The following is a 57,671-nucleotide window of genomic DNA, read 5'->3' as shown; positions in this document are numbered from 1 at the left end:
GAAATATATAACCACAGAGAACTGAAGGAAGAATTTCCCAACTATGAATTTCAAACCCAATCCGATTGCGAAGTTATTTTAGCACTTTACGAAAAGTATGGTAAAGACTTCCTGGAAAAGCTTAATGGTATTTTCGCATTTTCGTTATATGATATCAAAAATGATGTTTATCTCATCGCGCGGGATCATATGGGAATCTGCCCGCTTTATCAGGGATGGGACAGAAACGGCAACTTCTATATCGCTTCAGAATTAAAAGCACTGGAAGGAATTTGTAAAACCATTGAAACCTTTTTACCGGGGCACCTTATTTACAGTAAAGACGGTATGGAGCTTCAACAATGGTACACAAGAGACTGGACCGATTTTGATCATGTGAAGGATAATGAGAGCGATATACAAAAACTGAGACAAGGATTAGAAGATGCAGTTCACAGACAGCTTATGAGCGACGTTCCTTATGGAGTACTATTATCGGGAGGATTGGATTCTTCTGTAATTTCAGCGATCACTGCAAAATTTGCCCGTCAAAGAATTGAAAGCGGAGATACCCAGGAAGCATGGTATCCGAGACTGCATAGCTTCGCAGTAGGGTTAGTAGGATCTCCTGATCTTACAGCAGCACAAAAAGCAGCAGAACATATCGGCTCTGTCCATCATGAAGTTAATTTTACCGTTCAGGAAGGACTAGATGCTATACGCGATGTAATTTATCATCTGGAAACCTATGACGTAACAACCGTAAGAGCTTCTACTCCCATGTATCTTTTAGCAAGAGTAATCAAATCCATGGGCATTAAAATGGTACTATCAGGTGAAGGTTCTGATGAACTTTTCGGCGGATATCTATATTTCCATAAAGCTCCGAATGCCAAAGAGTTTCACGATGAAACAGTAAGAAAATTAGGAAAACTTCACCTTTATGATTGTTTAAGAGCCAACAAAGCATTGATGAGCTGGGGAATTGAAGGACGTGTTCCCTTTCTTGACAAAGAATTCATGGACATTGCTATGAATATTAACCCTAAAGATAAAATGATTGATACCGCTGATGGCAAAATAGAAAAATGGATTTTAAGAAAAGCTTTTGAAGATATCCTACCGGAATCTATTGTCTGGAGACAAAAGGAGCAATTCTCCGATGGCGTAGGCTATTCATGGATTGATACCTTGCGTGAAGTGGCAGAGAAAGAGGTTACGGACGAAATGATGGCGAATGCAAAATTCAGATTTCCATTGAACACTCCTCAGAATAAAGAAGAATACAGATACAGAACGATCTTTGAAGAACATTTCCCAAGTGAAACGGCGGCAGCAACAGTTCCGTCTGTACCATCTGTGGCTTGTTCCACTCCTATTGCACTGGAATGGGATGAAGCTTTTAAGAAAATGAACGATCCAAGCGGAAGGGCTGTAAAAGTACACGAAACTTCTTATGAGGGATAATATTGGGGGGATAATCAAAGGAGTTTTTGTACACCCTGGTAAAAAATTTTCCAACTCACCTTTCAAACCCTTGGGAACTAAAATTTATTAATCCTGTAGCAATACAGGATTTTCTTTTGAATAAACATCAATAATATTAACAGATTTTAACTAACAATCAAAAATAGTATCTAATAAATAATTATATTTGGAAAACGAAAAAATCAATATTATAAAATGAGAAGAACCGTTACTATCTTTTTTGCTTTATTATCTATAAATTTTGCTTTTGGCCAGGGTAAATTTGGTAAATATCTTAACTCAAAGAAACTTGCACTTACTTATAAGACTGTAAAGGACAACGAAAAAGAAAATTATTATCAACAATATTACTGGCTTGCGAAAGCTGAACAATTAAAAACCTATCCGCACCTTAAGGATGTAAAGCCAGTTGTTCTCTATGAATTTGTGAAAAAAGTAAACCCACAGAATCCAACCAAAAAGCTGGATGCCAGAGGAAAAGAACTACGCGAAACAGCTGAATTATCTCTAAATCAATACTTTAAGAATAAGAATTTTGAAAACAATGCCGTTTTAATGTATAATCTTGAAACGTATGTTGATCCTTCTCAGGGTGAGTACTTCACAAAGGTAGATCCTGAAAAAATCAAGGAATTGGTGCCTAAAGAACTTTTTGCCTTCAATTCCCTGAATAGAAAAACTCAGGAGGAAAAGACTTATTACCTTTGGATAGACAAGAAAAAAGATGATTTTAAAATTGTAGATATTATTCCGAGTGAAGAAGATAAAAAGTTTTATGCTTCACTAAAACAATATCTTCCCAACTATAAGTTTTCAAAATATGTTCCTTCTGTAAAAAAAGGGAACAAAACCGATAAAACAGATGTGGATTACTATTACATCATGCCGTTTGAGCAAAATACAGATAACATCGAGTATAAAACAACAGATTTTAAAACTTTCATTTTAAGCCAGTACAGAAAAGCCGGCGATGAATGGAAAGGAGTAGAAAAAACTAAAAAATAAATCAAAAAGTCCTGTGAAATCTCACAGGACTTTTTTAATTTTATACATATTTCTTTATCTAAGAAACAAGTCTTTTAAGTTTCAAAATACATTACATTAGATAATGGCCGGAAGAGAGGGAAAAAACCTGTTCAATCCATTTATTTTTATTCCAGAATGATCTCTTCAATTTGCCTTGATCGAAATAGCAAACTTATCGAAAGACTAAATTATATAAAGATCCTAGCCGATATAACATGTCTGAAACCAATTCATCTCTAACGTCGATTAAAAAAATCCTTCCACTGATTCTTGCTACCGCTATTTTCATGCAGATGCTTGATTCTACAATTCTGAACACTTCTTTACCTTCTATTGCCAAAGATCTAAAAGAGTCTCCGCTCAATATGCAAAACGCCATAATCAGCTACGTTCTGACTCTGGCAGTTTTCATGCCTGCGAGCGGCTTTTTAGCAGATAGATTCGGAACAAAAAGAGTTTTCATCTTCTCCCTGGTTCTCTTCAGCCTGGGTTCCTTATTCTGTGCATTATCGCAAAACCTCACTCACCTTGTTATTTCAAGAGTTATCCAGGGAGTGGGCGGCAGTTTAATGACACCCGTTGGAAAATTAGCCCTCATTAAAACCTTTGATAAAAGTGAATTATTAAAAGCTATGAATTTCGCTATCATTCCCGCTCTTATCGGTCCTGTATTGGGGCCGTTGGTTGGTGGTTATATGGTAGATTATTTATCCTGGCACTGGATATTCCTTATTAATATCCCAATTGGCTTTTTAGGGATTATTCTGGGAATTAAGTACATGCCTAATTACAAGTCGAAGGACGTTGATTTCGATCTCAAAGGCTTTATGATTTTTGCAGCAGCCTCCCTCCTGCTATCCATTTCTCTTGAACTTTTTGGAGATCTTCAGAATATAACACCGGTTCTTCTGATCTTTATCTTAGGATTTCTCTTTCTATATTATTATTATAAACATGCAAAAAAGGAAGGAAATCCTATATTTCCTTTAAATCTTTTCCAGGTGCGAACTTTCCGTGTGGGAATTGTAGGAAATCTGGCTACCCGTCTAGGAATCAGTGCTGTTCCTTTACTACTTCCCCTGATGATACAAATCGCCTATAAACAAACAGCAGTTACGTCTGGCTGGATCGTTGCTCCCATGGCTCTGACAGCTATACTCGGAAAATCATCAGTCATTAAAATCCTGAATAGATTTGGTTACCGTCAGACGTTAATGGTTAATACATTCGTCATTGGAACATTAATATGCATGCTGGCCATTCCTGATATTCATACGAATCTTCTATGGTTCATCCCGATCATAGCGGTTTTAGGCTTTTTCAATTCTATCCAATTCACCTCCATGAATACCATTTCCATTGCTGATTTAAGAAATTTCCAGACCAGCAGTGGTAATTCATTAATATCTGTAAATCAACAGCTCGCCATTGGTTTTGGAATTGCTTTTGGTCTTATTGTTCTAAAAATATTTGAAAGTACCGATCTTATTAAAGGAGAAATCCATAATGCTTTCCGCTATACTTTTCTTACAGTTGGTTTTCTCACAATATTATCCGGATTGGTATTCCGAAGACTTCATATTTCAGATGGCAAGAATATGAAATCAAAGGAGTAACCCTATTGTTTCGACTATAATAAGTCATGAAAATCAATCTAATCCGAACTTAACACAGATCAATGCAATTGATTCTTATCTACTCTATTTTTGTTATTATAAAAAATCAACATTATGATGACAACTAAAAAAGTAGAAATCGTAGTATCTCCAAAGCCTGCCCATTTTGTAGGTGATGGGTTCAGAGTTCATAATTTTATACCCGGTGCATCAGGATTAGATATGAAAAGAATGGATCCTTTTATTATGCTCGATTATAATTCAAAATTCCATTTTAACGGATCTGAGAAACCAAGAGGAGTTGGAGTACATCCGCACCGAGGTTTTGAAACTGTAACCATAGCGTATCAGGGAAAAGTAGAACATCACGACAGTTCGGGAGGTGGTGGTATAATTGGTCAGGGAGACGTTCAGTGGATGACCGCTGCAAGAGGTGTTTTACATAAGGAATACCACGAAAGGGAATGGTCTAAAACCGGTGGAATCTTTCAGATGGTTCAGCTTTGGGTGAATCTTCCAGCGCAGGATAAAATGAGCAAACCTAAATATCAGGCCATCAAAAACTCCGATATGAAGATCGTTGATCTGAAAGAAAACGGGTTTATTGAGGTGATCGCAGGGGAATATTCAGGAAACAAAGGACCTGCATATACCTTTACTCCGGTACACATGATGAACGCAAAATTAAAATCCGGAGGAAAAGCTGATTTTAATTTTCCTGCTCACTTTAATACTGCTGCCCTTATCATTGAAGGGAGTATTATTGTGAATGGAAATGAAAAAGCAAAAACCGATCAATTGGTATTATTTGAAAACAAAGGAGAGGAATTTAGCATTGAAGCCAGTGAAGACGCAGTGGTACTGATCATTAGTGGAGAGCCAATCAATGAACCCATTGTTCCGCATGGCCCTTTTGTAATGAATACAAGAGAGGAAATCATGCAGGCTTTTGAAGATTTCAACACCGGAAAATTCGGATATTTAGAAGATTAAGCATACAGAATTTGGCAATAATTAAATAATCTTAATCTTAAGTCGGTTATTTAATTATTGCTTTTTATTACCTTTAACATAATACTTTTACTTTTTAAGTATACAGACAAAAATTTAAACAATGAAGCCAGAGTTTGAAAATATTCCACTTGTAAAAAATGAATCAAAAAAGAGATTCGAAATTGAAGTAAATGGGCATTTTGCTTTCATTGATTACCGTGAAACCGACAGTCAGATCATTTTAATTCATACGGAGGCTGACCCAGAATTGGCAGGTACCGGAGCTGCCGTAGCAGTTGTAGAGAAAACATTGGTTTACATTGAAGAAAGTCTTAAAAAACTACTCCCGTTTTGTCCTTATGTTTTTGCTTATATTAAAAAGCATCCGGAATGGAAACGCATTGTGGACATAACGTTTGAAAGATATGACCAGCTTTAATATCTAAAAAAGCTAAATAATTTAATTAAATAACACTAGCAATCGTAAAGAATCATAATTATGTCAAATATTGGACTTATCATAGAAGAAAAAGCCGCAGATATAGGAAACTTTTTAGTCGGAAGACTTTTACCTTTCCGTGAAAAAAGAGCCGTAGGCCCATTTGTTTTTATAGATCACATGGGACCGTCAGAATTAAAAGATTATCAAAACCTGGATGTACCACCTCATCCCCATATCGGATTATCCACTTTAACTTATCTTCTGGAGGGATCTATTTTTCACCGTGACAGTATCGGAAGTGCCATGGAAATAAAACCGGGAGCCGTCAACTGGATGACAGCAGGAAAGGGAGTGGTACATTCCGAAAGAACTCCGGAATATTTAAGAGAAACTGATAAAAAATTACATGGTTTTCAAATCTGGGTAGGCCTTCCAAAACATCTGGAGCAAAGTGAACCGACGTTCCATCATACGGAGGCAGATGAACTTCCGGTTTGGGAAAATGGAGACATCCACTACAAACTAATTGCCGGAGAAGCCTTTGGAAAAAAATCTCCCGTTCCCGTTCATAGTAAGCTTTTTTTCATTGAGATAAAAACAAAATCGGCACAAAAAATCAGCATCGGACAGGACTTGTACGGTGAAGCGGCCATGTATGTTCTGGATGGCACTGTAAATATCGAAGGAAACACCTATGGCTCGAAACAATTGCTTATTGCAAAGGACACCAAGCTATGTGAGTTTGAAATGAGCGAAAATGCAACCGTCTATCTTTTCGGAGGCGAACCCTTTGAAGAAGAGCGCTTTATATTCTGGAATTTCGTAAATTCGGATAGAGAAGTAATTGATCAGGCTAAAGTAAACTGGAATGACCAGAACCACGATGCCTTTCCTTTAGTTCCAGGAGATGAGGACGAATTTGTTCCGCTTCCTAAAGCAATTCTGAACAGAAAATAATTCCGGACAGAAATTTTATAACGACAAGACACCATGAAAATATTAGCATTTGCGGGAAGTAGCTCTTCCACCTCTATCAACAAAGAACTGGTTAAATTTGTTTTGAAGGATTTTCAAAATGAAGATATTAATTTAATTGACCTTAACGATTATACAATGCCTGTTTTTTCTGTAGATCTTGAAAAAAAAGGATTCCCGGATGCCGCACATCAATTCTTAAAAAGAATCGAAGACTGTGATGTTATTATTTGTTCACTGGCCGAACATAACAGATCATACAGCGCTGCTTTTAAAAATATATTTGACTGGGCTTCAAGGATTAATGTGAAGGTTTTTCAGAACAAGCCCATGCTTCTCATGAGCACCTCACCGGGTGGTTATGGTGGTGGAAATGTAATGAATACAGCCAAAACGTTCTTCCCCCAGTTCGCAGCGGATATTAAGGAAACCTTCTCCTTACCGAAATTCTATGAAAACTTTGATCTGGAAAGTGGTGTCATAAATCCGGATATGCTCAAAGAGCTGAATGAAAAAATCAAAAATTTTAAAACAGAGATTACAAACTGATGACCAAAGGAAGACTGGAAGCGTTCAGTGATGGTGTTTTGGCCATTATCATTACCATTATGGTACTGGAACTTAAAGTACCGGAAGGTGACAGCTGGGCAAGTCTCAAACCGATTATCCCAAAAGTTCTGGCTTATGTCTTTAGTTTTATCTATGTGGGAATTTATTGGAACAATCATCATCACTTGTTCCAGGCAGCCAAAAAAATCAACGGAACTATTCTTTGGGCAAATTTGCATTTACTGTTCTGGCTCTCTTTAATGCCGATTGCTACGGAATGGATAGGTACTACACATTTCGCTAAAAACCCGGTTGCTGCCTATGGAATCGGATTGTTCATGTGCGCCATAGCCTATACAATTATGGAAAACTTAATTGTCCGCTGTGAGGGAGAGAATTCAAAGCTAAAAGAAGCCATCCATTCCAGGTTTAAGGAATATATTTCAATTGTATTTTATATATCCGGAATCGCGACTTCATTTTTTTATCCTTATATTGCTCTATGTTTTTATTACATTGTTGCTCTTATATGGCTGATTCCAGACAGAAGAATCGAAAAATTACTAAAAGAAGAATAATGGAAACACACGAATATACCAACGGAGATCTTACCGTAGTCTGGATGCCTAAGAAATGTATCCACTCTGCAGTTTGTGTAAAAATGTTACCCCAGGTTTATAATCCAAAGGACAGACCATGGATCAAGGTAGAAAACGCAACAACTCAGGAACTCATCAATCAAATAGAACAATGTCCTTCCGGGGCATTGAGTTACAAAATTAATACTGAAAAATAATGGGCGTAACAGTAAAAGCAAGTTTAGGAAAAACAAAATACTATACAGAAGTAGTAGCCGGTGAAAATAAAATCATCACGGATGAACCTTTAGATAAAGGAGGGCAAAACAAAGGATTCAACCCCTTTGAGATTCTTGCCACTTCTTTGGCAAGCTGTACTGCTGCAACCTTAAGAATGTATATTGAAAGGAAGGAATGGGATGTGGAAAAAATCAACGTAGAGGTTGATCTGGAAAATTTCCCCCTTACCAAAAGAGCTGTTTTTAAAAGAGATATCAGCTTTGAAGGAACCAACCTCGATGACGAACAATTGAAAAGGCTGCATACGATTGCTGATGCGTGTCCGATACATAAGATACTAACAAACGATATAGAAATATTAACCAAATTTTCATAATATGATAGAGGTAAAACAAAACAACGACGAAAAACACGGAAGTTTTGAGGCTTTCATAGACGGAAACCGCGCAGGGCTAATGACATACACCTGGGCAGGAGAAGAAAGATTCATTATTGATCATACGGAAGTAGAGGAAGCTTACAACGGAAAAGGCGTTGGCAAAGAAATGGTTTTAGCGGCGGTAGATTTCGCAAGAAAACAAGGCAAAAAAATAATTGCACTTTGTCCTTTTGCGAAAGCTACTTTCCAGAAAAACGAAGATCTTCAGGACGTCGTAGTCTAGTTAACAGGAAAAGGCAGATGAAAAACCTTTCAGGACAGATCCCTGAAAGGTTTTTCTTTTTTATCAGAACATAAAAAAACTATATTTGTAAAATTTTAATTACAAAAATATGTCTCCAATTATATTACTGTCCATTATCGTTGTATACTTTGCGCTGCTTCTCTGGGTAGCTTATAAAACCGGTAAAGGAAGTGACAACGAGAGTTTCTTCATTGGAAACCGTAAAAGTAATTGGATGCTTGTTGCCTTTGGAATGATAGGAACTTCACTTTCCGGAGTAACTTTTGTGAGTGTTCCGGGAGCTGTGGGTAAAGACAGTTTCTCCTATCTGCAGATAACCCTGGGCTATCTTATCGGGTATATTACCGTTGCATATGTATTGCTTCCTTTGTATTACCGCCTTAAACTCACTTCCATCTACGGCTATCTTCAGCAGAGAATGGGACAGCTTTCTTACAAATCTGGAGCCTGGATATTTATTGTTTCAAGGTTGGTAGGAGCTACAGCAAGATTGTACCTGGTTGTCAATATCCTACAGGTAACCATATTGGACAGCTTAGGAGTTCCGTTCATTGTGACCACTCTCATCATTCTGGCTATGATTATTTTATATACCTATGAAGGAGGAGTAAAGACCATTGTGTGGACCGATACCCTGCAGACTTCCTGTATGCTTCTGGGACTGATTATCTGCACCATCTACATGCTGAACCACCTGGATCTTAGCGTTGGACAAAGTTTGAGTGCCATGAGCAGTAAAGGTTATACGAAAATATTTGAAATGGATTTTAATTCTCCGGGGTTCTTTATCAAACAGATTCTTGCGGGAGCATTTATTACCATCACCATGACCGGAATCGATCAGGAAATGATGCAGAAAAGCCTTTCCGTAACGAAACTGAAGGATTCTCAGAAAAATATGGTAACCTTAGGATTTATTTTGTTAGGAGTAATATCATTGTTCCTGTATATGGGAGGCCTTCTTTATCTTTTTGGAGAAAGCCAGGGAGGTCACCTTACAGAGGTCATTGTAGATGGTATCCCCAAAAAGGAGTTTATACTGAACGGGAAAGATATTTTTGGAGATAAGATTTTCCCTGAAGTGGCATTAAACCATATGCCCGGGTTTATTTCAATTATCTTCATCATTGCTTTAATTTCAGCTTTATTTCCAAGTGCAGACGGAGCCATGACAGCACTTACCTCCTCTTTGTGTATTGATATCTTTGGAATGAAGGAAAAGAAAGAATGGACAGATCATAAAAAGGAGAAATTCCGTAAAAATGTTCACCTTCTGGTAGCGCTTTCTTTCCTGGTTATGGTAATTATTTTCAAGGTCATCAATGATAATTCCATGATCGGATTGATCCTGAAATTAGCAGGATTTACATACGGACCTCTTTTAGGACTTTTCGCTTTTGGTATTTTTACTACATACAAGGTTAAAGACAAACTTGTTCCTTATGTTTGTATTGCAGCGCCTATTATATCCTATTTTATTGATAAGTATCAGACGCCTATTTTCGGAGACTTTAAAATAGGACTGGAATTACTGATCATCAACGGACTATTAACATTCCTGGGGCTTTTAATCATCAGAAAAAAATAAAATCAATAACCAAACTCAAAATAATTAATACATACCATGAAAAAAATCTTTCAGCTTTTATTGGGTCTTTTGGCTTTCAGCTTTGTGTCAGCACAGGAAAACTTTGAAGTTTCAACCCTTAGAATAGGCCCTTATAAAGTATTTATGAAAAGTGCGGAGATAGAAAAAATTTCAGGAACAAAACTGAAAATAACCGACGGAGAATATAAAAACTCTGTAAAATACAATGGTGAAATCCTTATGATCAGCACCAGCCAGGAATATGATAATGACGGAAAAGAAACTAATCGATATAGTATATATGGAATTTCCACAACCAGCAAAAAATTCAGAACCAAAAGTGGTATTGGTGTAGGCAGTACAAAAGATGAGATTATTAATGCTTACAAAAATTATCCTAGCTATAGTGCATATCCGGGATGGGATGATAAGGGCAAGCCCATTAAAAATCAAAGTTATTTCATTCTGAACGACAGTGATGCCTCAACCATATTGTCTTTTAAATTGGTTGATAATATTGTTACCGAGATTTCAGTATCGCTTAATGAAGGCTGCTAAAAGCCTCAAATCTTTAAATAATTCAAAATCCGGGCATTCCGTCCGGATTTTGAATTTCCATAAGCCAGTAAAAAATCGTAAATTCGCGTGCAAATAAATCAGATATAATGAGTAAAAGTATCGAAGAGTTGAAATCTCTTACTACACAAATCAGAAGAGACATTTTAAGAATGGTTCACGCTGTTAATTCAGGACACCCTGGTGGAAGCTTAGGATGTACGGAATTCTTTACAGCGCTTTATGGAAAAGTATTGAACTATCATCTTCCTTTCACTATGGAAGGTAAAAATGAGGATCATTTCTATCTTTCCAATGGCCACATTTCACCTGTTTTTTATTCTACTTTGGCTAGATTTGGCTTTTTTCCGGTTGAGGAATTAAAGACTTTCAGAAAGCTTGATTCAAGATTACAGGGACATCCGACTACTCATGAGGGATTACCTGGAATCCGTATTGCTTCAGGTTCTTTGGGACAAGGACTTTCTGTAGCTTTAGGGGCTGCCTTAGGTAAAAAATTAGACGGAGATAAATCATTGGTTTACTCACTTCATGGTGATGGTGAATTACAGGAAGGACAAATCTGGGAAGCTTTAATGTTTGCTGCGGCAAAGAAAGTGGATAATATTATTTCTACGATCGATTACAATGGTCGTCAGATCGATGGTGATACTGATGATGTATTGAGTTTAGGTGATCTGCATGCTAAACTGGAAGCATTTGGATGGACTGTATTAGAAGAGAAAAACGGGAACGACCTTGAAGCGGTGATTGCTATTCTTGAAAAAGCAAAAACAGAAACAGGTAAACAAAAACCGGTAGCGATCCTTCTTCATACTGAAATGGGTTATGGAGTGGATTATATGATGGGAAGTCATGCTTGGCATGGTAAAGCGCCTAATGACGAGCAATTAGACACAGCATTTAAGCAACTTTACCTGGAAGCTCCTGCAGATTACTAATATCTTTGATTGTCACAATTATCAAGTATTCCATGAAAAAATTCATCATAATCTGCTTGCTTACAAGCTTTATTTTAGGAGTCGCTCAAGAGAAGAAAATTTCTTTCTCCAAAGTGTTTAATTATCAAATGATTGATAAGAAAGCTTCTTTACTTACCCTAAAGATGTATGCAAGTAAGAATAATGAATTTCTCACCCGTCTGAACATTAAAGAGATTCCTATGTATTATTATACCGACGCATTGGGAACAAGTACGGTTTCATTAGAAATGAACAGCCGTCTTACTGGTTCAGGTTTGAGTGCTTTGATGTATTTGGGCTACAGTGGCTATGATTATGGAGAAAAGGAAGAGTATACTTTGGAAGCCAGAAAACTGGATACAAAAGAAACTATTCTGGGAATGCCCTGCTCACATTATCTGGTCAACTACCGTTCAAAAGATGGAACGAAAAAGGAAAATGAAGATTTAAAATTGTGTATTGATGATCAATCGTCTATCAATAACATGTCTGTATTTAACGGACTTTTGAATCAGTATCTTCCGGGCGTAAAAATGAAAAGCTCCGGCCTGAAAGGCCTTATTTTAAAAGTGGGTCCTGAAAAAACGTATGATAAAGAATACTTTGTACTGGAATCGGTAAAAGATTCTCAAGATCAGGTATTTTTTGATCATAGAAAAGCAATGATGGACAGACAAAGAAAACAGGACTCTCTGATGATTGCCTACAAAAAGCAGGAAGAAGAATATGCAAAGGCTGATTCCGTATATGCAACAACTGATTCTACCGCTATCGTAGCTGATTCTGCTGCTACAGCCGCAGTTCCATATGCTGATGAGACTTATTATTATATTCCCGACTATGTTTCTTCATATAAGGAGAACCAGGATGAAGAAGGAAGTTTGGCTATTGCAAACATTCCGGCTGAGACTCTTTGGAAAGGACTGCCTAAGCATTGTAAAAATTTCGAAAAAGATCTTCCAACCTTTAAGCTTAAAGAAGTAAAAGGACATTTGAGAAATTATGTGGGTCAGATGTGTGATATGTATCTTACACAATCGACAGGACACAATGTAGGTATCAAACTTACTTTGGATGAAATAAGAAGAGAAGTTCTTTACCTTAATACGATTCAGGAAAAACTTGATCAATCTGATAAAAAGAAATTAAATAATTATTTAAAAACTCTAGATTAAAAAAATAAAAATGAAATATACATATACAGAAAAAAAGGACACACGTTCAGGATTCGGAGCCGGATTAGCTGAGCTTGCAGATAAAAATCCAAATGTAGTAGCACTTTGTGCAGACCTTATCGGATCTTTAAAAATGGAGAAATTCATTGAAAAGGCACCGGAAAGATTTTTCCAGGTAGGAATTGCTGAAGCCAATATGATCGGTATCGCTGCAGGTCTTAGTATTACAGGAAAAATTCCTTTTACCGGAACGTTTGCCAATTTCTCTACTTCCAGAGTATATGACCAGATCCGTCAATCTGTTGCCTATTCAGGAAAAAATGTAAAAATCTGTGCTTCACATGCCGGGCTTACATTAGGAGAAGACGGGGCTACTCACCAGGTCCTTGAAGACATTGGTATGATGAAAATGCTTCCTGGAATGACGGTAATCAATCCGTGTGATTACAACCAGACAAAAGCAGCTACTATTGCTATCGCTGATTTTGAAGGTCCTGTATACTTAAGATTCGGAAGACCTACCGTTCCTGTATTCATTCCTGAAGATATGCCTTTCGAAATCGGAAAAGGAATTATGTTGCAGGAAGGAACAGATGTTACAATCGTGGCAACCGGACATCTTGTTTGGGAGTCTCTTGTAGCTGCAGATGAGCTTGAAAAAGAAGGTATCTCTTGTGAGGTGATCAATATCCACACTATTAAGCCACTTGATGAGGAAATTATCTTAAAATCAGTTGAAAAAACCGGCAAAATAGTAACTGCTGAAGAGCACAATTATTTAGGAGGTTTAGGAGAGTCAGTTGCGGGAATGTTGGCGAGAAAAAGACCAACAAGACAAGAATTTGTGGCAGTAAATGACACTTTCGGAGAGTCTGCTACTCCTGCTGAATTGATGAAGAAATACAAGATTGATGCTGCTGCTGTAAAAGAAGCCGTAAAAAGAATTTTAGGGAAATAATTTCTCTGACAATTTTTATATACATAAAAGCATCCCAGATGGGATGCTTTTATTTTTTACAGAATCGCGTTCTGCTGTTATTTAAATTTGCGTTCTTCTTCCTTAATCGCTAAATCATTGATGCTGGCATATCTCTTTTTCATAAGTCCGTTTTCATCAAACTCCCAGTTCTCATTTCCATAGGCTCTGAACCACTCTCCATTTTTTGTCTGATATTCATATTCAAAACGTACGGCTATACGATTATCGGTATGTGCCCAGTATTCTTTCTTAAGCCTATAATTGAGCTCCTTTTCCCATTTATGACGGAGAAATTCAATGATCTCTTCTCTCCCGTTCACAAACTGGTCTCTGTTTCTCCATTCACTGTCTTGAGTATACGCTTTAGAAACCCTTTCAGGATCCTGACTGTTCCAGGCATCTTCTGCTAACTGGATTTTTTCTTTTGCCGTTTCAAGGGTAAAAGGTGGAAGTGGGTGTTTCTGTTCCATTTTTATGGTATTAAATTGGTGATTATCTTTTTTGATTTTTCTATAAGTTCATTGGATCTAAACAACTGGCTTTCTATAATACTGCTCTCTAAAAGCATGTAAACATGATCACTGATTTCAGCATCATCCACTATTTTCATAAAGTAATTACGGAGATCTGTTTTATGATGTTGAATTACATTAAGAATCTTGGTATTATCAGTTGGAATTTCAGATAAGATATTGAGAAAGCTGCAGCCCCTGAAATTCTCTTTTCGATTCATGTCAATCAGGAAGTCAAAAGCAGCCATTACTTTCGATTTAGCACCTCTTTTCCCTGCCGTAAAGGTTTCAAGTTCATTGAACCAGTAAGTATGCCTGGTATTCAAAAACTCAACACACAAATCTTCTTTGGACTTAAAATACTGATAAAAACTCGCTTTGGCTACACTCGCTTCTGAAATGATCTGATTGATCCCTGTAGAGTTGTATCCCTGGGTGGAAAATAATTTCATTGTCGTTGCTACGATCCTTTCTTTTGGAGATATCATAAACCAATATATTATTGAAACAAAGGTAGAAAAAAATAGTAACATACAGACAGGTCTGTCTGTTAATTTTCAAATAAAAAAAACCTTCATTACGAAGGCTTCTTATTTTTATTTGAAAAATTTCCATTTAGGAATTATTGCAAGCATCCCAAATCCTGTGAAGAGGAAAAGATTGGTAACATCCGTGTACAGGAATGTTGAAAGATAATAGTTGTGCATAAAAAAATGCAGAACCAGCAAAGCAGGAAAAGTAAATATGCCTATCTTCCTATAAAAAAACATCAGTATGAGACTTATCATCATAAGAATGTCTATAGAAAAGATGACATAAAAATACCATCTGGGAATATTAAGGTATTCGTGCTGCAGGTATTCATCTACATCTATCCCCAATCCCATGATTGTAAATAACATTAAAGATGCAAATGCTAAAATAAAACCCCATCCCTTCTTTGGGTCCTCATCAAAGTAACTGTATTCTTCCATAGGTACAAAAATAAAGAACTTATGAATCATATCATAAGTTCTTCTATAATTATTCGTTTAGAATTTGATTAAATAGAAATAGCGTTGATTAGTCTATTTTTATCACTTAAGTATTCTTCCATGGAAATCATACTTTCTGTTCTCATAACATCCTGAATATCGTCTATCTGATAGATAATTCTTTTCGCGTCTTCCGTATTCTTCGCTCTTACTTTACAGAAAATATTATATTTTCCAGAGATCACACTCGCCTCGATTACGTTTGGAAGAGTTGATAACTCTTTTAAAACTTCCTGAGTACGGTTTGATTTAGTTAAAAGAATTCCGATAAAAGCAGTAAAGTGATAATCCAACTTACCATAATCGATATTAAGGGATGACCCCAAAATAATACCTGCATCTTCCATTTTTTTCACTCTTACGTGAATTGTACCCGCAGACACATCCATCTGTTTAGCAATTTCAGTAAAAGGCATTCTTGTGTTTTCTACTAAGAAATCAAGAATCTTTTTGTCTATTTCGTCCAGTTGATAGTTCATATTAGTTAAATTACAATTTTTTTAAAAAATCTATGTATTTTTTGCAAATCTATAAAAAATAATTTAACTAAAAAAATTATAACAATAATTAACAATAATTAACACGGATGATAAAAATCATTAAAATATTCAAATTATTTACCCATTGCTTTTAGGGAATCTGTTTTTATTTCTTTTCCAGTCTCTACAGGTTTTTTGTCTTTTTTCTTTCTTTTAAACAAAGAATTAAAGCTTTTACTCCACACAACACCGCCTCCATAGGCTTGATTTGCAGATCCGTTAGTGCCTGCACCTACCACACCCATTCCGATATTCGTAGGTTTAGAGTAACCTCTTAAAACTAAACTTCCGTCATTTTTCTTAGAAATATCGTATTCAATAGATCCCTCTCCGGAGAGATAATTAGCTTCCGTACTCTCTGTTTTTGTTAAAGGAATACCCAAACCTGTCTTCACTTTAATCCTTGGAGAAAGTGCAAAGCTTACACCGGCGTTCGCCCGGTCTCCTGTATTGGAGTTCTGGTCTCCTTTCACATAATTCAGGTCAATCTGAAATTCGTTACTCATTGTATTAAGAACAGATCCCAATTGCTTTAAAAGCATATTATACCCGGATGATTCCGCTACACCGGCAACATCTACACCCACACCTCCGGTATTTGAAATATTAAAACTATTCAATAGTAATATAGATCCGAACTGCAATACTTTTTCTCCCTCCTGGCTCATTTTTGCAGCTAAGGTTTCTTTTACCTGGCTGGAAACGTCCAAAGCAGAAACATCGAGGTCAATTTTAGGATCCGTCAATGACTGTGTAATATTTGCCTGTAATAAAATACTGATTGGCTGAAGGCTACCCATATTCAAATATTGCCCTGCATTTGAAACCATCCTTACATAATTCGCCGTAATATTAAGTGCGGGCCTCATTGCATCACCATCCCAACGGATACTGCTTCCTTTTTCTATCTGGAATGTTTTATTAAGAATAGCTTTTGAAACGAAAGTACCATTTTCTACCTTATAAGTTCCTCCCATTGCAATAGCCCCTTGTCTGTTCATGAGGAATTTTAAGTTTTGAGCCTCCCCTTTTACCGTAATATTACCTACATCATCTCCTACCAATACATTTACAGTCGTTCCCTTATCTACATCAAGAGAAAAGTCTATATTCATATTGGCTCCCGTCTTTTTCTTTTCTTCAAGAGTTACCAATCCGTCTTTTCCTTCTTTTAGGAACCTCAGCATTTTGAACTCCTCAACATTGGAAGTTGAACCTGAGTTAAAGGTAAATGTACTTCCACTAAGAGCCTTCATATTTGGCGTGGATATACTGAGACCAGACACAGGACCATCAATATAGAGATCCCCTTGTCCATATACTCTACCCCAGAAAAGATCTAGATCTTTTTGAGTGCTGTTCAGGACTAAAAGATTATCAGCCCTCATTACAAGGTTGACTCCCATTGAAGAAAGGGTTTCAAACTGGATTGCCCCGGAAATATTACCTTTAGAATTGGATCGCCCGTCATGAACTTCAATATTATTTAAAATTGCCAGTCCTTTTGATAGTGGAATGACTGTATCGTCAAACGAATAGTCTACTCCTGTAAACAAAAGTTTCAATCCAAAATCTTTTAAAGCTATATCACCACTGTAGTCCAGATTCTTTAAGGTACCGTTTATTTTAAGGTCCCCGGTTGCCTTACCTCTCAGGTTTCCGAAGATAGACTGCACAAACTGCTGAGCAAATGAAATATTAAAATCCCTCATTTCCGCTACCAGATCAATCGTTGGAGAAGCAGTGTTGTTATTTACAGTTCCGGTAAGATTCAAATTATTATTTCCCAGCACTCCTGCTGATGTTACTTTTACATCAATATCGTAAACATTAAGCGAGAAGCCATTAGTTGCAGAGATGGTAAGATCTCCCATATCCGTTCCGTTCATCTTGATATCATCAACCGTTAAATCCACCAAAGGTTGTAAGGTGCTCTTATCCATCCTTATTTTCACACTTCCGTTTGCCAGCCCTTTGATGTCCATGGAATTCCCACCAGACTGCATTTCCAGGAGCTTTTCAATAGCAAAATCATTGATATCTGCATCTACATAAAAGTCTTTAGCAGATTTGAAGGTAGATTCTTTAATAAACAGAACACTTTTATCCGAATATATTTTCAAATTACTGATTTCAAAGTCACTGGTCTTCTTCCTGTAAGTAATTGAGTGATTCAATTCAGGACTTGTATCTATGGCCCAGGTTACATCATTGAATTTTACTTCAGTAGGATCAAATTTAAAAACAAAATCACCTCCGGCATTGGTAGATTGATTAACGTTAATAGCATATTCTTTAAGATTATCATCCAGTTCATCTGCCGGACTGCCATGTTTAAATTTGGTTGCTAAATGTAATATGGAATTGTTTTCATTTTTACCACTAAGCGTGATGTCTTTAAGGATATTATTATTGTATTGTACCTTATTTATTTTAGCGTACAATTGTTCATCCAGGTTAGCCGTATTTATTCTTACCATTACACTATCCACTAAAGCACTGTCTCTGGTAATATTTCCTCTCTCGTTTATTTTATAAGCAGGATTAGCTTCTGCCAATGCCTTATCGGCTTCTGTAATCTCCGCTTCTTTGGTCATTATATACTTTAGGGAAGCAGCATCTACATTCAACCTAAGATTGTTGGCATTTCCATCATATTCCCCTTCTACTACAGCACCTTGAGGCAGCTTAAGATCCGGCAGGAAATAGCTTACCAATCCTTGCTGAACATCAAAATTCATGGCAAAATTTTGTCCGCGATACAGCTTTCTGGGTGGCGGCCCTACTAGGATTTTCCCCAATCCGTTTTCTACCATTCCGGTAAGATCAGCCAGGTTATACTTCCCTGATATTTTTCCATTTACAGCTCCCGGAGCATCAACGGAAATAATCCTGCTACCCGATTCTATAAATGTTTTGAGTTTAGCATTGGGAATGATATATTTTTGCGTTGCCGTAGCAAAATTAATGTTATTAGCCTCTACATCCATCGACAGGTCATTAATGGTGGCCATGGACATTTTTCCGATTACCTGTCCGCTTACCACCTGACTTCCGGGCTTATCTGTAAAATAATTCATGTTCAGGTAATTCACATCAGCATTTACATCCATAGCGATTCGCGAAGTGCTGAAGTCAATAAGACCTTTTACAGTAGCCTTAGCCTGTTCATCATTGACAGTAATGGTTCCGTTATACTTCTTGTGATCCAGTAAGCCATCCAGATAGAGGTTATTAATTTCCTTATTCATGATTTCAACCTTCGAAATCTGAGATTTTGTGGTCAACCTCATGGTATTAACATCAAAGCTTTGTCCGGTAATATCAAATTTCCCGGAAATTAAACCTACAGCCTTATTTTTTGTAATTACGGAAACATTCAGATCTGTTGCTTCTACATATCCTGCATATTTTGGCATAGCTGTACTATAGCCGGACAAAGTAAGTTTTGTAATCCTGGCTTGCCCGATTCCGGTCATCAGATTTCCGTTCGGGATAAAGATCTGATCAGGGTTTACTCTTGCCGCTCCGTTATACTTCAGCCTTCCGAAATCATCTGCAAAATTCTTCATCTTTTTTGAAATGAATGAAGGCATCATGGCCTTTAGATCCACGTAGGTAAAATCAGTAGAAAGATTGTTGGTTTCGATCTGGAAGTTTCCTTTCAGAAGGTTATTGACCTTCATCGTCTGCGTAGCTATATTGACGTCAGGGTTTCTGATAAGGAAATTTTCAAGATAAAATTTATTCAGCGGGCCGGTCATTTTCCCGGAGACATTGAAAGGTTTAAAGTTATCCCAGTTGGTGACAAAATAACTGATATCGTATCCGCTTAACTGGCTTCCCTGTTTAAGATTCATATCCCACCGTACCCGGTCTGCAAAATCCGCCCAGGATCCGTTATTGAGGTTAAATTTAATATCTCCCTGCAAAAGGGTATGATCTGTATTTATCGTTAAATCTTTAAGAGAAAGATGTTTATGGGTTAAAGACAATTCCGTCGAGAAGGTGTCCACAAAATGAGATTTTCCCCATCGTGTTGTAACGAAGGACATATTATTGATCAACGCAGAAACATCAGGACCACTCACTTTAAGATTAGGAGCCTTCAGGTTGAACTTTGTCGCAGTAAGCCACTTCCCTGCCTCTCCCAGAGAGTTTTGGTTAACGATAGAAACTTTAGAGTCAATGATTTGTATGCGAGAATTCAATTCAAAAGCCGGCTTTTTCGGATCCCTTTTTTTACCGTTATCAAATAATTGGGTAAAACGAATAAAATTTGAAATGCTATCTCCTTTATATGTAATTACTTTAACATCGGCATTAATCATCGTAAGGGAATTAAAGCTCAAAGAATTGCTTTTCCCGGAAATAGCCCCTGCTGCCAGCGATAACCAGTCCGAATTTGCCCGGAACTCACGTGCCTTAATAAACTCTAATCCTTTATAATCTTTAACTTTTAATCCTTTGATGGTAACATTTCCAAAATAATTTACTTCCACACTTTCAGTGGACATATCTGCTTTAAAATCCTTATTGACAATCTGCAACGCCTGATCTGCAGCCCATTGTTTGGTAACAGGAAGATTAATAATAATGACAATAGCAACAACAACAGAAACGACCAACCAGAATAAAATAAGTAAAAGTCTCGCCCACCATGAATAGCTGGTAACATCTTTAGCGGCCTGTTTCCCAAATTCCTGAACAGTTTCCACCGGATGATGAACAGCATCGGAAGCAAGTTCAGAGGCTTCTTTTACCGTTTCTTTTACTTTTTCCTCAACATTTTCTACAGTCTTTTGTACCTGATCACTTAAGTTTTCAGTTACAGATTTTTTATTCTCATTTTCGTTATTATTCTCTAACTTTGCCATTATTATGAGCGAGTCTATAATTTTAGGTATCGAGTCGTCTTGTGACGACACATCAGCAGCTATCATCAAAGGGAACACTATTCTTTCTAATATTGCTGCCAATCAGGCTATTCACAAAGAATATGGAGGCGTTGTTCCTGAGCTGGCCTCAAGGGCCCATCAGCAAAACATCATTCCCGTTGTTGAAAAATCTCTCACCAAAGCAAATATACAACAAAATGCGATCTCTGCTATAGGATTTACACGCGGACCAGGACTTTTAGGTTCTCTTCTTGTGGGGACGTCTTTTGCTAAATCCCTGGCTATGAGTTTAGATGTCCCATTGATCGAGGTAAACCATCTCCAGGCTCACATTTTAGCGCATTTTATTGACGATGCAAATCCTATGCCGCCAAAATTCCCATTTTTATGCCTTACGGTGAGTGGAGGACACACCATGATCGTTTTGGTAAAAGATTATTTCGATATGGAGATAATTGGTAAAACCACAGACGATGCAGCGGGAGAAGCATTTGATAAAATCGGAAAAATATTTGATCTTGATTATCCTGCAGGTCCTATTATCGACAAATTAGCGAGAGAAGGAAATCCCGACGCATTCAAATTCAACAAACCCAAACTGGAAAATTACGATTACTCCTTCAGTGGGATAAAAACTTCAGTACTCTACTTTATCCAGAAAGAGGTAAAAAAGAATCCTGACTTCATAAAGGAAAACCTCAACGATCTATGTGCTTCCGTACAGAAAGCTATTATTGAGATATTAATGAACAAGCTTGAAAAAGCCGCAAAAGAACTTAACATCACTGAAGTAGCCATTGCCGGCGGTGTATCAGCCAACTCAGAATTAAGAAAAGTAATGCAGGACAACCATCAAAAACTTGGGTGGAACATCTACATTCCAAAATTTGAATACACAACGGACAATGCAGCCATGATCGCTATGGTAGCACAACTCAAGTTCGAAAGAGGAGAATTTACAGATTTGAGAACGAGTGCAACATCAAAATATGATTTGTAATTTTTTGCCAAATTGTAAAGTTGCAAATTTGAAAATCGTAAAAGATGGATCAGTTTAACTTTGAAAAATTAGAAGTCTGGCAAAATGCCCGGCAATTGGTTAAGGAAATTTATATTGCAACTCAATCTTTTCCAGAAAGTGAGAGGTTTGGAATCACCGGTCAAATCCGAAAAGCAAGTGTAAACATTACGGCTTATATAGCAAAAGGGGTGTTAAGAAAACCAAAGAAAGATAAATCCCGTTTTTTGGATACCGCTTTTGGCTCAACAATAGAAGTAATTAATTTTTTAATTCTTTCGCACGATCTGCAACTTTTAAATTATGAAGATTACCTTCATTTAAGAGGTCAGTCGGAATTCATTTCTAATCAAATTAATTCATTAAAGAAGTCCATCCATAATGAATCTTAGCCCTAATTAACAATTCAGCGATCAAAAGCTATCAACTTATGAAATTATTTCACGGACACATAGAAAACAATACCGTAACAATACATGATGAGGAACAACAACATATTGTAAAAGTTCTTCGCATGAAAAACGGAGAGGAAGTCCATGTAACAGATGGAAATGGAAATCTTGCCTTTGGAAAATTGATTTTGGAAGGTAAAAAAGCTCTTTTGGAGGTATCCGACATCAAAACCGGACTTCCGGATTTCAATCCTAAACTCCATATCGCAATTGCTCCTACCAAAAATATTGACCGGATAGAGTTTTTTGTAGAAAAAGCTGTAGAAATGGGTATTTCCGAAATCAGTTTTTTAATAACTGAAAAGACAGAACGTAAAAATATCAACATTGATAAGATAAGAAAACAAGCTATTGCAGCTTCAAAACAAAGTCTGAGATTTCACTTTCCTGTCATTCATGATCCCGTAAAGTTTTCAGATTTTATAAAAGGTATATCCCCGGAAAGTACTTTTGTTGCTCATTGCCATGAAAACCTGGAGAGAATTGAGCTTAATCAAATTCCCAAACTGGATCATTTCACTTTTCTTATTGGTCCTGAGGGTGATTTTTCTGAAAAGGAAATTCAAACTCTTGCAGATCAAAAAGTAAGAGCCGTATCCCTTGGAAATCAGAGACTCAGAACCGAAACAGCAGGCATATTTGTCGCATCATGGAATTACCTTCATCTAAAATAGCTGCATAACATTACAAGCTTATCCTTTTTAAGCAACCGAATATTTTTTTCTAAACAGAGGTCTCAAAAGATGATAAGGGAAAAAGATGACAATCAGGAAAAAATTTGCATTTTCAAATTCAGCTAAAACAAATATAGCTGTATAAACATGAAAAATGTAAAGGAATATTAAAAAGAAGGTAAGCAGTTTCCGATTAAAAGCCCCAAGAAAACAAAGGAATTGCGTCAAAATTCCTAATACAGTTATTACAACCCAAATATAATCATAGGCATAAATACTTTTAAATGCAAGGGGTATTTGCATATCTGCCATCCAATAATTATCATAGGTATTAAGCTTTGCAGCATCTTTGCTAAGCCAGGTGAGCTTATCCGTATTTTTAATCACATTCTTTACCGTACCCAGGATTTTACTCATTCCCGCAAGGGTATAGGTCATTAGTATTCCCAAATAAAAGTATTGTACAAGTTTATAATCCTTGTCTTCTAATTCCTTTGGGAGTAAAAAAATACTAAGAAAAAATCCCAGAACGATGATGTGCCCATCGTGATGGACTCCAAAGTTGGCCGCAATAGGGAGATTAATAATAGCGACTAACAGAAAAGTAAAAAAATTAAGAAGATAAGATGGTTTGAAAACCGTAATAATCAAAAGAGCAGCACATATGATCAAAAGTCCGGCAAAAACAAATGTCCCCGGAAATTCAGGAAAGATCAGCTTTTCAAGCTGAAAAACAGGTTCATAGATTGCCGCAGGTCTTTCTTTCAATCTGATAAATTCCAGATACTGCGCTACCAGCCAGTACAATCCGAAAAACCTTACCATGTAGTAGGCAACCTTATAATTGAATACAGTAATCTGAGGATAGTTCATCACAGTTTTACAATCAGTTTTTTGTTGATATTCATCTTTGCTTCTCCTATTTCCTTCGGACGATAAGTCTCTTTATAAAGAAGATAACCTTTATATTGAGGTTCAGTATCTTTTGCGAAAATCAGTAGCTTCCTCTTATTTTCTTCCTTGTTCACATTATCTTCTATTCTTTTACCATAGGTTCCCACGATTACAGCTTTGTCATTGGCATCATAGCTGCGGACGGATTTATTTACAATTCTAATGGTATCACTATCGGTGATTCCATAGAGTTTATATTGGTCTTCCGTAGCCTCTCCTCCGCTAGGCACTGTAAAAAGTTTCCAACTGAAAAACGGATATAATTCTTTATACCCTTTTTCCATGATAACTAAACTGATAAGGGACATTACAAAAGAAAAGATAAATAAATGTAGGGTATATTTTTTCATCAGATTAACAATGGGAATTATGTTTTTAAATAATGTTCAAGGATTTCATGGCCGCTTCTTATAGAATTCACAGCCCATCGTATTTTCATTTGCAGGAGTTTCTCTTCATTGAGTTTGTATTCTATTCCTGATCTGAGAAGTTTTTGTTTTAATTCATACATACAGATTCCTGCAGCAACGGAAACATTAAAACTCTTTGTGAAGCCATACATGGGAATAGCCAGTGTTTCCTCTGCAAAGTCAAGAACTTCTTCTGACACACCTTCCAGCTCAGTTCCGAATACCAGGGCAATAGGCTTCGTAATGTGGTAATCAGGAAGCATCACAGCATTTTTTTCCGGTGAAACGGCTAAAATTTTGTAACCTTCATTTTTAATTTCCTGAAGTGACGAAATATCTTTAGCCATTTTCTTTACTTCAACCCATGTTTCAGCACCTTTTGTAACGGTAAGATTGGGATTAAAAACATTTTCTTCTTCCATAGCTACCACTTTATGAAACCCACAGGCTTCCACAGATCTAACAATAGCTGCTGCATTTCTGAACTGATAAATATCTTCCATTACGGGAAGTACAAAATCAGAACTCTCCTGGGAAAAATGTTCGATCTTCCTTAATCTCTCATCCGTTAAAAATTGTTTTAAATATTCAAAAGTTTGTGCTAAATCTTTCATCTGCATTCAATTTCTTTTTAATAACAAGATGGAACGCAACTCATTATAAAATGATTTTATAAAATTTATCATGAAGCGTTTCATTCATTTTCAAATCTTTGCAAATTAACGTAATTTTGAGTTTATAAACCTGCACAAGGTTCAACTTCTTAATAAAAAGTAATACATGAAACGAAAAGTCCTGTTGATATACACTGGTGGAACTATTGGAATGGAAAAAGATTATGAAACCGGAAGCCTTAGAGCATTTGATTTCGGAAATATCTTTGAAAAAATGCCGGAAATGAAACTTATGGAATGTGAAGTTTTCGTCCATCCTTTTGCAAAACCTCTGGACTCTTCAGATATGGGACCGGAAGAATGGAAAATCATTGCCCATTATATTCATAAAAATTATGATCATTATGATGGCTTTCTGGTTCTTCACGGAACCGATACCATGTCTTATACGGCTTCTGCACTAAGTTTTATGTTGAAAGGACTGAGAAAACCGGTTATTTTTACCGGTTCACAACTTCCTATTGGAGATCTCAGAACCGACGCTAAAGAAAATCTGCTTACAAGTTTATATTACGCCAGTTTATATGAAAATAACGAACCTGTTATTCAGGAAGTTGCCATCTATTTTGAGTATAAACTATTGAGAGGAAACAGGACATTAAAATACTCCGCAGAATATTTTGATGCATACGCAAGTCCGAACTACCCCATTCTGGGTCAATCCGGGGTTCACCTTAATATCATCAAAGATAATCTTCACCGTTGTGACCAGGATGTGGAGTTTCACGTTGATGATCATATTTCCGAGGATATTTTATTCTGGAGAATTTTTCCGGGAATGCACTTAAGCCATTTCAAGGAAATTCCCAAAATGAAAGTCCTTATCCTTCAGGTTTTTGGTTCCGGAACTATTTTCAGCAGCGAAAAAACACAACAGACACTTGAGGAAATCCGAAATAACGGAACTGAAATCGTAGTGGTAAGTCAGTGTATTTCAGGAGGAATCTCGTTTGGAAAATACGAAAACAGCAATATTTTCTCGAGGATTGGTGCCATAAGCGGAAAAGATATGACCGCAGAAACTGCAATAACAAAAGCGATGCATTTAGTTGGCAATCCTAAATATCAGGGAAGCTTTGCAGAAAACTTTTCAAAAAGTTTATGTGGAGAAATTACAGACTAATTGCTTTAATTATTTGTAAATTCAAGAAAATACATTACTTTTGCAATCTCAAACAGAAAGGTGTCCGAGTGGTTGAAGGAGCTACCCTGGAAAGGTAGTATACGGGTAACTGTATCGAGGGTTCGAATCCCTTCCTTTCTGCAAAATAACGTACTGAAAACCAGTACGTTATTTTTTTTATACAACATCATTATTTTTCTATAGTTTTATTTTCAGAGCTTTATATATACAAAACAGCACTTAATACTTCGTTTTTACATGATTTTTACACAACAAATATTACTATCAAAATACAACTAATATTATGATCACGATCATAAAAAAGCTTGTTCACACTTAGTATATTCGAATATTAGTTTTCCAACTGATAAATTTCATCAAGTTAAATTAGCTTCCCTGCCCCGGGAAGCTTTTACGCAAAAAACACTTTTTAAAATTTTTTTAAATACTGGATTGGAGTCTTTCAATTGAAAGGCTCCTTTTTTGTAATAATTTCTAGTCTAAAATAAAATATTAATCCGGATGAACCAACAACTATACGCCCCTAATAAAGAGAATTAATTCAAAAGATATAGATCATAAAAAAACGACTATCATTACTGAAGTCGTTTTTTCTTATTTTTTCTGAAAAAATTATTTCTTTAAATCTGCTTTCACATCTTTATAACCATCTGAAACCGCATCGGCTCCCTTCGTGGCTGTTTTACCAACCCATTTTGTACCTTTTTTAACTCCTTTTTTAGTAGCTTTTGCACCTTTGGTCGCTGTTTTACCTACCCAATTAGCACCATCTTTCACACCCTCTCCAGTTGCTTTTGCTCCTTTCTCAATGGCTTTACCTACATTTTTAACTTCTTTTTTTACAGTCTCTTGGGCATTAATAGCTGTAGCGAACAACACAAAAGCTAATAAGCCAAATAATTTCTTTTTCATTTTTTTATTTTTTAAACTGTGGTATATATTACATAAAACAAGCCAAATTTATTCAGCCTAAAAAGATTAGTAAAAATAATTTAATCAAAATAAAGAGCAAAAAGTTAAAAAACTCTTGTGAATGCCGAACCGAAAGCTTGGTTATCTTTTTAAAATAAAAAAACATTGAATTTCAATGTTTTTTTATTATTCTGTGCATGCTTATCTTATAAACGGCTAACCGTTAATTGGTATGTTTTGGATACATTTCCATTATTGGTTATAGTGTACGAATCAGTTGTAGCCTTCATAACAGTAAAGTCGAATTGCGTTCCCGTACCTCCATCAGCACAATTGGTTACATTGGGAAATACGACACTCCATGTTCCCGAAGTATTGGCAGAAGGAGCAATCGGAGCAATAGTGGGATTGCCAATTTTATCTCTTGCTACTCCTGATACATATCCGAGAGACAAGCCATTATATACAAAGGTTGTAATCATAGCTCTTGCACATCCATTTGTAGATTTTACAATGAAAAGACCGGTAGCAATATTCACCGTAGAGGGTACTGTAACTGTTGCACTGGCTCCAGCCGCCACAGTTACAGCTTCGGTATAACTATAAGACGTAGCTACAACATCACTGGTAGCCAAATCCCTTGTAAGTATATCGAAACTTGAAGGTACTTGTCTGATTAAATTCCGGATTCTAAGGCTTTGATTTTTGGCATCTACATCCAATGACCTTTGTGGACTTGCGTTTCCTATTCCCACATTTCCCGCTGCGGTAACAACAAAATCATTAGCTTCCTGAGCTGCAGTCGGGGCGCCTGTGGCCGCATTGTCTTTTGCTCCGTCAACATGTAAAACTGCCTGAGGGTTAGTTGTACCGATACCAACCTGTGAAAAATAAAGCATTGGTAGGCATAAACAGTAAAATAAAATAGTTTTTCTCATAACTTGATTGGTTTTAAAAGATTAGATATAAATAATTCAATTTTAAGAACCTGATAAAAAACATGATACAATCTTAATCTGTCTGCCTAATGTACTCTTATAAGAATATTCCACTATCGTTAACTCAAAGTTAAAAAAATAAATCAAATGTTTTCAAAATAAATAAGTTATAAATTATTTCAAATAAAATAACTCATCATTTTCATCGCAATTAATCTTATAAAATATTTTTCAAACATCATCCATAATGCGGATTTTAAATATTTTCTATAAATTTTAATTAAATTGTACTTCGAATATGCATAATCTATGATTTTACAAAACATAACAACAGGCTTATTTCTGACCATCACCAGCTTAGCATTTGCACAGAATAGTAAGCAAATGTCTGAGCTAATTCAGAATGAATTTCAGCTCGCAGATAAGCAATACAAGAAGCTAATGAAAAGCATACCACAGGATAAAATGCCTCAATCTTATAATGCGTCTATTGATAAAGTAACCACAAAAGATATTACATGGTGGTGTTCAGGTTTCTATCCCGGATCATTATGGATGATTTATGAACAGACAGGAGATCCTGAGATCAGAAAAGAAGCAGAAAAGAGATTGCAGCTGATCGAACCTAATAAAACATTTACACGAGATCATGATTTAGGCTTTATGATGTTTACCAGCTTCGGCAATGCATACAGAATCACTAAAAATCCTATATATAAAGACATCATTCTTACTTCAGCGGAATCATTATCCACAAGATTCCGGCCGGGAATGCAGGCTATTTTGTCCTGGGATAAGATGGCAGACTTTAAAGGTCCCGTTATTATTGACAATATGATGAACCTGGAAATGCTCAATTGGGCAGCCCAAAATGGAGGTAATAAAAAGTTAGAAGAGATTGCAATCGCCCATGCTAATACAACCATGAAAAATCACTTTCGTTCCGATTACAGCTCATATCATGTAATTGATTACAATGTCAATACAGGTGAAGTTTTCGGTAAAAAAACCTTTCAGGGCTATTCAGATTCTTCTGCCTGGGCAAGAGGTCAAGGGTGGGCTTTATATGGCTATACCATGATGTACCGCTTTACTAAAAATAAAGCATATCTTGACCAGGCCAGGCATATCGCAAAATTTATTCTGAATAATCCAAATTTACCGGAGGACAAGATTCCTTTTTGGGATTTCAATGATCCAAAAATTCCTGAAGTTCCCCGTGATGCATCTGCCGCTGCAATTATCGCATCTGCCTTACTGGAATTAGGACAGTATGTAAAAGCGGATGAAAGAAAAAACTATATCGACAATGCACGGCAAATGATAGTAAGCTTATCAGGAGATCATTATCAGGCAAAAGCCGGAACGAATGGTGGCTTTCTCCTCATGCATAGTACAGGTGGGCTACCACTCCATTCAGAAATCGATGTCCCGTTAATATATGCTGATTATTATTTTCTGGAAGCATTGAAACGATTTAAAGATTGGTATTTACAATAAACCGGAAATTCATGAAATCAACATTATGGGGCTTAGTAATGATACATTGTGTATCTTTCATGCATGCCCAGCAATCCATATTATTAAAATTAGAGCTAAAAAACAGTCTTACGATTCCCCGAAATATGGAGTCCGTAGAAATTCCTTTAAAAAAAGTCAGGGTTCTTACCGGTCAAAGCTTTACCATTAATGATGCATCTTCCAAAAAGGAGCTCCCCTATCAGTGGTTGGCTAACGGCGACCTGCTTATTCAAAGCGACTTTAAAGCTGGCGAAATAAAAAAAATAGAATTTTATAAATCTTCCCCACAACATTTTGAGCCTAAAGTGTACGGAAGATTTGTACCCGAACGTCTTGGAGATTTTGCATGGGAGAATGATAAGATCGCTTTCCGTATGTATGGAAAAGAACTGGAAAAAGTTCCTGAACAAAACGGTTGGGGAATGGACGCCTGGACAAAAAGAACCAACAAAATGATTATCAACCAATGGTATCAACTCAATAATTACCATCAGGATAATGGAGATGGGTTGGACTTTTTTCAGGTGGGCCATACTTTGGGAGCGGGTGATGTTCTTCCTTTTATAAATAATAATTTTGCCTATCTTGGAAATTATACTTCCTACAAAATCATTGAAGAAGGTCCTCTTCGATTTACATTTGAACTCACTTATCCCCAAGTAAAAATTGACGGCTATGAAATTTCCGCACTCAAAAGGATCAGTCTGGATGCAGACTCACAACTTAACAAATCTGTCATTAGGTATGAGTTTAAAGGAAAAAAGACCCTCCCTGTTTTTACCGGTATTGTTCATTGGGATGGTAAGGGTCAAAAAATCATCGACCAGGATAATCAGCTGGCTGCTTACTGGCCTGAGAATTCAAAAAACGGAACTGTAGGTAGCGCCATTCTATACCCTCACAGCAATAACCTTATTATTGATAAGAATAAACATCTGGGCTCGGAAACTAATGTAAAAAGCAATCAGGCCGTTACCTTTTATACGGGTGCTGTCTGGGATAAAGCAGGTGAAATTACTTCCGGTAAAAACTGGCTACATTACCTTCAGGAATTTTCTCTCAGATTAAAACATCCTATACAGATAACCCAATAATAAAAACAAAATCCTGATCATGTAATCAGGATTTGTTTGTTTGATCAGTATCAAATACCAATCAAACCATAATTGAGTTATAATGAATGTTTTGGTGTCGGTTGTATAATTAGTTACACATGGTAAGAAACTGATGGCTCATTTGTACCTTGAATCTTGCATCTGATTTCAGCTTATTATAAATAGTCATTTCTGTAGCCTGTACAGCTCTTAATTTCCGATCGATAAATTGAGCGATCTGAACAACAGAAAAAATAAAATCACGATAAACTCCAATATTTACAGTTTGCCCATGGCAAGGAAGATAAGCCTTTAAAAAAGAAATAGTTTTCTGATGTTGATTGTAATTCACACAATATCCCGCTCCCTCTTTAAAAGTAATGATTTCACGACTGTTAATATAATCTAGAACATTTTTATCTTTAGGAGAGATCTCGTTTTTAGCAAAATACCGGTTTATTTTATCAAGAATATGTTGCGCATATTCCATCATTGTTATTGTTCTCCATTCAAATACATGGTTCATTTGCTTTTTATGCTTCTTCTCTGTATCATTTTCACAGTTGATACAAAAAGATAAGCCAATTTTTTCATGGTATGGGAAAAAACAATCTTTGATTTGAATAGATGCATCAGCCTGAATCCTGTCATGAGTGAAATTGTAATACAGATATGGACAATACATATCCACAAGACTTTTCAAAAAATCAGTTTCACTGGTATTCAGATGCTCTTCAAACCACTTTTCAAGATTATTGTAATAATTATTTTCAAACTCTTTATAGCTTAAATAAAAAGGCAATTCCATAGCTTTATATTTTGATAAGACAAAGCTATTTCAGTAAAGCGTCAAAACTTGACGTTTAATATTTTTTTAGTAAAAATTTAAATTTGAGGCGGGATCAATTACAGGCTATCAGGCTATAATACGTATGAATCACTTATCATAATTCTTCATGATATACTCAAAATAATGAATCATTTTAATGTAATTTTCAATACTGATATACTCATTAGTACTATGAATGCTTTGTTTTTCAGCATCAGTAATCTTAATAGGCATAAACCTGTAAATATTTTTACTTACGATCTGATATTTATAAGCATCTGTTCCGGCAATGGTAAGATAAGGAGTAATTAAAGAATTAGGATAAACCTCCTTAATCCCCTGTTCAATCACTTTATATGCCCTAACATTCGTCGGTGATATCGCAGAAGCCTCTCTGGTATTGTCAATCTCTTCCACTTCTACATCAAAACCTTTGGTCGCCCGAGCAATATGATCTCTTATATCTTTTACAGAATTGCCTGAAAGTAATCTGAAATTAACCACAAACTCAACTTCGGGGGAAAGTACATTAGTTCCGTCACTCCCTTTCATCATGGTAAGAGCAGTTGTAGAGCGTATCAAAGCATTGGTGGAATTGTTTTTAGCCAACTGTGAAAGCAACACGGATTTTAAAAGCCATTGATTAGAAATAGCCAATCTATTTGCAAATGGCATTGTTCCGCCAATATTATCAAAAAACTCTTTAATAAGAGGAGTGATGGTTGGCTTCATCTGATCTTTTTCCAATCTTTGCATGATAACAGCAGCTTTACCAATGGCACTTTCCATAGGTGGCATTGAGGAATGCCCTCCCAATCCTTTCACTTTTATTTTTGCAGAAAGAAATCCTTTTTCAGCACAACCGATTACGGCAACATCAGAATCTATTCCTTTAATCCCTCCTTTTTCCAGGATTAATCCACCTTCATCATAAACCGCATCAAACGTCAATCCTTTTTTCTTAAAATCCTCGGCGATCTGTTTTGCTCCTTTTCGTCCTCCTACTTCCTCATCAAACCCAAAAGCTAAATAAATATCGCGTTGAGGAACTGTTCCGCTTTTAATCATATTGGTAAGAGATTCCATCAGGGAAAACAGCATTCCTTTCATATCGATCGCTCCTCTTCCATAAATTCTTCCATTCGCAACCGCCCCGGAAAAAGGAGAAAAATCCCAATCTTCTGCTACTTTGGTTACAGCGGGTAAAGCTTTATCATCGGGTCTGAAAACATTTTGTTCATTATTTTTGATATCAGCATCGCCCGGAGGCACTACATCTATGTGTGATAAAAAAAGGATAGGCTCCAGATTAGGTTTGCTTCCTTTTAATTTAAAAACTAATCCATAGGTATTAACTTCATAGTTTTCTGTGTTTTGATAGACTAAAGGATATGATTTTTTCAAATATTCTTTGAATTGTCCAAATGGAGCATAATCAAAAACATCCAGATCACCCGCTGACACTGTAGGTATTTTAATTCCACCTGAGAACCTTTGGATGGCAGAATCATTTTTAACCCATTTTGTTTCCGGAACAGAACTTAGATTGTTTTTTTTAAACGGATACGTAAATGTCTTGATCAGCAATACCGCAACGATCACCACGACAATGACTGCAATTGCTAAAAGGAATTTTTTCATGATCTTTTGTTTTGTGATAGCTTTTCAATAAATATAATAAAGATATTCATAAAAAAAAACTCAAAACAGAATATGGATATGAAGTAAATGTTTTTTTACGCAGGATTAAATGCCGAGAAACTATTTTTACTATCTAGTTCCTGTTTTCTTTTGCGGATAAAATCCGTTGGTCGGATCCCATTAATTTCATAAAATAAATCTGAAAAATTCTGTCTGGATGCGATACCACACTCCTTTGCTAAAGTTTCTATGCGGTACTTAAGATATTCTTTGTTCTCAAATAGAAGTGCTGTTATGTAATTGATCCGGAGCTCACTTAGATATTTATTGAAATTAACTCCTTTACAATCATTGATCACCTGAGAAAGATAATTTGAATTGGTTCCCAACTGCCCGGCCAGTTTATGAATAGTAAGACCTTTTTGGGTATATTCTTTTTTTGCTTCAAATATCTTTAGCTTGGTGAGAAGCTCTTCTACCTTATTTTCATCCAATCCGGTTTTCTTTTCCTCAGCATCTATATTCAACAATGATTTTTCAGGTACTGAATTTTGATGTAAACTGAATTTTTCCTCCAAAAGGATATATTTCTGCTGTATATCCTTTTCTCGTCTATATCTTATGATAAGAAGAATGGTAAGAATAATCGCCAGAACAATTAAACTTCCTATAATAATATTGCCCCAGGAATTCGTGCAAAATCACCGCTTTTCTTCATAGGAAAAACCGACTGTTTCAAATCATCGACAGCCGTTATATAATCTTTTCTGTCAAATTCCGATATTCCTTTTGCAAGCTGAAAATAGCCTTTCTCCTGCGAGTATTCACCATTGGCACCTACCTGCTCTAATCCAGTGTGGATAGCCTTATCTGCCTGATCCGGCTTATGTAAATTACGGTAGCAGATAATCAATTGATGTAAGCTGTTGAGATAACCCTTTTTATTGTTATACACTTCATTAGGATGCAATCCGGATTTTGATTTCGGTCCGTAATAGGCGATACATTGTTCAAATAATTTTGAGGCCTCCTCATAATATCCTAAATAACTTTTTACAACACCTATATGATACAGATTCTGATATTTCAGGAAATCATTTTTCGTATCCTTCGAATATTCGTAAGCGAGCAGATATTCATTCAATGCTGCCTGGAACCTTTTGTAATGATAGTAATAAACAACCCCTTTTTCTAGATAAGCAGTACTTATGAGATCTTTATCTCCGGATTGCTGAGCAGCCCATACCGTGCTGTCTGCATAAATAAGCTTCTGTTCGTTGGAAGAGGAATAGAATAGTCCATCCTTATATCCCTGAACAAGCTTTTCAAAATTCTTTTCCTTTTTAGCTTTATTAATATAAGGTTGAATATATGGAAACGCCTGAGTGTTATTTTCTTCGAAGTTTTCGTATTTCAACCGGAGTTTATAATAGTCACTGTATCCTTCCTGAGAAAAGGATAATTTAAAAATTACTAAGACGAGTATAAAAAGCAGTTTTTTTATCACTTCGAATATTTAACAAACCATATTTATAAACCAAAAATACATAAAATCATTTAATTCCTATTAAACAATTATGATTTAATCCCCTTGGTTTTCGACACATTAAAACTTTGAATAAACAATTGAAAATCAAATATTTAACATTGTCCTTATTTATGAATTAGGACGTCTTAATTGCCGAATAGAGACAACAAGTACTTTTTTTTATCATTTTATGCCTATAATTTCGGACTCAGAATTCTGAATGATAAACCTGGCCGGGATAACCTTTTAACTCTGAAATTTTATGAAAAAGATTATCTCATTAAAAACCTTTCCATTAATAATTGCTATGGCAGTTTGTATGACTTTAGGAGCTTGCAGACAGGATGATGAAAACGACTTTCAAATGGCAAAGAATAATGCCACTGGGCTTAAAATTGCTAGTGACAAGCAATCAAAGACGGTAGAAGGAAAACTGATTGCAAAAACAGATCCTCCTGTAAAAAACGGAACACACTGGAAAACACAACCATAACAGGAAGAAAGCATTCCTGAATGTTGATTATAACGAACTAACAACCATGTTTATATATAATTTAGTTGCAAATTGCAGGTAAATTCCAAAGGGCCCGGCATATTACAGGGCCCTTTTTAATGGAAATTTAATTGATAATTTAAACAAAAAAAGAGGCTGTCTGACGACAACCCCCTTCTATTAAAAAAACATTAAAGATTTATAATCACTTCCAGCCTCCGCCTAAGCTCTTATAAATATCAACAACTGTACTCAGCTGTTTTTCTTTTGCTTCTACCAATTCCATTTTGGCATCTAAAGCATCTCTTTGATTTAATAATACTTCAAGATAGTCTGCTCTTGAATTTCTGAACAATTGATTGGCAATATCAATAGATTGGTCTAATGCATGGGTTTCCTCAGACTTCAGCTTATAATACTGATCAATATTCTTAACTTTCGACATCAGATTAGCAACATCCAGATATGCATTGAGAATTGTTTTATCATATTCGTACAATGCTTGTATCTGTTTTGCATCAGCAGTCTGGAAATTAGCCTTAATCGCAGTTTTATTAATCAGAGGCCCTGCTACTTCTCCTACCAGATTATAAGCGATAGACTCGGGCATTTTTACCAGATAAGAAGGTTTGAAAGCTTCCAGTCCAAGCGCTGCAGAGATCTCAAGGGAAGGATAAAATTCTTTTCGCGCAACTTCCACATCCAGTTTTGCAGATTTTAATTCCAATTCAGCCTGTTTGATATCTGGACGATTGGCTAATAATTGCGATGGAATACCGGTGTAAACGGTCTGAGGAATTGTAGACATAAAGCTTTCCTTAGTTCTCACAATCGGCTGTGGAAATCTTCCTAAAAGAGCATTAATCTCATTTTCCTTTTCAGTGATCTGCTGACGGATTGTATATTCCGTTGCCTTGGACTTAGCCAATTCTGCTTCAAATTTCTTTACAGCCAGTTCTGTTGCCGCAGCAGCCTCCTTCTGGATTTTAGAAATCTCCAACGCCTTATCCTGCAGCTTGATGTACTGCTGAATAATATCCAACTGGTTGTCAAGTGAAAGCAATTCATAATAATTGTCCGCCACTTCTTCAATAAGGCTGGAAAGAACAAAATTCTTTCCTTCAACTGTAGACAGATAATGGGCTACAGAAGATTCTTTTTCTGTTCTAAGTTTTTTCCAGATATCAATCTCCCAGTTTGCCATTAATCCTCCTTCAAAATTACCCAGTGGATCAGGCATTTCTCTTCCGGGTTCAATCTCCGTAGTTGCATCTCCTGCTCCTTCACTGGTATAACGTCCGGATTTTTTCAACCCTGCTCCCAGTTTTGCCTCTACTGTAGGACTCAATTTACCTTTCTTGTAAAGAACTCCGCTTTTTGCGATTTCAATTTCCTGTAAGGTAATCATCAGCTCCTGATTATTTTTCAGGGCGGTTTCAATCAGCACTACAAGATTTGGGTCAGTAAAAAACTGTCTCCATGGAGTTGTCCCACTGTTGGTATTAGCATCCTGCTGATCATTTTCTCCAAAGTTCTGAGGTACATTTTCTTTTACCTCGTCTTTTATAACAGTCGCCATAGGTGCTTTACAACTTGATAAAACAAGGGATAATGCTATGGCTGTAAGTATTGATTTAGTCTTCAAATTTTCCATCATGTTCATAAGGTTCAGTTTGTTCTGTTAAAGGATTTTCTTCCTCATATCTTGCCAGCCTGGACTTTTCAGCGATTGTTCCGAAAATATAGTATAATCCAGGAATGATCATTAATCCAAAAATGGTCCCTATCAGCATTCCTCCTGCTGCTGCAGTTCCGATTGTTCTGTTTCCGACTGCTCCCGGTCCCGTTGCCATTACCAGCGGAATCAATCCAGCAATAAACGCAAATGAGGTCATCAGGATAGGACGGAAACGGATTGTTGCTCCTTCGATAGCAGCTTTCACTACAGAAATTCCTTCTTCTGCCTTTTTCTGTACGGCAAATTCCACAATCAATACGGCATTTTTCCCCAAGAGACCAATAAGCATTACCATTGCCACCTGAGCATAGATGTTATTTTCCAACCCTAAAAGTTTCAGACATAAAAATGCTCCAAATATCCCTGTAGGAAGAGAAAGAATTACCGGCAAAGGAAGAATGAAACTTTCATATTGTGCAGAAAGAATAAGATATACAAATCCAAGACATACAAGGAAAATAAATATGGCTTCATTTCCACGGCTTACTTCATCTTTGGAGATACCCGCCCAGTCGATTCCAAATCCTCTCGGTAGAGTCTTATCTGCAACCTCCTGAATGGCTTTGATTGCCTGTCCACTACTGTATCCCGGTGCTGGGGTTCCACTTACCTCTGAGGAATTATACATATTATGTCTTGTAATCTCAGATAATCCATATACTTTTTCAAGCCTCATGAAATCTGAATATGGAACCATTTGCTCCTTATCGTTTTTAACATATAGCTTCAATAAATCAGTTGGTAATGCACGATATTGCGGCCCTGCCTGAACGATTACCTTATAAGGTCTGTCAAAACGAATAAAACTGGTTTCATAGTTCGAACCAATCAATGTTGATAAATTATCCATTGCATTGGCAATAGTCACTCCTTTTTGCTCCGCCAGGTCATTATCAACTCTCAACATATATTGCGGGAAACTTGCCGAATAAAAGGTAAACGCTGATCCAAGTTCAGGACGTTTTTTCAACTCTTTAACGAAGTCATTACTTACTTGCTCCATTTTATGGTAATCCCCGCTACCCGCTTTATCTAAGAGACGAAGCTCAAAACCTCCGGCAGCACCATATCCCGGAATAGAAGGCGGTTGGAAAAACTCAATATTGGCACCCGGAATATTTTTGGCTTTTTCTTCTAGTTTCTCAATGATTTCTGCGGCAGATTCCTTACGATCTTCCCAGCTTTTGAGGTTGATAAGACAGGTTCCGGAGTTAGATCCCGTTCCTTCTGTTAGAATTTCATAACCAGCAAGGGAAGAAACAGACTGTACTCCATCAATATCTTCCGATTCTCTTAAAAGTTCTTTTGCTATCTGATTTGTTCTTTCCAAAGTAGATCCCGGAGGAGTCTGAATAATAGCATAGATCATCCCCTGGTCTTCACTAGGAATAAACCCTGATGGAAGTGAATTGCTTAAAAAGAATGTACATAAACAAAAAGCTAACAACAAAGGAAGCGTAAACATCTTTTTCGTTACGGTCTTATTCAGTAACTTTTCATATTTCCCGGCTCCTTTAGTAAATAACCCATTAAATTTATCCAGGAATATTGTAATCGGAGTTCTTCTTTTTGCCTTTCCGTGATTATTCTTTAAAATTAAAGCACATAAAGCCGGAGTCAGTGTCAATGCCACAACCCCTGAAAGTATAATTGCAGAAGCCATCGTAATAGAGAACTGACGATAGAAAACACCTACAGGTCCTGACATGAATGCAATAGGAATAAATACAGACGCCATTACCAAAGTGATTGCTATAATCGCTCCACTGATCTCATGCATCGCCTCTTCCGTTGCTTTTAATGGTGAAAGATTTTTTTCTTCCATTTTGGCGTGGACGGCTTCAATAACCACAATGGCATCATCCACAACTACACCGATCGCCATTACAAGCGCAAAAAGTGAAATCATATTCAATGTGATCCCAAATGCAGACATTACGGCAAATGTTCCTACCAATGACACCGGAACCGCTAAGGCGGGAATCAATGTTGAACGCCAATCACCAAGGAAAAGAAACACCACAATCGCCACAAGGATAAAAGCTTCAAATAAGGTATGAACCACTTTTTCGATCGAAGCATCCAGGAACCTGGATACGTCATAACTGATGTCATAATGCATTCCTTTAGGGAAAGAAGTTTTCTGAAGATCAGCCATCAGGTTTTTCACATTCTTAATAACATCACTTGCGTTGGATCCGTAAGATTGCTTCACTGTAATTGCCGCGGAAGGTTTACCATTCAATGTTGAATAAATATCATACATTGAACTTCCGAATTCAATATCGGCTACATCTTTTAGTCTTACAAACTCCCCGGCTGACTTTGCCTTAAGGATAATATTTCCATAGTCTTTTTCACTATTAAAACGACCGGGATATTTTAGAATATATTCAAATGATTGAGAACGTTTTCCCGAACTTTCTCCGGTTTTCCCCGGTGAAGCCTCTAAACTCTGCTCATTCAAAGCTTCCATTACTTCGTCTGCTGAAATATTGTAGGCCGTTAATCTGTCCGGTTTTAGCCAGACACGCATCGCATATTCCCGGGTTCCCAGGATATCAGCGAAACCAACGCCACTTACCCTTCTCAATTCAGACATTACATTGATGTCCGCATAGTTAAACAGAAACTTCTGGTCAGCTTTTGGATCATCACTATAGAGGTTGATATACATCAACATGTTAGGCTCTTCACGGGTGATCTTCACCCCCTCTCGGACAACCAATGGAGGAAGTTTGTTAACCACTGAAGATACCCGGTTCTGAACGTTTACTGCTGCAACGTTCGGATCAGTTCCCAAATCAAATACAACCTGAATGGAGGCTTCTCCGTCGTTTCCAGCGTCAGAAGTCATATACTTCATCCCCGGAACACCATTGAGTCCTCTTTCCAGTGGAATAACTACAGATTTAATTAACAGTTCATTGTTTGCTCCCGGATATTCCGCAGTAATATTTACTTTAGGTGGAGAAATGGACGGGAACTGTGTTATGGGCAGCTTAACAAGTGATAAAACTCCCATAAACACAATAATCAATGAGATTACGATAGACAGAACAGGTCTGCGAATGAATTTCTTAAACATACAGCTTCATTTTATGAGTACACTACTCTGCTTTTAATTTCAATGATTGAATTACTTTTCGCGGATCCTGGAATTTCACTTTTACTTTTTGGTCGTCCTTCACTTTCTGAACGCCTTCTAGAAGAAACTGCTCTCCTGCTGCCAGGCCTGAAGCCACAACATATAGATCAGGTAATTCATAAGCCACTTTTATATTCCGGGATTTTAATACACCATTTTTTCCAACGACAAATACGTATTTCTGATCCTGAATTTCATAAGTAGCCTTTTGTGGAATAATTAAAGCATTTCTGAGCGGTAAGGTCATTCTTACCTTTCCTGTTTCTCCATTTCTCAAAAGTTTATCAGGATTAGGAAACTTTGCCCGGAAGGCTATATTACCCGTTTCATTATCAAATTCCCCTTCTATAGTCTGGATCTCTCCTTTTTGAGGAAGCGCATCTCCATTTGCCATAATCAGAGTTACTTCTTTGCTTCCTCTATCTGCGGCATGAGTCTGATAATTAAGATATTCGGGTTCTGATACATTAAAATAAGTGTAAACATTGGTATTATCAGACAAACTGGTCAACAGATCTCCTTCATCGACAAGACTTCCGAGTTTCAATGGAATCCTGTTAATAATACCTGAGAACGGAGCTTTTATATCGGTGAATGATAAATGAATCTGGGCAAGTCTCATTTCTGCATTAGCAGCATCAAGCTTAGCTTTTGCCATTGCCCGTTCGTTCTTTGAAACAATATTATTACTGGCTAATGTACTTGCATTTTTTAATTCAATATTGGCCTGTTCCACTTCAGCTTTGGATTTCATTAATTCAGCCTGATACAATTGAGGCATAATACGGAATAAAGTCTGTCCTGCGTGAACAAACTGACCTTCGTCCACATAGATCTTTTCAAGAAATCCTTTCTCCTGTGCACGGACTTCGATATTTTTTACAGATTGGATCTGCGTAACATATTCTTTGTTGATTACAGTGTCCATTTTTACCGGAGACGTAACCGGAAAGGTTGTTACTTCTTCTTTTTCTTCTTTTTTGTTGTGACAGCCAACAAATAACAAGAGGGTGCTTAGCGCAATGCCCGAGGCAGCTCTTTTCATAATTTTGAAATTATATAAATCGTTAATGTTTTAATAGAATAGAAATGGTAATTGAGAGAGAACGCTATGCCCACTACCAACAAGCACAACGCATACTGCTCCACTCTGTAATCAGAGCAGAATCATACATTGAAAAATGAATTTTAAATTCTGATAGATCGGATCAGAATAAACTTTTTTACAGAGGAATAATTGGAAACAAATCCTTGAATACGAGCTTTTAATTTTTTATAATTAAATAGTCCGAAGAAATACACCAAACCGAAAACGCCTACAAAAAGAATAGCATCCTGAACACTATCCGACCATTGAAAATCTTCTTCTGTAAGCTCTAAAGAAGAATTATCAACACCATCCGGCATTTGCTGGATCGATAATTTATCGTAGGTCTGATTTAAACGATTGGCTTTTTTAGGTAAATGATGAGAAACAGGTAGATGGTTATGTAATGTTTTGACATTGATTTTACTTTCCACTATGAAAAGCAGAAATAGACTCGTCAAAAAATACACAATATAGTTTCTCATTTTGAAGTGGCAAAGGTAAGCTTAGATTTGAATATTTTTATACAGATTAACAAAATTTAACTCACTCACAAATATCAATCATCGGAATTGATTTATTTTCTTTCGATTCCCAGCATCCAGATACCTGAGATTACAACAGGTTTTTTCATCATTTCTAATGGGAAATACAGTGTAGATTGCCGATACAAATAATTCCGTAAAACAGAAACAATCGTTAAAAAAAATAAAAATAACCATTTCCGAAACAAAGATGCATTCCATACTATTGATATGAATATTTAATTAATTTATTAAAAATTAACAAATACACCGTAAATATTTTGTAATTTTACAGTTCACAAACAAGTAACCAATGAAACACCTAATCACAAATACTTATGAAAAAAATAGTTCACATTATTATCCTTGTTCTCGCTGTAGTTTCCGTAGCAGCATGTAAAAGCTCAGCCAAAGAAGAACCCGAAGTTATCGCCTCTCAACCTGTAGAAACAGATGATATTACCAAAGAAGTTTTTACAGACAATTATGGAGATAAAATAGAAGTCGCAATCAATAATACAGATAATACGGCTGTTATTCACCTTGATGGTAAATCTTACGAACTTAAAAAGAACAAAGATCTGCCAGATTATACTGCATCCAATCCAGAGTATCAGTATTCTAATATCAGAGGAAATATAACTTTTCTAAAAAGAAATGTTGACATGGTCTTGTTCCACCACAAACAGGAAAAGAAAGGGGCCACTGCCAGCAAAATGGCATCATATTAGTTTTGTCAAACTAAAAATTAGATGCTTTAATTAAAAACAACACCCATGAAAAAACTACACAACTATGTCTTAATACTTTCTGTACTTATCCTGGCGATATGCTGTACTGCAAAAACAGCCGATAAGAACAGTAATGATATTACCGGAAAAACTTGGAAACTGATTGAAATTAACGGTCAGCCTATACAGCTAAAAAACCCGAAAAATAATCCTTATTTCAAATTGAATATGACTGACATGCGGTACGAAGGAAACGCTGGATGTAATGGTCTGGGAGGTACTTTTGAAATCAAACAGGACATTATGCGTATCAAGTTCAATCAGGGGATTTCTACCATGATGGCTTGTGATGATCTGGAAATAGAGCAACGTTTTACCAAGGCTTTATTGGCAGCAGATAATTATTCTGTAAGTGGCAAAATCCTGAGTCTTAATAAAGCTAAAATGGCACCCTTGGCAAAATTTGCCCTACAAGAATAAATAAAAATGTATACAGATAAGAAGGCACTTTCATGAGAAAGTGCCTTTTATTTTTTTTTATAAATCATATAACAGATTAAAAGTACCACATTCAGCACGACAGCAAATGCATTGGATAAAATAATGGGAAGTTCATCTTTCAGTAATCCATACCACACCCATAAAGACAAACCGGAAATAAGAACCAGAAGCATGATCCATGAAATATCTTCAACATTCTTTTCTTTAAGAACTTTTATCAGCTGAGGAACCATCGATACAGAAGTGAGCACACCTGCCACAATACCAAGAATATTTTCATTCATTTTTATAGAATTCACATATCCTGAATATACTAATTTTTTCCTTAGGTAATGAAAACACACACATATTATGTAAACCTTTTAAGGGCAACTTCATCAGGTAAAGGAATTCCTTTCTCTATAAGCTGATACAAACTTCCGGAAAAATAACATCCGTTTAATATTCCCCTCGCCCCCAATCCGTTGAAAACATACATATTGGAATATTCACTATGACTCCCAATAATAGGTCTCCTATCCTTCACAGTTGGCCTGAAACCAAAATTAACTTCCTGTATCTTAAAATCGTAAGGATATACTTCAGATAACCCTCTTAACAGCTGGTCTACCGCAGAATCATCAATTTCGTGATGCAATTGCTCACGATCGTATGTGCCACCATAAAAATAAAGTCCATTATCAATGGGAAATAAAAAATGTTTCTTCTTTATGGTATCGACAGTTGAAATTTTTTCTGATAATTTGACCCTAATATGATGCCCTTTGTTTGGAATTACAGCAATGTCTGAAAAGTACGGGTTTTTCATTACCCCCATTCCTTCACAAAAAACAATATTCTTAAAACGAATTCCTTTATATTCGGATTCAGACACATCTAAACTATCATAATCAAACTTCTCATTGATAAGATTTCCTTTGTCCTCAAAATAATTGAAAAAATCGTTAAAAAAATTACTGACATCCAATCTCGCAGATTGATTAACGATTCCCGTACTAAAAGGATTATTAATTCCTTCCAAACTTTGAAACTCCTTATTCAAAAAGTTTTGTAATTCTAAATGATCAGACTTCTTAACCCAAAGCTTTTGTTCATTCTCATCATGGAAAACCCGATGAATAGGTTTATCAATCAAATAGTTTCTCCCTGTATATGATTCAATTTCTAAAAGGGTTCTTTTCAGAGTATTTATTTGTTCCTGAGCTAACCAGAACGTTGTAAATTTCTTTAATACCACAGGATTAATAATCCCTGCAGAGACCTGTGAAGCACTTTTCTTTTTCTCGGAAAAAATAATAAATGATTTATTATTCTGTATTAACTGATGGGCAAAAAAAAGCCCGGCATATCCATCCCCTACAATAATATAGTCTACATTTTTCATAATAAAAAAACCTGAGTAAAAATACTCAGGTTTTGTATAAATATCAAGTGAAATATTAATAATTCCACATATCATTTTCCATGTCAAGAATCTGTGCTTTAATTCTGTCGCTTTCTTCTATCTGCTCGTCCGCATTTCTAGGAATATAATCTTTGATTACACCATCTCCTAAACCACTTGAAGATTTATAGATAATTGAAGAGAATCTTCTAGCATTGATGATATCATCGAAAGAAAGATCAGCAGAAGAGTTTTTTCTATTATACACGAAGTTATTCGCTAATATCTCTCTTGCACTTGGGTAATAAATCCAAAACAGGTCAATAAGCTCATTAGCTCCGGCCAAAGGCTGTCCGTCTGGTCCTGTTCTACCTTGTACAGCAGGATCTGGTCCCATTGCTGCAATACCCAGTGGTCTGTATTTCATCTGCCCATCTCTTCTATCGATAAACCACATACCCATAATTTTTAATACTTTAACTTTATCAGTCGTCGTTTTAAAAATATCGGTATACTCTTTTTTCTCCTGTTCTGTAAGCTGTCTTCCAGAGTTTAGGATATCAATAGCAGCGTCAGAAACTCTTACACTTTCCAATCTTTTCTGAATTCCTTCAGGAGTTAATTTAGTTACAAAATTCTCATCATCATAAACTTCCTGGATTTTACCTGTTATTGCAGCATCCAGCAATAATTGATATAAAGATCTTGTTTGAGTAGCAAGAAGACCATCAGGATTATCATAGTATAATGGCTGATTAATCTTATCATTCATGTCAATAATCTCCCAAACAAACATACTTTTTAAGATATCTTTGTCCTCAACAAAACCGTATTCCAAAGGTTTTACCGTTTTATCAACAATAGTATCTCCAACTTTCTGCTTGTTTTCAGCTCTCATTTGTCTGAACTCTTCAGGAGAAGAAGCATTCAGAATAGTCTGGGAAAAAGCAACTCCCGAAACTACTACTAAAAAAGCGCTTATATATTTTTTCATAATATTATTTTAACTTATTAAAATTACTGAACATTGATTACAACAGGAGAGATATTCTTCAATGTTTGATTTCCTAATCCTGTAGCAGTCGCTTTAATATCAAAAACATACACTACATCACCCGCTCTTACATTTTTAACCAATCCGGCAGCCTCTTCAAGACTATTACCTTTGATCAGCAATGCTGCTCTACCAGGTACTTTCACCATAAATTGATTAACAGTGAATGAAACAGGGAAATCGAAATCTGGTATTGCTGCCTGTACCATCTGATTTGGAATCGAAGTAGCAGGAATATTCAATACTGTCTGACCTCTCATCTGACCTTGAGGAGCCGGAACATTCTTAATTCTGTATTCAAATACCTGAGATACCGTTTTACCATAAGGATCAGTTCCAGATAATGTTAATTTCACAGTATTACCCGTAGAAGGAATAATATTCCATTTTCCAGGACCATTACCTTTTACTACAGCACCAGGAGCAGATAATGATAATTTAGAATTGTCAGCACCCAGGATAGAACCAGATACCGGGTTTTCTAATCCTCTGTACAACACATTCATCTTATCCGGAGAAAGTAATAATCCTTTTTCAAGTTTTACTTCTCTTGGTCCTGCAATTACATTATATGTATGCGTCCAAGGGAAACTTTGAGGTTTACCGGAAGCATCTGTTAAAGTAATAGTACCGTTTAGTTTATGCTCTCCAATACCATTTCCTGAAATAGAAATTGTTCCTTTTCCATTTTCTACTTTATTTACTCCCGTAATGCTAATCTTATTGCTATTAGAATAAGTACCTAACATTACTTTTACTTCAGCCTGTTTTCCAGCCTGAATATCAACAGGTCCTGCAACAATTGGCTCATAGCTGCTGAATTTAATACTAGCATCTACTTTCTCTTGAAGTAATAAGGCCAATGCATCAGACTGTACGTTTCTCGCATCATTCTGGATAATTTCCAGGTTAGAAATTGCTGCAATTAAAGGCTGATGATAAAACTTATTCTGAAACCATGTTTTCTCGTTTGGAGATTTTCCTTTAGGGTATTCAGCAATTAAAGATTTATTGGCTCTTTCAATCAAATCATTTAACTGATTGTTTTTTCCGAAAGTTGCTACAATATAATTTCTTACTTCATCAATTTTGGACTTCAATTCCAATGCTCCTTTAGAAGGGCTATTTTCATCTCCGTCAGCAAAAAAATAATGCGTAGTTGCTTCGTTATTATTAAGAGCTGCAAAATTCTCACTTACATCCACTTTATCAGAGAATTCTGATTCAGTTTTTAATTTAGTTTTAATTGTTTCAGCACTTTCTACTAAGGCATTAATTTTAGCTTTTAAAACCTTATACTGTTCCCATGGAGTAGCATAAGTATCCGGCACTTGCTGTGCCTTTAATTCTAGAGTTTTTTCAAAAATTTTCTCATTCTTTCTTTCTGTTAAAGTTCTTGTTTCATTAAGAGCTTTAGTCGAATCATAATAAGATCTGATGATTTCCGCATCAATATTTAGGGCCATCATAGCGATGAACACCAAATACATTAGGTTGATCATCTTCTGACGTGGAGTCTGTTTTCCTTGTGCCATTCTTTTTCTTTGTTTGGATTAAAAATTAAATTTAGAAATGGTTTGGAAATTAAGACTTCATAGCAGTTAACATACCACCATAAACTCTGTTTAAATTATTTAAGTTTGATGTTAAACCTTGTAACTCCTGGTTGAATTTTTCTGAATGCTCAGCAGACTTCTGCATATCTGCCACATATTTATTGGCAAATTCAGATTGTCTTTTACCATTCTCCAACTGCATCGCGTATAAAGCGTTCATGCTTTCCATATGCTGAGCGGCAATGTTTAACTGATCATTATATTTGTGAGTAGAAGCAGAAACATCTACCGTCTGATTGATCTGATCCACTGAATTTGAAAATTTATCAATTCCTGTTCTTAATCTTTCAAACAATTGAACATCTAATTTAGCATCCTGTAACATTTTATCCAATTTTGTAGAAAGAGAGTTCTCTAATTCTGCAAATTGAGCAGCTGCATTATTTCTTGAAGAAACATTAGAATGTAAAGGGTTCGGGTTAGCATGTTTATCTAACAATTCAGGATAAACATTTTCCCAGGCATAAGACTCTTCTGATTTTGGAGGGTCGAAAGCGAAAATAATGAAGATGATTGCTTCAGTAATAAGTCCTACTGTAAGAGCAACGTTACCACTGATTGGTCCCAAGTTAATGTGAGTAATCTTAAGCCAAGCTCCAAGGATTACAATTGCAGCACCGAATGAATAAAAGAAATTCATCCAAGCATCTTTAGTCTTAAACATATAAGTTAGTTTTTTTTAATGATTAAAAATAAATTGTATTGAAAAATAATTATGTATCTGATTATCTGTTAACCCTTCTTGGCTTAACAGCAGCTTCAGGAATATCCTGTACAGTTCTGAATCCAATATAACTTCTTGCAGAATCTTTTCTTTCCCAATCTCTTGCACCAGTCATAAGCATTGCGCCTATATCTTTCCAAGAACCTCCTCTTACAGATTTCTTAGAATCTGATTTATCTTTAGTAGAAGGGTTTAGAGTTGAAGAAAATCCGTATGAAGAATTGTTGTAAGAAGATTCTGTCCATTCAGAAACGTTTCCAGCCATATCAAATAACCCAAATCCATTTTTCTTAAATTTCTTTACTGGAGCTGTATATGTATAAGTACCTTTTTTATCGTCTTCCATGTAATTACCACGCTTAGGCTTAAAGTTAGCCAGGTAGCATCCTCTGTCATCCATCAAATATGGACCTCCCCAAGGATAAGTAGCATTCTGCATACCTCCTCTTGCAGCATATTCCCATTCGATCTCTGTAGGTAAACGGAATTGTAATGGTCTCTGTTTTTTTCTTTTTAAGCTTTCATTGTAATCCGTTTTCAATTTAGATCTGAAATTACAATATGCTCTTGCCTGATCCCAGGTTACCCCAACAACAGGATAATCTTTATAAGCTTTATGCCAAAAATATTGTTCAAATAATGGCTCGTTATAGGCGAAGTGGAAATCTTTTACCCAAACAGTTGTGTCCGGATAGATTGCTATACTTTTGCTTTTAAGGTAGTTTACCCCTCTTTCATTGTCAGCAAGAGCAGCATCCATATCTCCCCACTGGTAATTATATTTTAATTTACTAACATCAAGGATTCTTTCATTACCAATTCTGGCAGAAGCTGGTAAATATAAAGACTCAAGAACTTCCGCATATTCTACATCAGGATATTTTGAAGTATTCCAATGCAATGGGATTTTCCAATCCAGTCTTTTACTTGCATCATATCCTCCATCTTCTCTTCCTCCTTGTCCTTCTAAATATTCCTGATACGGAGTTAGGTTTTCTTCTTTCTTAGCAAGGTATGCATAATCTCCGATGCTGGCACCTCTTCCTCCACCTTCACCACCTTCTCCGGCAGCTTCAGCAAGTAGAGTTCTGGCAATAGAGTCTCTTACGTAGTTAATGAATACTCTGTATTCTGCATTAGTAGTTTCTGCTTCATCCATAAAGAATGAGGACACAGTTACTGTTTTCAGTGCTGATTTCTCAGGAGTATGAGTGATATCCTGATCAGCTAAACCTGCGATAAAAGATCCTGCAGGAATTGCAACCATACCGTATGGTCTTTCAGCAACAAATGATTTAGTTTTTTCTCTTGGTATCAACTCTCCTTTTGTTCCTGGCTTCCCTACAGAAGAGCTACCACCACCTGAACAAGATACCGACGCTACCGACGCAGACAATAATAAAAGAAATATCCTTTTCATGTTAATTTTTATAATTAAGCCGTAAATATATAATTTTTTTAAGAAACTTTTAAGATTTTTTTTGAAATAACGCGAGAAATCTAAATTTATTTTATTTCCTAGTATTTTTATTCTACAGTTACCGACTTAGCAAGGTTTCTGGGCTGATCTACATTGGCTCCTCTATATACTGCAATATAGTAAGCAAGCAGCTGTAAAGGCACAGATGCAACTATTGGAGAGAAGCATTCTGAAGTTTCAGGAATTTCGATAACGTAGTCTGCCATTTCGCTTACCTGCTGATCCCCTTTATTAACAACAGCAATCACCTTTCCTTTTCTTGCTTTAATTTCCTGAACATTACTTACGATCTTATCATAGTGTCCTTTTTTAGGCGCAATAATAACGATTGGCATATTCTCATCGATCAAAGCAATAGGTCCGTGCTTCATCTCCGCTGCAGGATACCCTTCTGCATGGATATAAGAGATTTCTTTCAATTTAAGAGCTCCCTCTAAAGCCGCTGGATAATTATAGCCTCTACCTAAATACAAGAAGTTATGAACCCCTACGAAATCTTTAGCAATACTCTGAGTCAATTCATGTGTTGAACTCAAAACTTCTTCAATTTTCTTAGGAATTGCATCAAGCTCTGAAATGAGACTCATGAATTCAGCATTACCAAGGTTTCCATTATGCTTTCCTAGCTTGAATGCAATAAGTGTAAGGATCGTAAGCTGGGCAGTAAACGCCTTTGTAGAAGCTACTCCGATCTCTGGTCCGGCATGTGTATAAGAACCGGCATCCGTAATTCTTGCAATAGATGAATCCACTACATTACATATACCATATATAAATGCTCCTTTTTCTTTTGCCAGTTTTAAAGCCGCCATTGTATCGGCAGTTTCTCCCGATTGGGAAATCGCAATTACAACATCTTTATCTGTAATAATCGGGTTTCTGTATCTGAATTCTGATGCATATTCCACTTCAACAGGGATTCTTGCATATTCTTCTATAAGATATTCACCAATTAAACCTGCATGCCATGAAGTACCACAAGCTATGATGATAATTCTGTTGGCATTTTTGAATTTCTCAACATGATCCCAGATTCCCGCCATCTTGATGATTCCTTCATCCACAAGTAATCTACCTCTCATTGTATCGTGGATCGATTTCGGTTGCTCAAAAATCTCTTTAAGCATGAAGTGTTCATATCCACCTTTCTCGATCTGCTCCAGGCTTAATTTCAACTGCTGGATTTCCGGCTCTATTCTTGAGTTTTCATTGATTGTTCTGATATCCACTCCTCCTTCCAAAGAAATTGTAGCCATATGTCCTTCTTCAAGATAGATTGCTTCTTTTGTAAACTCTACAAAAGGCGAGGCATCAGATGCAATAAAATATTCTTTATCTCCAATACCAATTGCTAAAGGAGAACCTAATCTTCCTACTACCAAGACGCCAGGATAATCCTCGTGCATTACAGTAATAGCATAAGCTCCGTATACCTCATTAAGTGCATATCTTACCGCAGTTGGAAAATCTGTTGCTACATTTATATCCATAAAATACTGGATAAGATTCACTAAAACTTCAGTATCTGTTTCAGACTTGAAAGTAAATCCTTTATCAGCAAGCATTTTTTTAATGGTATCATAGTTTTCAATGATTCCATTATGAATGATTGCAATTTTATTATTATTAGATAAATGCGGGTGAGAGTTTCTATCACTTGGAACCCCATGAGTTGCCCAACGTGTGTGTCCCATCCCAATTTTCGCAGTACCTTTTAATTGAGCTGAAATATTAACAAGATCGTCTACCTTTCCTTTTGTTTTTTCAACTTCAAATGAATTGTTTGCATTTTCCAAAACAATTCCCGCACTGTCGTATCCCCTGTATTCTAGTCTTCTAAGACCATTAATAACTACATCATAGGCATCCTGAAAGCCTGTATATCCAACTATTCCGCACATAATTTATTTTATTTGGTGTATGTTTTAAGTTTATTTTGTCGCGTAAGTAACTTTTAACCTCGCTCTTTGAGCATTTGTCTTATCAGATCCTACAAAAACGGCTCTTTCCCTAGCATAAGATCTTGATGTAAATCTAGCTCCTGCTAACCCTGTATTATCTGAATTGGATAAGAACGCTCCAATATCAATTCTATAATATTTATAGGTATTGTTTGATGCATAATTATCTACTTTTCCTTCTACTAAATCTTTTACTGATTTCGTAACAATAAAATCATAATAACCAGGATCAGGATTCTTATCTAAATCAAAGGTTTTATAAATTGTATAATTAGGAGAGCCTGCAAGAGTTAGTACATCACTAGTAAAACCAGTAGTTGTAATTAAAGGTTTATCCTTATTTCTATCTTTCTGCAAAAAGGTTAATGCAGTCGGTTTTTTATAGCTGTTATTCCATGTTGCCTTGTCCGTATATATTCTGATTTTAGCACTTATAATAGCAGCTTTATTTTGTTGATATAAAGTTTTAAGACTATCAACAGTCTCTTTTGGAATCTTAATTCCAATAGATGGGCCACCCATTCCCTGTGCATACAATTTTTTATCTCCAGTCACTCTATTTCCTATCACTCCTGTAGATGCTCCAGAACCCGTTCTATCATACTCATATTGTCCAATATGAGAATTACCCGCTCCTAAAGCAAATGCATATGTTGATTGTGGTCGGGTATTAGTTCCATTTTCTACTTTATCATTTTTATAATACATGATCAGCTCCATATCATTGGGAGAAAACTGGAATAAATATCCGTCATTTTCCTGAACTGAAATCCTAAGTCCTTTAAAATGTCTGATAAAGTTGGAAGCATCAGCGAGTTCAGGCTTACCCTTCTTATCAATAATTTTTTCCTGGAACAGATCTTTGTTCAATGAAATTCTTATACCTGGTGTTGTAGTAGTAAATAATGAACTATTATCAGAATCTTTAGTTATAGCGACTGTATTAATTGTCCCTTTAAATTCTTTTGTTCCTAATACAGTTGCATTGTAAGCAAAATTAGCATTTGATTTAACACTGTCAGTCGCTGCTCCTAGGAAATCGGTAACTTCATTTACATTGATATGAAATGTTGCTTTAGCTTTACCATATTTATTAATAGGATATGTTTTTACTTCTTTTTTCGCAGGTACATTACCATCCGGATAGACATAATTTTCGTCTGTAGTTGTTGTAAGCGAATCTGATGCATAAGTTGGTTTAATAACCAAAACCACTGAATCTACCTTAGCGTTAGTTCCAAAATCTGGATTATAAGTAGATAATCTTAACTGTGTAACATAAGATGCTTTCTGCATTCCAAATTGCCCTTCTTGAAAAGCACCTAGAACAGCTGACCCTAATTGAGTAGCATCACTTTTGATTGTATCTTTATTATCAATATTGAAAGCAATTACTTCATAAGCCTTTTCATTTCCCTGAGCTGCCCCATCTAAAAATAATTGTTCTCCCAAAGAATCCGGATCCGGTTCACAATTATAAAGTAACACACTGCCGAAAATTGCCAGAGAAAGTATGGCAAAAGTTCTTTTAATAGTACGAGTCATTAAATGTCTTTTTAATAAAGTTTGTTTATGGAATCTACATCAAGATATTCCGATTTGGTTGTAGATGTTTCATTGAATGCCTTATCCAGGTCTCCATCCAGGAATTCATCTCCTTTTACAACCCCGTCTACATAATTCATGCTTTCAATGACAAAACTTTGAAAGCTTGGTTTATCTAACGCTTTTAGTCCCGAAATATTATCGAATTCTAGTTTTTCTCCGATTTTATCGTTAAGAGGTGCATCTTTTTCATTATATAATGAAAGCACAATCTTAGCGTCTTTAAAATACGTATCGGATTTGTAGTAAGTTTTAAGATAAATAGGAACAAAAGAAGCCATCCAACCATTCAAATGAATGATATCGGGAACCCAGTTCAGCTTTTTAATAGTCTCAATTACTCCTCTTGCAAAAAATATTGCTCTTTCATCATTGTCTTCAAAAGGACTACCGTCATCTTCATAGTAATATTGTTTTCTTTTGAAGTATTCTTCATTATCTATAAAATAGACCTGAAGTCTTTCCCCCGGAAGAGATGCCACTTTAATGATTAGAGGTTGGTCCAGGTCATTAATGATAATGTTCATTCCTGAGAGACGGATAACTTCATGGAGTTGGAATTTCCTTTCACTTATTTGTCCAAATCTTGGCATAAAAACTCTTACATCATTGCCTTCATTGTGCATTTTAAGCGCCATTTTGTTTACCACAGTAGCCATGTTTGTATCTTCCTGATATGGATACATTTCTGTAGTAATGTACAGTATTTTTTGATTCGGCATAAATTTCTATCTAATTTTTTGTAAAAATGCTTTAATGTGCAAAATTACAAAAAAACATCCAACATTATTTTAATTAACATTTTTTTACGAAAATTACCTTTTTCAAATTATCAAAAACGCAGTTTATTATCTGATATTTTAGTATTTTTGAATTGCTATTAAAATTAATTATGGAAGTTTTAAAAAATAAAAAAACACTTCAGGATTTCATTGAAAGACAGAAAGAAATGGGAAAAAGAATAGGATTTGCACCTACAATGGGAGCTCTTCACAATGGGCATCTTTCTCTTTATGATGTAGCAAGGAATGAAAATGATCTTGTGATTTCTTCAATTTTTGTTAATCCTACTCAATTCAATAACCCTGATGATCTTGCAAAATATCCACGGGATGTGAACCGTGATATACTTATTTTAGAAAATTCCGGATTAGTTGACGCCGTTTATATTCCTGAAATTACAGATATCTACCCTGAAAAAGCTGAAAGTCATCATTATGATTTTGACGGCCTGGAAAATGAAATGGAAGGAAAGTCCAGACCTGGCCATTTTGATGGTGTAGGAACGGTAGTAGAAGAACTTTTCAGGCAAATACAACCTGACAATGCTTATTTTGGAGAAAAAGATTTCCAGCAGCTTGCTATTATTAAAAAATTGGTTGAGAAAAAGCATCTTCCTATAAAAATTACAGGTGTTCCTATTTATAGGGCAGATAACGGGCTCGCTTTAAGTTCAAGAAACCAAAGACTGCATGAAGATCGCAGGGAAGCTTCAAAAATTATTTATGAAACATTAAAAAAGGTCAATGATTGGTTCAGAGTAATCACCGTTCCTGAAATTAAAGAAAGAGTTGTTGATATTTTCGATCATCAGCACGGTATGAAGCTTGAGTACTTTATGATCGCAGATGAAAACTCATTAAAAGAAACAGACTTCTTTTATAAAGATAAATCCTATAGAGCTTTTATCGTTGTTGTAGTAGACGGTGTAAGACTAATTGACAATATGCATCTGGATTAACACAATCTCCTGATAATTTCGCAATACAAAAATGTAAACTTTGATTCCTTAATCGAAGTTTTTTTTGTTCACCTGCTCATATACAAAAATCAAAGGCCTCCTGAAGGAAGCCTTTGAACACCAAATCACAAAATATTAATATGAAAAAAATTTACTTTTCAGTAAACTTGTGACCCGGCTGGGATTCGAACCCAGGACCCATACATTAAAAGTGTATTGCTCTACCAGCTGAGCTACCGAGTCGGTCGTAATTCTAATTTACAAATTTTAAATCAATATGCAACTTAAAATTTACTTTTCTTTGCAGTGCCTGCGACTGGACTCGAACCAGCACATCCTTAGGAAACCACCCCCTCAAGATGGCGTGTCTACCAATTTCACCACGCAGGCAAAAAAATTACAAAATTTAGTAATATTTTTGCTAGTGACCCGGCTGGGATTCGAACCCAGGACCCATACATTAAAAGTGTATTGCTCTACCAGCTGAGCTACCGAGTCGGCCACTTATTTTAAACAACTTTCATTTAAGTAATGTCCCTTGTTTTAAGTGGTGCAAAGATATAACTTTTTTTAATTTCTCAAAACTTTTTCGCAAATTTGTTTAAAAATATTTCATGATAATTTCACTAGTCGGATACATGGGTTGTGGCAAATCACACATTTCCAAAATTTTAAGCGAAAAAATAAATTTTAAATTAATTGACCTCGATAAAGAGATTTCCAGACGAAATAAATTAACTATTCCGGAAATCTTCGAAAAAAAGGGTGAAATCTACTTTAGAAAGCTGGAAAGAGAAACTTTGGAAGAAATACTCGCTACCGAAGAAAATCTTATTTTAAGTCTCGGCGGTGGAACTCCCGTTTATTACAATAATATGGAGATCATTAATAATAACTCTAAGAGCATTTTTCTGAAAGCTTCCGTTAGTACTTTAGCAGAAAGGCTTTCAAAACAGAAAGAAAAAAGACCATTAATCGCTAATATTTCTGATGAAAACCTTCCTGAGTTTATTGCTAAGCATTTATTTGAAAGAAATGAATTCTATAGCAAGGCTATGATTAGTGTGACTACAGACTCCAGAGAACCTGAAGCTATCGTTGATGAAATTATCGAGAAACTCTATTTATGATTTCTCTTCAACCTCATCTTCAATTCCGTCGTCTTCACTTTCACCGAAAAAGTCGTCCCAATCCGTAAAATCTGATGCAATATCATTTTCCACATATCCATCCATGTCCCGTCTGTCCTTTTTAGTTGGTCTGCCTTCTCCTCTGCTTCTGTAATAGTCCTGGGTCATTTTACGCATTTTAAGCAATTCGTATTGCTCTTTGTCTGTTACATCTTTGATATGAAGAGATACCAGTTTAGCTCCTATCCTGCTTTTCGGGATCTGGATTACTTTAATCTTATAATCAATCTGATTTTTACGGATTTTTATTACATCTCCTTCTTTTACCTCTTTTGAAGACTTTACAACAGTATCTCCAATGGAAACTCTGTTCTTCTTAATCTCCTCAGTTGCAACAGTTCTCGTTTTATAAAAACGAATGCTCCATAAAAATTTATCTATTCTCATAATTTTTTATACTTTTGCCGTTATATTATTTGTAAAGTAATTAAAGTTTTTGAAATGAAAAAAATATTTTTATATATCCTTGCAGGATCTCTTTGTTTTTCTGCTTGTAAAAAAGATGATGAGGCACAAACATTTGTTGAGCCCGATGATGTAGCAGTAAGAAATACCTATGATGATCAGGCTATCCAAAAGTTTCTGAACGACAACTATCTTGATACCCAAGGAAATATAAAAGCTTTCAGTGCTACTGATACCATTGATGACCATGAGAAGAAGTTAGCTGAATTAAATCCTGTAAAACTTTCTTCAGGAGTTGTGTACATCGTAAGAGCAGGTGCACAGCCTTCTCCGTCAAAAACAATAGGCGCTACCGATGTTCTTAGAATGATGGTAAGAGCAAATTATTACCTGGCGACCAATACAGACGGAACCGTAGCGCTTACAGCATCTTCAGTTTCCCCTTACCTTGTCAATACAGTAAATGGAACCGGATCTCCCCTTTCGGATCCTATGTGGTATTATGTAAAGAAACAAGTATTAACAGATGCTACAACAGATGTTGCAAAACAAAGAAAATACTATGAAATAGAAGGATTCCAGGAAGGGTTGAAGTTTTTCAAAGCAGCATCACCTGCTTTAACAGATGGGGCTCCTTATAACCTGCAGGGAGTAATTATTGTTCCTTCCAGAGCTGCTTTTGGAAGAGAGGCCCATTATAACTATACGGGATATTCTCTTCAAAACAGAACATTTGTATTTAATTTCCAGGTGTATGGAACATCAGATAGACCTGCAAATGAATAAGTAAAAGTAAAACATCCAATAAAAAAGCGCTTCAGAATAACTGAAGCGCTTTTTATTTATCTACATTCTTGTTTTCTGTCTTACATTTCCTAAAATATCCGGAAAATAAAGATCCGCAAGATGATCGAATTCATCTCCCCTCATAAACATAGATGCATCTACTTCTTCATAAGAACTACGTCCTGCTGCAGCAATCAACTCATTACATGTATGAAGGGTATTTTTATGGAAATGGTACACCCTTTCACTTTTATCTGTAACATCCAGTCCCTTGATCAGCATCTTATCCTGCGTAGCAACACCTGTAGGGCAATTGTTTGTATTACATCTGAGCGCCTGTATACATCCCAGTGAGAACATAAATCCTCTGGCATTATTACACATGTCAGCTCCCATGGCTACCGCTCTTAAAATATCAAGACTTGTCAGTACTTTACCACTGGCAATGACCCTTAGCTTTTTTCTAACATTATAATTGTTAAGTGTTTTATTTACAAAAATCAACGCCGGTTCCAAAGGCATTCCTACACCATCTGAAAATTCCGGTGGTGCTGCACCCGTACCTCCTTCGGCTCCATCTATCGTAATAAAGTCCGGGTATATTTTTAAAACATTCATCTGAACACAGATGTCTTCAAATTCTTTTGTATCTCCTATACAAAGCTTAAATCCTACAGGCTTTCCTCCGGAAAGTTCTCTTAGTTGCTGTACAAATCTCAATAAACCTGCTGCATTGGAAAAAGCAGAGTGCGATGGTGGCGAAATCACGGTTACTCCAGGTGTTACGTGACGAATCTTTGCAATTTCAGGTGTATTTTTTACTCCCGGCAAAACTCCCCCATGTCCCGGCTTTGCCCCCTGAGATAATTTAATCTCAATCAT

57 protein-coding genes and 4 tRNA genes (2 of these 61 cut by a window edge) are annotated in these 57,671 nt (G+C 36.1%); 29 read left to right on the top strand and 32 right to left on the bottom strand.

What is annotated here, in order from left to right; translation table 11 throughout:
- The 16 genes from asnB to PFY10_17725 all read left to right on the top strand — a co-directional run.
- Window positions 1-1,446: the 3' portion of an asparagine synthase B gene (asnB, locus tag PFY10_17800; protein WBV56055.1), read on the top strand. Its footprint begins 228 nt before the window's first position; only the last 1,446 of its 1,674 coding nucleotides appear in the window; the start codon falls outside the window, past its left edge; its stop codon occupies window positions 1,444-1,446.
- A gap of 216 nt (window positions 1,447-1,662) precedes the next feature.
- Window positions 1,663-2,472 carry a hypothetical protein gene (locus PFY10_17795; protein WBV56054.1) on the top strand — a complete coding sequence of 270 codons (810 nt, stop codon included), beginning with the start codon at window positions 1,663-1,665 and terminating at the stop codon, window positions 2,470-2,472.
- 236 nt (window positions 2,473-2,708) lie between these two features.
- Window positions 2,709-4,109 carry an MFS transporter gene (locus tag PFY10_17790; GenBank protein ID WBV56053.1) on the top strand — a complete coding sequence of 467 codons (1,401 nt, stop codon included), beginning with the start codon at window positions 2,709-2,711 and terminating at the stop codon, window positions 4,107-4,109.
- Window positions 4,110-4,226: 117 nt separating this feature from the next.
- Window positions 4,227-5,102: a pirin family protein gene (locus PFY10_17785; protein WBV58960.1), complete on the top strand. Its 876-nt coding sequence runs from the start codon at window positions 4,227-4,229 to the stop codon at window positions 5,100-5,102.
- A 121-nt stretch (window positions 5,103-5,223) separates the two neighbouring features.
- On the top strand, window positions 5,224-5,541 hold the full coding sequence (locus PFY10_17780; protein WBV56052.1) for a GNAT family N-acetyltransferase: 318 nt from the start codon (window positions 5,224-5,226) through the stop codon (window positions 5,539-5,541).
- A 60-nt stretch (window positions 5,542-5,601) separates the two neighbouring features.
- Complete coding sequence (locus tag PFY10_17775) at window positions 5,602-6,501, top strand: pirin family protein (GenBank protein WBV56051.1); 900 nt, start codon at window positions 5,602-5,604, stop codon at window positions 6,499-6,501.
- A gap of 33 nt (window positions 6,502-6,534) precedes the next feature.
- Window positions 6,535-7,068, top strand: a complete 534-nt coding sequence (locus PFY10_17770) for an NAD(P)H-dependent oxidoreductase (GenBank protein ID WBV56050.1) — start codon at window positions 6,535-6,537, stop codon at window positions 7,066-7,068.
- Window positions 7,068-7,646 carry a TMEM175 family protein gene (locus PFY10_17765; GenBank protein ID WBV56049.1) on the top strand — a complete coding sequence of 193 codons (579 nt, stop codon included), beginning with the start codon at window positions 7,068-7,070 and terminating at the stop codon, window positions 7,644-7,646. The genes PFY10_17770 and PFY10_17765 overlap by 1 nt, the downstream gene beginning before the upstream one ends.
- Window positions 7,646-7,864: a (4Fe-4S)-binding protein gene (locus tag PFY10_17760; protein WBV56048.1), complete on the top strand. Its 219-nt coding sequence runs from the start codon at window positions 7,646-7,648 to the stop codon at window positions 7,862-7,864. Before PFY10_17765 ends, PFY10_17760 begins: the two co-directional genes overlap by 1 nt.
- Complete coding sequence (locus PFY10_17755) at window positions 7,864-8,262, top strand: OsmC family protein (GenBank protein ID WBV56047.1); 399 nt, start codon at window positions 7,864-7,866, stop codon at window positions 8,260-8,262. The genes PFY10_17760 and PFY10_17755 overlap by 1 nt, the downstream gene beginning before the upstream one ends.
- Window position 8,263: 1 nt before the next feature.
- Window positions 8,264-8,548: a GNAT family N-acetyltransferase gene (locus PFY10_17750; GenBank protein WBV56046.1), complete on the top strand. Its 285-nt coding sequence runs from the start codon at window positions 8,264-8,266 to the stop codon at window positions 8,546-8,548.
- A gap of 109 nt (window positions 8,549-8,657) precedes the next feature.
- Window positions 8,658-10,157 carry a sodium:solute symporter gene (locus PFY10_17745; GenBank protein ID WBV56045.1) on the top strand — a complete coding sequence of 500 codons (1,500 nt, stop codon included), beginning with the start codon at window positions 8,658-8,660 and terminating at the stop codon, window positions 10,155-10,157.
- A 36-nt stretch (window positions 10,158-10,193) separates the two neighbouring features.
- Window positions 10,194-10,715, top strand: a complete 522-nt coding sequence (locus PFY10_17740) for a hypothetical protein (GenBank protein WBV56044.1) — start codon at window positions 10,194-10,196, stop codon at window positions 10,713-10,715.
- A gap of 107 nt (window positions 10,716-10,822) precedes the next feature.
- On the top strand, window positions 10,823-11,674 hold the full coding sequence (locus PFY10_17735; GenBank protein WBV56043.1) for a transketolase: 852 nt from the start codon (window positions 10,823-10,825) through the stop codon (window positions 11,672-11,674).
- 32 nt (window positions 11,675-11,706) lie between these two features.
- A complete protein-coding gene (locus tag PFY10_17730; protein ID WBV56042.1) occupies window positions 11,707-12,870 on the top strand; it encodes a hypothetical protein in 1,164 nt (387 codons plus the stop codon).
- Window positions 12,871-12,880: 10 nt separating this feature from the next.
- Window positions 12,881-13,828 carry a transketolase family protein gene (locus PFY10_17725; protein ID WBV56041.1) on the top strand — a complete coding sequence of 316 codons (948 nt, stop codon included), beginning with the start codon at window positions 12,881-12,883 and terminating at the stop codon, window positions 13,826-13,828.
- Between the two features lie 77 nt (window positions 13,829-13,905).
- Here the strand turns inward: PFY10_17725 and PFY10_17720 are convergent, their stop codons facing one another.
- The 5 genes from PFY10_17720 to PFY10_17700 form a co-directional block, all read right to left on the bottom strand.
- Window positions 13,906-14,319, bottom strand: coding sequence for a nuclear transport factor 2 family protein (locus tag PFY10_17720; GenBank protein ID WBV56040.1), 414 nt, complete (start codon window positions 14,317-14,319; stop codon window positions 13,906-13,908).
- A 2-nt stretch (window positions 14,320-14,321) separates the two neighbouring features.
- Window positions 14,322-14,849 carry a TetR/AcrR family transcriptional regulator gene (locus tag PFY10_17715; GenBank protein ID WBV56039.1) on the bottom strand — a complete coding sequence of 176 codons (528 nt, stop codon included), beginning with the start codon at window positions 14,847-14,849 and terminating at the stop codon, window positions 14,322-14,324.
- Window positions 14,850-14,957: 108 nt separating this feature from the next.
- Entirely contained in the window at window positions 14,958-15,365 is a 408-nt protein-coding gene (locus PFY10_17710) for a hypothetical protein (GenBank protein ID WBV56038.1), read from the bottom strand.
- Between the two features lie 38 nt (window positions 15,366-15,403).
- On the bottom strand, window positions 15,404-15,874 hold the full coding sequence (locus PFY10_17705) for an AsnC family transcriptional regulator (GenBank protein ID WBV56037.1): 471 nt from the start codon (window positions 15,872-15,874) through the stop codon (window positions 15,404-15,406).
- A 134-nt stretch (window positions 15,875-16,008) separates the two neighbouring features.
- Window positions 16,009-20,811: a translocation/assembly module TamB gene (locus tag PFY10_17700; GenBank protein WBV56036.1), complete on the bottom strand. Its 4,803-nt coding sequence runs from the start codon at window positions 20,809-20,811 to the stop codon at window positions 16,009-16,011.
- Window positions 20,812-20,815: 4 nt separating this feature from the next.
- Between PFY10_17700 and tsaD the strand changes: the two genes are divergently transcribed.
- The 3 genes from tsaD to PFY10_17685 are packed head-to-tail and all read left to right on the top strand — an operon-like array spanning window position 20,816 to window position 22,976.
- Complete coding sequence (tsaD, locus tag PFY10_17695; GenBank protein WBV56035.1) at window positions 20,816-21,832, top strand: tRNA (adenosine(37)-N6)-threonylcarbamoyltransferase complex transferase subunit TsaD; 1,017 nt, start codon at window positions 20,816-20,818, stop codon at window positions 21,830-21,832.
- Window positions 21,833-21,876: 44 nt separating this feature from the next.
- Window positions 21,877-22,242 (top strand): four helix bundle protein, encoded by a 366-nt coding sequence (locus PFY10_17690; GenBank protein WBV56034.1) that lies wholly within the window; start codon window positions 21,877-21,879, stop codon window positions 22,240-22,242.
- A gap of 38 nt (window positions 22,243-22,280) precedes the next feature.
- Window positions 22,281-22,976 (top strand): RsmE family RNA methyltransferase, encoded by a 696-nt coding sequence (locus PFY10_17685; protein ID WBV56033.1) that lies wholly within the window; start codon window positions 22,281-22,283, stop codon window positions 22,974-22,976.
- A 27-nt stretch (window positions 22,977-23,003) separates the two neighbouring features.
- On the opposite strand, the gene PFY10_17680 is transcribed toward PFY10_17685, so the two are convergent.
- From PFY10_17680 to PFY10_17670, 3 genes are read right to left on the bottom strand one after another with little or no spacing between them, the layout of a single operon-like run.
- Complete coding sequence (locus PFY10_17680) at window positions 23,004-23,849, bottom strand: hypothetical protein (protein WBV56032.1); 846 nt, start codon at window positions 23,847-23,849, stop codon at window positions 23,004-23,006.
- Window positions 23,849-24,280, bottom strand: coding sequence for a hypothetical protein (locus PFY10_17675; protein WBV56031.1), 432 nt, complete (start codon window positions 24,278-24,280; stop codon window positions 23,849-23,851). Before PFY10_17675 ends, PFY10_17680 begins: the two co-directional genes overlap by 1 nt.
- Window positions 24,281-24,297: 17 nt before the next feature.
- On the bottom strand, window positions 24,298-24,954 hold the full coding sequence (locus PFY10_17670) for an RNA methyltransferase (GenBank protein WBV56030.1): 657 nt from the start codon (window positions 24,952-24,954) through the stop codon (window positions 24,298-24,300).
- Window positions 24,955-25,120: 166 nt separating this feature from the next.
- On the opposite strand from PFY10_17670, the gene PFY10_17665 reads away from it, so the two are divergent.
- Window positions 25,121-26,137: an asparaginase gene (locus PFY10_17665; protein ID WBV56029.1), complete on the top strand. Its 1,017-nt coding sequence runs from the start codon at window positions 25,121-25,123 to the stop codon at window positions 26,135-26,137.
- A 54-nt stretch (window positions 26,138-26,191) separates the two neighbouring features.
- Window positions 26,192-26,278: transfer RNA gene (locus PFY10_17660), tRNA-Ser, on the top strand.
- 492 nt (window positions 26,279-26,770) lie between these two features.
- Here the strand turns inward: PFY10_17660 and PFY10_17655 are convergent.
- Window positions 26,771-27,070 carry a hypothetical protein gene (locus PFY10_17655; protein WBV56028.1) on the bottom strand — a complete coding sequence of 100 codons (300 nt, stop codon included), beginning with the start codon at window positions 27,068-27,070 and terminating at the stop codon, window positions 26,771-26,773.
- Window positions 27,071-27,276: 206 nt separating this feature from the next.
- Entirely contained in the window at window positions 27,277-28,008 is a 732-nt protein-coding gene (locus tag PFY10_17650; GenBank protein WBV56027.1) for a hypothetical protein, read from the bottom strand.
- Window positions 28,009-28,317: 309 nt separating this feature from the next.
- Between PFY10_17650 and PFY10_17645 the strand changes: the two genes are divergently transcribed.
- Window positions 28,318-29,508: a glycoside hydrolase family 88 protein gene (locus PFY10_17645; GenBank protein WBV56026.1), complete on the top strand. Its 1,191-nt coding sequence runs from the start codon at window positions 28,318-28,320 to the stop codon at window positions 29,506-29,508.
- Window positions 29,509-29,519: 11 nt separating this feature from the next.
- Complete coding sequence (locus PFY10_17640; GenBank protein ID WBV56025.1) at window positions 29,520-30,623, top strand: DUF4861 family protein; 1,104 nt, start codon at window positions 29,520-29,522, stop codon at window positions 30,621-30,623.
- 109 nt (window positions 30,624-30,732) lie between these two features.
- Here PFY10_17640 and PFY10_17635 read toward each other — a convergent pair whose 3' ends face one another.
- The 4 genes from PFY10_17635 to PFY10_17620 form a co-directional block, all read right to left on the bottom strand.
- Window positions 30,733-31,431 (bottom strand): hypothetical protein, encoded by a 699-nt coding sequence (locus PFY10_17635; protein ID WBV56024.1) that lies wholly within the window; start codon window positions 31,429-31,431, stop codon window positions 30,733-30,735.
- Window positions 31,432-31,560: 129 nt separating this feature from the next.
- Window positions 31,561-33,093: a M20/M25/M40 family metallo-hydrolase gene (locus PFY10_17630; protein WBV56023.1), complete on the bottom strand. Its 1,533-nt coding sequence runs from the start codon at window positions 33,091-33,093 to the stop codon at window positions 31,561-31,563.
- Between the two features lie 95 nt (window positions 33,094-33,188).
- Window positions 33,189-33,671, bottom strand: a complete 483-nt coding sequence (locus PFY10_17625; protein WBV56022.1) for an AraC family transcriptional regulator — start codon at window positions 33,669-33,671, stop codon at window positions 33,189-33,191.
- Between the two features lie 89 nt (window positions 33,672-33,760).
- The gene (locus PFY10_17620; GenBank protein ID WBV56021.1) at window positions 33,761-34,600 is read right to left on the bottom strand and encodes a hypothetical protein; all 840 of its coding nucleotides are present in this window, start codon (window positions 34,598-34,600) and stop codon (window positions 33,761-33,763) included.
- 283 nt (window positions 34,601-34,883) lie between these two features.
- On the opposite strand from PFY10_17620, the gene PFY10_17615 reads away from it, so the two are divergent.
- Window positions 34,884-35,114 carry a hypothetical protein gene (locus tag PFY10_17615; GenBank protein WBV56020.1) on the top strand — a complete coding sequence of 77 codons (231 nt, stop codon included), beginning with the start codon at window positions 34,884-34,886 and terminating at the stop codon, window positions 35,112-35,114.
- A gap of 205 nt (window positions 35,115-35,319) precedes the next feature.
- Here the strand turns inward: PFY10_17615 and PFY10_17610 are convergent, their stop codons facing one another.
- The 4 genes from PFY10_17610 to PFY10_17595 form a co-directional block, all read right to left on the bottom strand.
- Window positions 35,320-36,777, bottom strand: coding sequence for a TolC family protein (locus PFY10_17610; GenBank protein WBV56019.1), 1,458 nt, complete (start codon window positions 36,775-36,777; stop codon window positions 35,320-35,322).
- On the bottom strand, window positions 36,749-39,940 hold the full coding sequence (locus PFY10_17605) for an efflux RND transporter permease subunit (GenBank protein ID WBV56018.1): 3,192 nt from the start codon (window positions 39,938-39,940) through the stop codon (window positions 36,749-36,751). The genes PFY10_17610 and PFY10_17605 overlap by 29 nt, the downstream gene beginning before the upstream one ends.
- A 22-nt stretch (window positions 39,941-39,962) precedes the next feature.
- Window positions 39,963-41,045, bottom strand: coding sequence for an efflux RND transporter periplasmic adaptor subunit (locus PFY10_17600; GenBank protein ID WBV56017.1), 1,083 nt, complete (start codon window positions 41,043-41,045; stop codon window positions 39,963-39,965).
- A gap of 143 nt (window positions 41,046-41,188) precedes the next feature.
- Window positions 41,189-41,572, bottom strand: coding sequence for a hypothetical protein (locus PFY10_17595; protein ID WBV56016.1), 384 nt, complete (start codon window positions 41,570-41,572; stop codon window positions 41,189-41,191).
- Window positions 41,573-41,949: 377 nt separating this feature from the next.
- On the opposite strand from PFY10_17595, the gene PFY10_17590 reads away from it, so the two are divergent.
- Together PFY10_17590 and PFY10_17585 are read left to right on the top strand one after the other, a co-directional pair.
- Complete coding sequence (locus PFY10_17590) at window positions 41,950-42,342, top strand: hypothetical protein (GenBank protein WBV56015.1); 393 nt, start codon at window positions 41,950-41,952, stop codon at window positions 42,340-42,342.
- A 45-nt stretch (window positions 42,343-42,387) separates the two neighbouring features.
- Window positions 42,388-42,822: an META domain-containing protein gene (locus PFY10_17585; GenBank protein WBV56014.1), complete on the top strand. Its 435-nt coding sequence runs from the start codon at window positions 42,388-42,390 to the stop codon at window positions 42,820-42,822.
- A 47-nt stretch (window positions 42,823-42,869) separates the two neighbouring features.
- Here the strand turns inward: PFY10_17585 and PFY10_17580 are convergent, their stop codons facing one another.
- From PFY10_17580 to PFY10_17540, 9 genes are all read right to left on the bottom strand, one after another.
- Window positions 42,870-43,127, bottom strand: coding sequence for a SemiSWEET transporter (locus PFY10_17580; GenBank protein WBV56013.1), 258 nt, complete (start codon window positions 43,125-43,127; stop codon window positions 42,870-42,872).
- Between the two features lie 65 nt (window positions 43,128-43,192).
- On the bottom strand, window positions 43,193-44,227 hold the full coding sequence (locus PFY10_17575; protein WBV56012.1) for an FAD-dependent oxidoreductase: 1,035 nt from the start codon (window positions 44,225-44,227) through the stop codon (window positions 43,193-43,195).
- A 55-nt stretch (window positions 44,228-44,282) separates the two neighbouring features.
- Entirely contained in the window at window positions 44,283-45,221 is a 939-nt protein-coding gene (gldN, locus tag PFY10_17570; GenBank protein WBV56011.1) for a gliding motility protein GldN, read from the bottom strand.
- Between the two features lie 23 nt (window positions 45,222-45,244).
- A complete protein-coding gene (locus tag PFY10_17565) occupies window positions 45,245-46,816 on the bottom strand; it encodes a GldM family protein (protein WBV56010.1) in 1,572 nt (523 codons plus the stop codon).
- Between the two features lie 49 nt (window positions 46,817-46,865).
- Complete coding sequence (gene gldL, locus PFY10_17560) at window positions 46,866-47,561, bottom strand: gliding motility protein GldL (protein ID WBV56009.1); 696 nt, start codon at window positions 47,559-47,561, stop codon at window positions 46,866-46,868.
- Window positions 47,562-47,622: 61 nt separating this feature from the next.
- A complete protein-coding gene (gene gldK, locus PFY10_17555) occupies window positions 47,623-49,041 on the bottom strand; it encodes a gliding motility lipoprotein GldK (protein ID WBV56008.1) in 1,419 nt (472 codons plus the stop codon).
- Between the two features lie 107 nt (window positions 49,042-49,148).
- Window positions 49,149-51,002 (bottom strand): glutamine--fructose-6-phosphate transaminase (isomerizing), encoded by a 1,854-nt coding sequence (gene glmS / locus PFY10_17550; protein WBV56007.1) that lies wholly within the window; start codon window positions 51,000-51,002, stop codon window positions 49,149-49,151.
- Window positions 51,003-51,032: 30 nt separating this feature from the next.
- On the bottom strand, window positions 51,033-52,607 hold the full coding sequence (locus PFY10_17545; GenBank protein ID WBV56006.1) for a DUF4270 family protein: 1,575 nt from the start codon (window positions 52,605-52,607) through the stop codon (window positions 51,033-51,035).
- Window positions 52,608-52,618: 11 nt separating this feature from the next.
- A complete protein-coding gene (locus PFY10_17540; protein WBV56005.1) occupies window positions 52,619-53,389 on the bottom strand; it encodes a glycogen/starch synthase in 771 nt (256 codons plus the stop codon).
- A 170-nt stretch (window positions 53,390-53,559) separates the two neighbouring features.
- Between PFY10_17540 and panC the strand changes: the two genes are divergently transcribed.
- Entirely contained in the window at window positions 53,560-54,408 is an 849-nt protein-coding gene (panC, locus tag PFY10_17535; GenBank protein WBV56004.1) for a pantoate--beta-alanine ligase, read from the top strand.
- Between the two features lie 170 nt (window positions 54,409-54,578).
- Here the strand turns inward: panC and PFY10_17530 are convergent.
- The 3 genes from PFY10_17530 to PFY10_17520 form a co-directional block, all read right to left on the bottom strand.
- Window positions 54,579-54,651 (bottom strand) — tRNA-Lys (locus PFY10_17530).
- Between the two features lie 64 nt (window positions 54,652-54,715).
- Window positions 54,716-54,798 (bottom strand) — tRNA-Leu (locus PFY10_17525).
- Window positions 54,799-54,833: 35 nt separating this feature from the next.
- Window positions 54,834-54,906: transfer RNA gene (locus PFY10_17520), tRNA-Lys, on the bottom strand.
- Between the two features lie 116 nt (window positions 54,907-55,022).
- Here PFY10_17520 and PFY10_17515 point away from each other — a divergent pair.
- Window positions 55,023-55,538, top strand: coding sequence for an AAA family ATPase (locus tag PFY10_17515; protein ID WBV56003.1), 516 nt, complete (start codon window positions 55,023-55,025; stop codon window positions 55,536-55,538).
- Here PFY10_17515 and PFY10_17510 read toward each other — a convergent pair.
- Window positions 55,533-55,985 (bottom strand): S4 domain-containing protein, encoded by a 453-nt coding sequence (locus PFY10_17510; GenBank protein ID WBV56002.1) that lies wholly within the window; start codon window positions 55,983-55,985, stop codon window positions 55,533-55,535. The genes PFY10_17515 and PFY10_17510 overlap by 6 nt on opposite strands.
- A 54-nt stretch (window positions 55,986-56,039) precedes the next feature.
- On the opposite strand from PFY10_17510, the gene PFY10_17505 reads away from it, so the two are divergent.
- Complete coding sequence (locus PFY10_17505) at window positions 56,040-56,789, top strand: hypothetical protein (GenBank protein ID WBV56001.1); 750 nt, start codon at window positions 56,040-56,042, stop codon at window positions 56,787-56,789.
- A gap of 60 nt (window positions 56,790-56,849) precedes the next feature.
- On the opposite strand, the gene PFY10_17500 is transcribed toward PFY10_17505, so the two are convergent.
- On the bottom strand, window positions 56,850-57,671 hold the 3' portion of the coding sequence (locus PFY10_17500) for a glutamate synthase-related protein (protein WBV56000.1). The gene runs 696 nt beyond the window's last position; 822 of the gene's 1,518 nt are visible here — the last part of the coding sequence; the start codon falls outside the window, past its right edge — the gene reads right to left on this strand; its stop codon occupies window positions 56,850-56,852.

It is taken from the genome of Chryseobacterium daecheongense, assembly GCA_027920525.1.
Classification (GTDB): Bacteria; Bacteroidota; Bacteroidia; order Flavobacteriales; family Weeksellaceae; genus Chryseobacterium; species Chryseobacterium proteolyticum.
Note: the sequence above shows the minus strand (reverse complement) of the source record. Positions and strands in the feature narration are given on the sequence as shown.

Coding starts and splice junctions, on each gene's coding strand:
- PFY10_17795 (WBV56054.1), top strand. CDS start 1,663: ATGAGAAGAACCGTTACTATCTTTTTTGCTTTATTATCTATAAATTTT.
- PFY10_17790 (WBV56053.1), top strand. CDS start 2,709: ATGTCTGAAACCAATTCATCTCTAACGTCGATTAAAAAAATCCTTCCA.
- PFY10_17785 (WBV58960.1), top strand. CDS start 4,227: ATGACAACTAAAAAAGTAGAAATCGTAGTATCTCCAAAGCCTGCCCAT.
- PFY10_17780 (WBV56052.1), top strand. CDS start 5,224: ATGAAGCCAGAGTTTGAAAATATTCCACTTGTAAAAAATGAATCAAAA.
- PFY10_17775 (WBV56051.1), top strand. CDS start 5,602: ATGTCAAATATTGGACTTATCATAGAAGAAAAAGCCGCAGATATAGGA.
- PFY10_17770 (WBV56050.1), top strand. CDS start 6,535: ATGAAAATATTAGCATTTGCGGGAAGTAGCTCTTCCACCTCTATCAAC.
- PFY10_17765 (WBV56049.1), top strand. CDS start 7,068: ATGACCAAAGGAAGACTGGAAGCGTTCAGTGATGGTGTTTTGGCCATT.
- PFY10_17760 (WBV56048.1), top strand. CDS start 7,646: ATGGAAACACACGAATATACCAACGGAGATCTTACCGTAGTCTGGATG.
- PFY10_17755 (WBV56047.1), top strand. CDS start 7,864: ATGGGCGTAACAGTAAAAGCAAGTTTAGGAAAAACAAAATACTATACA.
- PFY10_17750 (WBV56046.1), top strand. CDS start 8,264: ATGATAGAGGTAAAACAAAACAACGACGAAAAACACGGAAGTTTTGAG.
- PFY10_17745 (WBV56045.1), top strand. CDS start 8,658: ATGTCTCCAATTATATTACTGTCCATTATCGTTGTATACTTTGCGCTG.
- PFY10_17740 (WBV56044.1), top strand. CDS start 10,194: ATGAAAAAAATCTTTCAGCTTTTATTGGGTCTTTTGGCTTTCAGCTTT.
- PFY10_17735 (WBV56043.1), top strand. CDS start 10,823: ATGAGTAAAAGTATCGAAGAGTTGAAATCTCTTACTACACAAATCAGA.
- PFY10_17730 (WBV56042.1), top strand. CDS start 11,707: ATGAAAAAATTCATCATAATCTGCTTGCTTACAAGCTTTATTTTAGGA.
- PFY10_17725 (WBV56041.1), top strand. CDS start 12,881: ATGAAATATACATATACAGAAAAAAAGGACACACGTTCAGGATTCGGA.
- PFY10_17720 (WBV56040.1), bottom strand. CDS start 14,319: ATGGAACAGAAACACCCACTTCCACCTTTTACCCTTGAAACGGCAAAA.
- PFY10_17715 (WBV56039.1), bottom strand. CDS start 14,849: ATGATATCTCCAAAAGAAAGGATCGTAGCAACGACAATGAAATTATTT.
- PFY10_17710 (WBV56038.1), bottom strand. CDS start 15,365: ATGATTCATAAGTTCTTTATTTTTGTACCTATGGAAGAATACAGTTAC.
- PFY10_17705 (WBV56037.1), bottom strand. CDS start 15,874: ATGAACTATCAACTGGACGAAATAGACAAAAAGATTCTTGATTTCTTA.
- PFY10_17700 (WBV56036.1), bottom strand. CDS start 20,811: ATGGCAAAGTTAGAGAATAATAACGAAAATGAGAATAAAAAATCTGTA.
- tsaD (WBV56035.1), top strand. CDS start 20,816: ATGAGCGAGTCTATAATTTTAGGTATCGAGTCGTCTTGTGACGACACA.
- PFY10_17690 (WBV56034.1), top strand. CDS start 21,877: ATGGATCAGTTTAACTTTGAAAAATTAGAAGTCTGGCAAAATGCCCGG.
- PFY10_17685 (WBV56033.1), top strand. CDS start 22,281: ATGAAATTATTTCACGGACACATAGAAAACAATACCGTAACAATACAT.
- PFY10_17680 (WBV56032.1), bottom strand. CDS start 23,849: ATGAACTATCCTCAGATTACTGTATTCAATTATAAGGTTGCCTACTAC.
- PFY10_17675 (WBV56031.1), bottom strand. CDS start 24,280: ATGAAAAAATATACCCTACATTTATTTATCTTTTCTTTTGTAATGTCC.
- PFY10_17670 (WBV56030.1), bottom strand. CDS start 24,954: ATGAAAGATTTAGCACAAACTTTTGAATATTTAAAACAATTTTTAACG.
- PFY10_17665 (WBV56029.1), top strand. CDS start 25,121: ATGAAACGAAAAGTCCTGTTGATATACACTGGTGGAACTATTGGAATG.
- PFY10_17655 (WBV56028.1), bottom strand. CDS start 27,070: ATGAAAAAGAAATTATTTGGCTTATTAGCTTTTGTGTTGTTCGCTACA.
- PFY10_17650 (WBV56027.1), bottom strand. CDS start 28,008: ATGAGAAAAACTATTTTATTTTACTGTTTATGCCTACCAATGCTTTAT.
- PFY10_17645 (WBV56026.1), top strand. CDS start 28,318: ATGATTTTACAAAACATAACAACAGGCTTATTTCTGACCATCACCAGC.
- PFY10_17640 (WBV56025.1), top strand. CDS start 29,520: ATGAAATCAACATTATGGGGCTTAGTAATGATACATTGTGTATCTTTC.
- PFY10_17635 (WBV56024.1), bottom strand. CDS start 31,431: ATGGAATTGCCTTTTTATTTAAGCTATAAAGAGTTTGAAAATAATTAT.
- PFY10_17630 (WBV56023.1), bottom strand. CDS start 33,093: ATGAAAAAATTCCTTTTAGCAATTGCAGTCATTGTCGTGGTGATCGTT.
- PFY10_17615 (WBV56020.1), top strand. CDS start 34,884: ATGAAAAAGATTATCTCATTAAAAACCTTTCCATTAATAATTGCTATG.
- PFY10_17610 (WBV56019.1), bottom strand. CDS start 36,777: ATGAACATGATGGAAAATTTGAAGACTAAATCAATACTTACAGCCATA.
- PFY10_17605 (WBV56018.1), bottom strand. CDS start 39,940: ATGTTTAAGAAATTCATTCGCAGACCTGTTCTGTCTATCGTAATCTCA.
- PFY10_17600 (WBV56017.1), bottom strand. CDS start 41,045: ATGAAAAGAGCTGCCTCGGGCATTGCGCTAAGCACCCTCTTGTTATTT.
- PFY10_17595 (WBV56016.1), bottom strand. CDS start 41,572: ATGAGAAACTATATTGTGTATTTTTTGACGAGTCTATTTCTGCTTTTC.
- PFY10_17590 (WBV56015.1), top strand. CDS start 41,950: ATGAAAAAAATAGTTCACATTATTATCCTTGTTCTCGCTGTAGTTTCC.
- PFY10_17585 (WBV56014.1), top strand. CDS start 42,388: ATGAAAAAACTACACAACTATGTCTTAATACTTTCTGTACTTATCCTG.
- PFY10_17580 (WBV56013.1), bottom strand. CDS start 43,127: ATGAATGAAAATATTCTTGGTATTGTGGCAGGTGTGCTCACTTCTGTA.
- PFY10_17575 (WBV56012.1), bottom strand. CDS start 44,227: ATGAAAAATGTAGACTATATTATTGTAGGGGATGGATATGCCGGGCTT.
- gldN (WBV56011.1), bottom strand. CDS start 45,221: ATGAAAAAATATATAAGCGCTTTTTTAGTAGTAGTTTCGGGAGTTGCT.
- PFY10_17565 (WBV56010.1), bottom strand. CDS start 46,816: ATGGCACAAGGAAAACAGACTCCACGTCAGAAGATGATCAACCTAATG.
- gldL (WBV56009.1), bottom strand. CDS start 47,561: ATGTTTAAGACTAAAGATGCTTGGATGAATTTCTTTTATTCATTCGGT.
- gldK (WBV56008.1), bottom strand. CDS start 49,041: ATGAAAAGGATATTTCTTTTATTATTGTCTGCGTCGGTAGCGTCGGTA.
- glmS (WBV56007.1), bottom strand. CDS start 51,002: ATGTGCGGAATAGTTGGATATACAGGCTTTCAGGATGCCTATGATGTA.
- PFY10_17545 (WBV56006.1), bottom strand. CDS start 52,607: ATGACTCGTACTATTAAAAGAACTTTTGCCATACTTTCTCTGGCAATT.
- PFY10_17540 (WBV56005.1), bottom strand. CDS start 53,389: ATGCCGAATCAAAAAATACTGTACATTACTACAGAAATGTATCCATAT.
- panC (WBV56004.1), top strand. CDS start 53,560: ATGGAAGTTTTAAAAAATAAAAAAACACTTCAGGATTTCATTGAAAGA.
- PFY10_17515 (WBV56003.1), top strand. CDS start 55,023: ATGATAATTTCACTAGTCGGATACATGGGTTGTGGCAAATCACACATT.
- PFY10_17510 (WBV56002.1), bottom strand. CDS start 55,985: ATGAGAATAGATAAATTTTTATGGAGCATTCGTTTTTATAAAACGAGA.
- PFY10_17505 (WBV56001.1), top strand. CDS start 56,040: ATGAAAAAAATATTTTTATATATCCTTGCAGGATCTCTTTGTTTTTCT.